The organism is Clostridium celatum DSM 1785, assembly GCF_000320405.1.
Lineage (GTDB): Bacteria > Bacillota > Clostridia > Clostridiales > Clostridiaceae > Clostridium > Clostridium celatum.
In genome coordinates this window covers 1-55,171 of the sequence record NZ_KB291665.1, presented here as the reverse complement: position 1 = coordinate 55,171, position 55,171 = coordinate 1, and the positions used below count along the sequence as shown (strand labels likewise).

Here is a 55,171-nt window from a genome sequence, read left to right as displayed (position 1 = left end):
TTGCTCTATCCAGCTGAGCTAAACACGCTTATTAAAATCATTATTAACCGTATTACTACTGATTCCTAATGCTTTAAAATGGAGCGGGTAGTGGGAATCGAACCCACCTTGCTAGCTTGGAAGGCTGGAGTATTACCGATATACGATACCCGCGCATCGACTACGTTGTTTAGTATATTATCTTTAATTTATTTTGTCAACAATATTTTTATATTTTTTATAAAAAAATTTATTATTGGACTATATAATACAGTAAATGTATAATGTAAATGATTAACTTATATGAGGAGATTTACTATGAAAGAAATAATTATGGCAAATGGCAATATTAAAGCATCTGAAATTGCTCTTGGATGTATGAGAATTGCTGAACTAGATAAAAACAAAGTTAATAACTTAATAAACACTGCTCTTGAATGTGGAATTAACTTCTTTGACCACGCAGATATTTACGGTAAAGGAAAATCTGAAGAAATATTTAGTGAGGCTATCTCTCTAACTCCTAGCCTAAGAGAAAAAATAATTCTTCAATCTAAATGCTCTATTAGACCTGGTTTTTATGATTTTTCAAAAGAGCATATCTTAAATTCAGTAGATAATATTTTAAAGAGATTAAATACGGATTATTTAGATATTTTATTATTACACAGACCAGATACTTTAATGGAACCCGACGAAGTAAGCGAAGCTTTTGAAAAACTTTATAATGACGGTAAAGTTAGAAACTTTGGTGTTAGCAATCATAATGCAATGCAAATTGAATTATTAAATAAGTACTTAAAAAATAAAGTTACCATTAATCAACTTCAATTTAGTATTATGCATACTGGAATTGTTGATTCCGGCTTAAATGTTAATATGAAAATAGATCCTTCTATTGACAGAGATGGCTCTATTTTAGAGTATTGTCGCTTAAAAGATATAAATATTCAAGCTTGGTCACCTTACCAATATGGATTCTTTGAAGGAACATTCTTGGATAATCCTAAATTCCCAGAACTTAATAAAAAACTTGCTGAAATATCTGAAAAGTATAATGTAAGTAAAACTGCTATTGCTACAGCATGGATACTTAGACATCCAGCAAAAATTCAAACAATAGTTGGTACTACTAATGAAGAAAGACTAAGAGATATTTGTACTGCATCAAATATAAACTTAACAAGACAAGAATGGTACGAAATATATCGCTCTGCTGGAAATCAACTACCTTAATTGTTTATTACTATAACAACTTACAATACAAAATTTTCAGGGTACTAAAAACTTTTAGTTTTTCAGTACCCTTTTTTACTTTAGTCATTCTTTTATATTTTAATAAGATATAATTACTCTAGTATTTTTTTCATAACTTCTTGTATATCAATATTATTAATTATGGTATCTTTATTTACATCATATATTTTTATTTCATTCCAATTTTTATCTTCACTATTTTTATTATAGTTTTTACTTACCAAAGCTAAATCTGCAATAGTTATAATACCATCCTTATTCACATCGCAACCATAATCTACTTCATCCTCTTCAAAAGATCTTAATGATTCATTTAAAAAGTTAATAGCATTAGATACTGTTACTATTGTAGAGTTAGTTTTCTCTATTTCTCTTTCTGCTGCTGCTATATCTGCAACTAGAGCTGATTTTAAATGTTCTATATATAAATTATCTTTATTATCTTCTATTGACTTTTTAGCTTTGTTTATTAAATCTAAAAGTTCGTTTTTTAATTCAGTTGGATTTTCTGTTTCTTCATATTTCATATCTACTAAAGCACCACCAGATATACTATTAGAATCAAATACTTTTAATGCCTTCATCATATCTTGTGCTACCCTTAAATGCCCTCTATGATTTAACCTATAATCTTCATTTAAAAATGTTTCTTTAATATGAGGATTACTTTTTTCCAATTCAATCCATGTGTTATAATGATCTACTACAGGTACATTAAATTCCTTAGCAACTTTTAATATAACATTTACATATTCAGTTATATCATTTTCTTGTAATACCGGTGTTTGCAACATTACAAGAGCCCCAATATCTCTAACCTTTTCAATTATTTCCTTTAAATTAGCTTCAAATTCTTTAGGAGTACCTTTTTCACTTCCCCCAATCATAATAGATACTATTTCAGGATCAAATTCTGCTATCCACTTATCAAAGTTAGTGTTTATACTCTCTGAGTCAGCTCCATCAACTCCGGAATTAATAACATATCTTTCTCTATTTATCATTGGGTTTCCTCTTAATTCCCAACGAATTCTCTCTTCAAAATATTCCCCATAGTTTTTATATCCATAAGTAGCACCATTTCCACTAGTCGAATTATCCCCAACTAAAACCCATGAATTTGCTACACCATTTTCAAGCGCTTTATTTCTAATTTCTGCAAAATTATTGCTGCTATCTATTTTAGAACTTATATTATTTATTTCATCACGACTTAAAATATTATCATATATTTCAACATAAGATATAGCACCATTAAAAAACCACTCTCCACCAGTATCATGAACATTTCTACCAATACTTAAATGCGTAGGTAAATTTAAGCTTGAGAAAAATATTTTATTAGTAGTTGAATGAATATTTTCTCCATCAACATAAATATTTATTGTTGATTCATCTACATTCATAACTAAAGTGTGCCATACCCCATCATTATATCCCGATCTAGATGTTGTAAAGCTAGAATTTCCATTGTCCGTTCTTCCATTTAAGAATATAGTTCCATTTGCATTAATACCAATTGCTACTTCTTTACTTGAATCTTTTGAATCTGATAAACTTATTATAGTTTGCGCAGATTGGCTTGATGTTAAATTAAATCTAGTTACAATAGAACCTGTATTCAATGATTTAATTTTATCCATATCATCAGTTCTATCTATGAAATCACTTCCATAAAACTCTCTATTAACCTTGTATGAAACAACAGGTTCTTTATTTTCAATATTTGAATACTCTGGATATTTTTTTCTTGCCGTATCTAATACAGGTTTTGCAGTACCATTTCCAGCCAATGGATAAGATAAATTTTGAGTATAACTATCATCTGTATCTAATTGAAGCTCTCTAAATATAAGCTTAGCAATCTCTAGATGTCCCTTTTCATTGGGATGAATAGCATCTCCTAACCACGCATTTGTAACGCTTTTTCCCAAATCACTCCAATACTTATTATGGTCTATTAAAAATACATCTAACTCATTAGCTACAGCTCTTGCCCCTTCCATAAATATCGGTAATTGCTCTTCTCTAGATCCATTTGTTGTATTTATAGTTTGAATTATTGGAATAGCACCCATTTCTCTAATTTTATTAACTAACGTTTTTAAATTATTTTTATATTCATCAATCGTTATAGTAGCACAATCATTCATACCAAAAGTTAAAAATACAATTTTAGGATTATGTGTTTTTACCCAAGTTTCATAGCTAGCTAATACATGTGTTGTATCAGCACTAGATACGCCCGTATTTATAACAAAATTATCACTTTTTAAATTACCACTAACAGCTTCTCCACGAATTCTCTCATTAAAATGCTCACTATAGCTTCTATACCCTTTTGTATGAAGTGGACCATGTGTTATACTATCTCCCGCAAATAAAATATTGTTACTTTCTTCACCATGTATTATATTCAAAATCTCTCTGTAATCGTTTAAGCTGTATTTACTGCTGTACTCATGGCTAAATTGTTTATTATATACTTCTACATATTCTATTTCGCCATCAAAATATGAGCTTACTTCATTATTTTTAACTATTCTTCCAATATTCATATTGTTTAAATCTTTTACTAAAGATATAAATTTATTAGGATGATTTGTAAATTCAACTAATTTTTCACCATCCATATATAATATTCCACCTAGTTCGCCACCACTTATAACTACTGTATGCCATTTATTATCATCAAAAGTTTTATTTGGTACAGTATATGACATTACATTATTTCCATTTTCTTTTGTTTCTAATCTAATTTGTCCATTTAATAGCTTTATCTCAAAATAGCTATTTGTATCATTCTTATCAGAAATTGAAAATAGTGTCTGTTCTTTATTTTTAGCACTTGTTTTAAATTTAATTGCAATTGTTCCTTAACTTAAGTCCTTTATATTTTCAACTTCATCACTTATATCAATAAATTTATCAATTCCATTAAAACTTTCTCTAACGTTAAACTGTAACAGTGGCTTGTACTGAAGATAAGATTCATATGATTGTGATCTATTACTTTCTTCGATTAACATATTCATAGTATTGTTATTTTCATATGCAATTATATTATTAGCTGGAATTATATTACTTACTAATAGACTTGATACTAGCATATTTATTAAAATCTTTTTCATAATCTTCCCCCATAATCTCGTTAATTAGCCCTTCAAGTTTTTACACTTTAATAACATACTCTTATAATATAGGGTATTGATTTAATCAATACCCTATATTAATTTTATTAATTTATTTTATTCTTTTTTGTAAGAATTCCTCCGAAAAATGCCACTATTGCTCCGAATAATCCTACTGAAACAGCCGGTGCTCCTCCAGTTTTAGGTAAGTTCGTATTACCTACTGAACTATTATTTGTACTACTATTACTAGCTACATTATTATTACTTGAGTTTCCTATGATTGAATTTTCTTTATCTTTAAGATTACTTATAGCAGTTTCTACTTCTTTTTCAGCTTCCTTTATTTGCTCTTTTGTAGCTTCTTCATTTTCAAATACTGCTTTTGCTGCTTTAATTGCATCATCAACTACCTTCCAACTTGCCTTAGTATATTTACTTGAATCTAATTGTTCAGCTTTATTTATTAAATCTTCAAGTTTATCCTTATTTGGTTTTAATCTCAATTGTAAATATCCTTTTAGTAAATTCTTATATGCTCCATCAACCTCTTCTTGACTGGCATTTTCATTAGTTGAGACTTTTTGTGCTACTTCTAATACATCTTGTAAGTTTTGCCATGTTGATAATATATACTCATCTTCCACTAATCCTTCAACTGTTACTATTAAATTATTTAACATATCTTTATTAACAGCTTCTGATACTGCCTCTAACTTGCTGAAGGCATCATATAAAGAATTATATACATTTTCAATATCAGCTTCTAAAGCATTTTCATCATTTATTACACTTTGAACTTCATTACTATTTAATACATCTTGAAGTACATTCCAACTTTCTTTTGTGAAGTCTCTAGCATTTAACTCATTAATTTCTTTAACTAAATTCAATAAATCTGTTTTATTTCCCTTATGCTCTAACATATGAATTGCTTTAGATAATCTCTCAAAAGAACTATTTACTAATTCTTGACTAATATCATTACCTACTTCTAATTGAACCAAAATATCTTTAGCTTCTATAAGTGCTTCACTAAACTCTTTCTTAACTGCAGGCACAACATTTATCATATCTTCTTCAGTTATATCCTCTGCCATTTCAATTGCAATTTCTAAATGCTTAGTAAATATACTTGCTTGCTCACTTCTCTTTAAACCTGCAATAGCTTCTTCTAATAACTCTGTAGCTAAATCTATTTCTTCTTGACTAGCATCAGTTTTGCTTATCACTGATTTTGCCATTTCAAAAGTTTCTATAAATTTACTCCAACTTTCTGATGTATACTCTTTTTCTTCTAACAATTCCCCTTGAGATATTAAAATTTCTAATTTACTAGTATCAATTACTATATTTTCTTCTACGTTAATAGAAATACTACTTCCTAGTATATTCTTATAAACCCCATCACCATCAGCACAACTACCTTCTATTTTTATCTCACTTAATCCTAAAAGTTCTTTAGCTTTTAAATTTATATTAATTATCTCTTCTCCTGATACGATTGGTGAACCTAAAGACGATATAATAACTCTAATATTTCCTGGTTCAATCTCTCTATATGAAACATAAGTCTTTTCACTATTAATAGCCTTTATACTTTCTTCACCTAATTCAAATTTTGTAGCATCATAATTTAAATTGGCATCTATAGCGAAAATGTCTTCTGTTTCTGATATATCACTTAAAGCTAATTTAATATCTAAACTTTTTCCTGATTTAACTGATTCTACTGAATTTAAAGAGAATTTTATTTCTTCTTCTAAAGCTTCTTCTTCAACTATAATAACAGATTCTGTTTCAATGTTATTTGATAAATCCATTACCTTTCCAATAGTATTAATTATTTCTAGTCTACTATTATCCTTTACTGCAATTTTATGGCTTCCTTCTTCTATATCTTCTGGTAAAATTACTGTAACTTTATATTCATTTCCACTAATTCTAGATACTTCTCCTGATATTTCTTTACCATTAATAATAAATGTTAAGCTTCTTTCTCCAATAAGACTAACTGTTTGATCAAAAGTAACTTTTAAGTTAAGTACGTCTCCTGGATTATAACTTTCAATAATATCAAGACTTGTAATTGACTTTATTTCTGCAGTTGGAGCATCAGCTAAAAGATCTGCCTTTAAATAATCAATATTCATTTGAATGAATGACATTTCTTGGTTTGCTGTTCCCTCATAGAATAATCCTATATTTCCATTATCTAATTGACTTAAGCAAGAATATGCATAATATCCTGGCTTAACTAACTGCTTATACTTCCATTCAAAATCCCAGACTGGATTTTCTTCTGTACCAATATTATTTATTAATCCAATTTGTACAGTTCCCTCTGCCCTTGAGCTTGAATTTGGATTTGCAAATATTAATGCTGGTTTTCCATCAATTTCACCTTCATAGTTTATTACGCTTAATTGACAATAAGGCTCTCTTAAATCGTTTTCATATTCTATTATATTTTCCCACGTTTCTCCACCATCTTTACTTGTTGCAACTGCTGGGTTTGCTTTTGATGGATTTCTCATAAACATTTTCAATTCTCCATTTGGCATCTCAACAACTTGAGCTTCTGTCATCTCTTCTCCTGAAGCTCCAGTAAATGTTTCACCTTGGATAGTTACTCCATTAACTATTCTATTGTCATTAACTGATTCTCCTAGTTGCCAAGTGATTCCATGATCATCACTATATATAACAGCACTAGATTGCTTTTGATTCCTATTTAATGAGTATACTGGGAATATTAATCTGCCTGCTTTTTCCCCATTTTTAATTTGATATCCTCTTCCTGGCCCAGTACCAAGGAAACTCATCCATTCTTTTTTAAATTGTCCTGAAATTAGTTTAGGTTTACTCCACGTTACACCATCGTCCTTACTTGAAATAAGAGCTAAATATGAAGTAAGATATGCCTTTAATTCACAGCTTGCTGCAAAGGTATTTCCAATCTTTACATCATCTTTATATAAATTATTTTCAGCATCTACCTTATAGTTAGTAGAATTTCCTTCTGAATCCACAACTAACCCAAATTCTGATCCAATTTCACCAGGTATTGCATAGTATTTACTTCCATCTGTATGAGTTAAATTCATAGCTCTAACAGTTTCACCATTTACCTCTATATCAGAGAAGCCACTACCCCTTTTAGCTTGGAAAGCACCTCCACCTTGTGGGAATGCATCTACCAACATAAAAATCTCACCTGTTTCTTCATCTTGTACTAATGAGCTATCTATTCCTGATGCACTATCTGGATAGTTTAATACTATTTGTCCACTATCCCAAGTCTGTCCATTATCAGTACTTCTTTTTATCCCAATATCTATATTGTTAGGTGAATCATTTCCACCTCCAACTCTTACGTCTATTCCAGCTATTACAGTACCTTCCTTTGTAGTAAATAATGATGGTATTCTAAAATTGTTTGATCCTAATTCTCCTGGAGTAAATACATCTATTGGATCTGTTTTAATAGCTCCTTCTGGTAATGGTAATTCTTCTGTAGATGTTTGGCCTGTTATTTCTTTAAGATATCTATCAGCTAAAGGTTGATCATAAAATTCAAAAAAATCTATTTTCCCTGTAAAATTATATTCATTCGATCCTGTACTTCTATCAGTTGTGCCTAATTTTAGTGTATTAGCATCATCTAAGCTTTCTAAAAAATTAGCTGTAGCTACAGTATTCTCTAATACTTTTTCACCATTTAAATATATAGAATACCCACTATTCTTTTCAGCTTTAAAAGCAATAGTATTTATTCCTTTATTTAAAGTTTTATTTACTACACCAGTAGAAACATTTCCACTTTGCTTCCTTAGTTCATAACCTACTTGTCCACTATTTATATATACATGAAAATGTTCATTTGCCTTATTGTTATTACTTATACTAAATAAGCTTTGTAATCCTGAGTTAGTGGCTTGAAATCTAATAATTGCAGTACCTTCACCTATTCTTAAAACGTTTTCTAATCGATCGGTTAAATCACCACCAACTCCATTATTTATTTGTAAGTTTTCTGATGAAACTAGTTTTAATGGTGCTTCAGTTGCTTCATATATATCTATTTCTGCTATACTTGCATATTTATTATTTGTGTCGCCTATTGTAGAAATCGCTTCTACTCTTATACTATCAGTTGCTACTGGCTCATTTAAAATTATATATTTTGTATCTGAGTCAGATTTCCATGTTCCTTCCGCAATTATAACATCACCAGCATAAATTTTATAATCTTTTATTTTTCCATTATTCCCTGATTGCCTTGGTGTTATATGAATTGATGTTACATTTCTAACCTTTCCTAAGTTTAATGTTACACTTTGTGGATTTTCCGATATATTAAGTCCGTCCCATGGTGTATGCCATAATGTTGTTGTACTACCATCAATAACTTTCTCTGCCTCTTGACCTGATTGTGCTGATGTAGCTGTTGCTATTATTTCTGATTTTGATATTAATTTTTCAGCAATAGGTTCTGATTGATACATTTGCACATATTGGCTCTTGTATTCCTTATCATTAATATCAGCCATAGCCATATTAGTCCCTAAATTAGTAACTAATAATGATGTCACTAAAAGTGCCATTATCTTCTTTTTGTTCATTACTTTTCCCCCTTAAAATATAATTTAAATATTTTTAATAACATCTTATTAAATTATTTACCCATTGCTTAATACATAAAATGTTATTATAAAAACATTTTACCTTTTATTTTCTTTAATTACAATATTTAACTTAAATCTATATGCTTTTTATCATAATAATTGCTAATACTAATAAATTTTATTTTATTTTTCATAGTTTTGCATATATACTATTAATTAAATGAAATTTGATTATCTAAAGATAACTATTAATTAAAGGAGTAAAATTAAAAATGAAAATAAAAGAAAAATCATTGTTTTTTATAATATTCTTGACATTATTTAGCTCTCTTACATTTAATATGGCTCATCCAGTAACGCCCATGTTTATAAATAAGCTTGGATTGCCAACCTTTATGTTTGGATTATTTTTTGCAACTATGTCTATAGGAAATTTTATAGGCTCACCACTTTTTGGATCTCTATCTGATAAAAAAGGAAGACTAAAGTTCTTAATATTAGGTGCTGTTGGATATGGTATAAGTCAGCTTGGTTTTGGATTTAATACAAATCCATTTATAATACTTATATTTAGATTTACAGGTGGATTTTTTGTAGTTAGTTATTTAACAACTTCAATGGCTTATTTAACAGATGTAACTACTAAAGAAAATAGAACTAAATATATTACATACTATGCTGCTGCAAATACAATTGGTGGTGCCTTAGGTTCACTACTTGGTGGTGTAATTGGTAATAATAATTTTAAAATTGCTTTTTTTAGTCAATTTATACTTTGTCTTATTTTAGGAGCTTTAGTATTCTTCCTATTAGAAGAGCCTCATAGAGAAAAATCGCTTAATTCCAAAACTATTAAATATGAAAAAATAAGCTACTCTAAATTTTTAAATAAAAACTTATTAATTATGTTTATAGTTGTTATCGCATTTTACTTTGCGGCTACAAGCTACAACTCAAGTATTAATTACTATATAGAAGATGTACTTAATTTATCTCCCACATTTATAGGTGGATTCTTAGCCTTTACTGGAATATTAGGTTTTACTGTAAATTTAATTTTCACACCATTAATGGCAAAATACTTTAAAGAAATAAATATTTTTAAAGTTATTACTATTTGCCTTAGCATAGCTTTAGGACTTATGGTTTTATCTAACAATGTTATTTTATTCTTAAGTTGTGCAGTTATATTTTCTTCTTTTGCTAGTATTCATATTCCACTTCAACAAAGCATAATAACAAAGCTTTCAAATGGTAATTATGGGTCACTTATGGGCATATTTAATTCCTCTAAAGCAGTAGGGCAAGTAACAGGTTCATTGCTTTCAGGTTTTATCTTTGATTTAGGAAATAAATTACCTTTCCTTTTATCATCAGTAATAATATGTATAGCTTTTATTATATTATTACCAACAAAACCAAATGTACTTACTGATAATAAAGAAATAAAGATAAGCTAAATAAATAGCATCTAGTAAGAAGGTTTAAATTACTAGATGCTATTACCATTAAAAGCTCAAAAAAAACTGCTTATTAAAAATATATTTAATAAGCAGTTTAAACTTAAACAATTTAAATTTTATATCTTACATCATTATTGCTAATTTAAGATACTAATTCGTTTTAATTATAATTTCATCATCCTTACCATCAATTGTAACATGTGAACCATAATTAACTTCTCCTGCAATAATAAGTCTTGCTAATTTATTTTCTAAAGTATTTTGAATATATCTCTTAAGTGGTCTTGCACCATAAACTGGATCATATCCTTCAACCGCTAGTATATGTTTAGCCTCCGGTGTAATTTCTAGAGATATATTTCTATCTTTTAATCTATTGGAAACTTCATTTACAAATATATCAATAATCTTTGTAATTCCACTTTCAGATAATGGCTTAAACATTATAATATCATCTACTCTGTTTAAGAATTCCGGTTTAAATCTCATCTTCATCTCATTCATTACTTGTTCTCTAATTTGTGGATCAATAGTATCTTCTGACGTATTTTCTAAAAGATAGCTACTTCCTATATTAGAAGTCATAATGATTATTGTATTTTTAAAGTCAACTGTCTTACCTTTATTATCTGTAAGTCTACCATCATCTAATATTTGTAAGAACATATTGAATACATCTTCATGTGCTTTTTCAATTTCATCAAATAAAATTACACTGTAAGGTTTTCTTCTAACTGCTTCAGTTAATTGGCCACCTTCTTCATATCCTACATATCCTGGAGGCGCTCCAACTAATCTAGATACAGCATGTTTCTCCATATATTCAGACATATCAATTCTTATAATATTCTCTTCAGAATCAAATAGATTTCTAGCTAATGTTTTTGCAAGTTCTGTTTTACCTACACCTGTTGGCCCTAAGAAAATAAATGAACCTATTGGTCTATTTACATCTTTAAGTCCAGCTCTTGCTCTAAGTATTGCAGAAGTTACAGATGTAATTGCTTCACTTTGACCAATTACTCTCTTTTCCATTTCATCTTCAAGTCTTAATAATTTTTCTCTTTCACCTTCAAGTAAGTTTGATACAGGAATACCAGTCCATCTTGATAAAACTTGTGAAACTTCTTCTTCAGTAACCTCTTCTTTTAATAAAGCACCCTCATAATTTTCTTTAACCTCAACTTCCATTTGAGAAATAGCTGCTTCTAAACTTGGAATTTCCCCATATTGAATTTCAGCAGCTTTATTATAATCATATTCTCTTTGAGCTGCTTCAAGTCTTCCTCTTGCTTCATCAAGCTTACCTTTTAATTCTTTTAATTTTAAGATAGCTCCTTTTTCTCTTTCAAACTTAGCAGTCATTTCATCATTTTTAGCTTTAAGTTCTGAATATTCCTTTTCTAAAGCTTCTAACTTCTTTTTAGATCCTTCATCTTTTTCTCTAGTTAATGCTTCTTTTTCTATTTCAAGTTGCACTATTCTTCTTCTAATTGCATCTAATTCTGCTGGAAGTGAATCTATTTCTGTTCTAATCATAGCTCCAGCTTCATCAATTAAATCAATTGCTTTATCTGGAAGATATCTATCTTGAATATATCTATCAGAAAGCTTAGCTGCTGCAACTATAGCAGAATCATGAATTCTAACTCCATGATGGATTTCAAACCTTTCCTTTAAGCCTCTTAATATTGAAATTGCATCTTCTACTGATGGCTCATCAACAATAACTGGTTGGAATCTTCTTTCTAGAGCTTTATCTTTTTCAATATATTGTCTATACTCATCAAAAGTAGTTGCTCCAATACAGTGTAATTCACCTCTTGCAAGAAGTGGCTTAATAAGATTTCCTGCATCCATTGCACCATCTGTCTTACCTGCACCAACAATAGTATGAATTTCATCTATAAATAATATAATCTTACCTTCACTATTTTGAACTTCCTTTAAAACAGCCTTTAATCTTTCTTCAAATTCACCTCTATATTTAGCCCCTGCTATAAGGGACCCCATATCTAGTGAAAAGATAATTTTATCCTTTAACCCTTCTGGGACATCCCCTCTTACTATTCTTTCAGCTAATCCTTCAACTATAGCAGTTTTACCAACCCCTGGTTCACCAATTAATACTGGATTATTTTTTGTTCTTCTTGAAAGAATTCTGATAGTTCTTCTTATTTCATCATCTCTTCCTATTACAGGATCTAATTTATGCTTTTTAGCTAAATCCACTAAATTAGTACCATATTTAGCTAAAGCATCATAAGTTCCCTCCGGATCTTGAGTATCTACTCTTTGACTACCTCTAACTTCTGATAATACCTTCATGAAACTATCTTTAGTTATATTATATTTTTTTAATATTTGTTTAGTTGGTCCATTTTTATCTACATCTATGATGGCTAACATTAAATGTTCAACACTAATATAGGAATCTCCAAACTTTTTAGCTAAATCATCAGCCTTAACAAGTACTTCATCTACTTGTCTAGTTATATAAACACCTGAACCATTAGCTCCTTCACCAGTAACCTTTGGCATTTTATCTAAGGCATTATTTATATCAATTTTTATCATCTTCACATTAATTCCCATCTTAGTAAAGATATTAGGGATTAATCCATCTTCAGCCTCTACTAATGCAGAAAATAAATGAATTATATCTATTTGTTGATGATTATATTTCACTGCAGTTAAATTAGCATCATTTAGTGCTTGTTGCACTCTAAGTGTCATTCTTTCAACGTTCATTTATTATCACCTCTTAATAGTATTTTTAACTTTAATCTAATTTTAATACAAAAGTCAAAGAAAGTCAAAGTAAATTTTATTATTTATTTAATTTATTATATCGCCAATATATTTTACCACAATTTTACTAATTTTAAAATTCATTAAATTCAGTTATGCTTTGTATTTAAATGTAGTTATTGTTATAATTAATACAAGAAATTTTTAATAGACTTGAGGTGAAAATTTGAGACGAGAATATATAAATTATCCTTCTGATTTACCTATAAAAATAACTTATGCTAAAATAACTAACTATCCAATCCATTGGCATAATTCAATTGAAATTTTATATGTAATAAAAGGATCTTTAAATATTTCTATTGATACTGATTCATTTACAATTAACGAAAAAGAAGTTGAAATAATAAATTCAGATGAATCCCATATGCTCCATAGCGATACTGATACTAGAGTATTAATATTCAATATCGATCCATACTTCTTTGAAAAATATTATAAAGATATAAACAATATATTCTTTTATACTAATTCTAATGATAATGAAGATCAAAGTGGAGATGAATATGATGAACTTAAAACCATCCTTTCTCAAATACTTTGTGAATATGTTCAAAAACTTGAAGATTATGATGAAGAAATTGAAGAGCAGCTTATTACTCTTCTTTATCATTTAATTAACAATTTCCACTACTTAACTCATGAAAAAGAAGAACTTAAAGAAAAAACAGAACAACTAGATAGATATCATAGAATTTCAAAATATATATTTAATAACTATAATAATAATATTACATTGCAAGATATCGCAAAAAAGGAATTTTTAAGCCCTCATTATTTATCTCATGAAATTAAATATGCAACTGGATATAGTTTTACAGATTTAATTAACTTAACTAGAATTGAAGAATCTATAAAGTTATTATTAGATAGTGATTTAAGTATTTCTGATATCTCTGATGAAATTGGATTTTCTCACACTCGATATTATAACAAGAACTTTAAATATTACTATAATTGCACACCCCTTCAGTATAGAAAAAAACATACACTTTCTGAAAAAGAATATGAAGCTTCTAAAATATTAGAAGAGTTACCTTTAAGTGATGCTTTAGATTTTTTATCTTACAGCTTAGAAAATTATAGTAGATTTAATTTTGAAAACAAACTTTGGAAAATTCATATAGATATGGATGAAGAAATTGAAACATTAAAACCTGAATTTAAAAATGCTATTAATTTAGGTGAAGCTTTCGATTTACTTATCGAAGATAACAAAGATATATTAGAAGAAATTCAAGAGGAAATTCATTTTGAATATGGTAGACTTGAAAAAATGTTTCATAGTGATATGGGAGTATTTTTAGATTCTGATTTTTATAATTGGAATAAAGCTAAAGGAGTTTTAGAATTTTTATCTGATATTAATCTAAAACCTCTGATTTTATTAGACAACCTTAATTATTCCGTTGAAAAATATATAAATATTATAACTAGCTTTTTAAATTATTTTGAAGATGTAGACTTAGTTGATACTGATGATTTTCAATTTCAATTTTCATCAGATATATCACAAGATATTAAGGATGAAATTACAAACTTTATATTATCCAACTACAATTTAACTGTTATATCTGAAAATTTTAATGTATCTTCTAATCTTAACCCCATATATGATACAGCTTATATGTTACCATATATTATTCATAATTCTATTTTTAAGAAAAATTCACTTAATTTCTTAAAAGCTTTTGATGTTTTAGAAAAAGCCATAAATATTACAAATGAAGTATTTATTGGTGCTCCAGGGATTGTTAATGATATGGGTATAAGAAAACCTTCATACTATGCTTATTATTTACTTAGTAAACTTAGTGAAAATATAGTATCTTTAGACGATGGTTATATCGTTACTAAATCTTTAGATTACTATGCGATACTTCTATATTCCCATAATGAAGATATTTACAGCTTAGCTTCTTACGAAGATATTTATCAAAAAGGAGCTGTAAAAAAATCTTTCGAAAGAAAATACTCTCTTAATATTGTAAATATTAAAAGTTCAACAAGAATTATAACTTACGAAGTAAATGAATTTATCGGTTCTTCTTATAATTATTGGCTTTCTATGGGATCACCTGATAGATTAAGTAAAGAAGAAAAAGAAATACTTTATAAAGCTTCTTATCCTAAAATTGAATTTAAATATTCTAAAAAAAGTTCCGTACTTAACATAATTACAGAATTAAAAGGTTATGGAGCTAAGCTAATAATACTAAAACCAGCTAAATAATGTACCGAAAACACCTTTTTTAGGTGTTTTCATGCTTTTTTATAGTTATTATACTTTTCAAAAATAAAGTTTATTGTACCTATAACTTAAGCATACCTATGAATATTATAATTATTTATTTAGGCTATAATAATATTATAATCGTATTTGAAAGGAAGTATTTTATGAGAGGCCTATTTTTTAATCCATCATTATTAAATGATACTAAAGCTAAATGGTCATTTTGGATTTGGATGTCTAACCTTTTACATCATAACTAAAACTAATTATATCAATTATTAAGGTTACTAAAATGAGAAAAATTAAATATATAAAAAGATAGAACTAACTTATTGTTAATTCTATCTTTTTCTTTATAATCTTTTTTCTATGTTCATTGCCAAAGTAAAATATTTTATAGATTCCTTATACTCTTTTAAATTATAATAAAGCAATGCCATTTCATTATATCTTTTATATTTTTGATCTTTAGTTGCATCTCTTAATAATAAATCAGTAGCTAAATTCATATACATTTCTGCCTGGAAATATTGTCCTTGCTTTTGATAAATCATACCTTTATAATAATATGCTTTTTCTATTAGTTTATCCTCTTCTAAATCAATAGATAAATTAAGTGCTTCTTCTATTATATTAGATGCTTTTTCAAGCTCCTGGTTTTCATATAAGGTTGCTATACAATTAATTAAAAATTCACAGTATTCATGCTTATTATTTTTAGGAAAAATACTTATTCCTTCTTCTATTTCAGTTAATGCCTTATCATTTTCACCAATCTCAAAATAGCATTTTCCATTTCTCTCCTTAGAATTAGCTAAGGCAATTTTGTTATCTTTTTGATACTCATATGATAACTCTATGTATTTTTCTGCTTCAACCTTATGAAGCAATATATTTATAATAGCAAATTCATGATAAAATTCACCCTTATCTTTATCTCCAGTAAATTCATCTACAAATTTTAATATTTTCTTTAATAACTCATATGCTTTTTCTATATTGTTAATATTCTTATAACAAACTGCTTCATGGAAACATGCATAAATATATTGTTTCTTAGTTCCAATTTCATCTTCTTCAATTATTAGTCTTAGCCTTTTATAGTAATTTATAGCTTCATTATACTCACAAGTTTTATCGAATAATGTGGCCATATCATTATAATAAACTAATATATTATCTTTACAACAAGTATTTTGATATATTTCATAATATTTAGATATTAATATTTGTATATTTTCAATTTTATTTTTCTCTAAATAATATGAGAAGAGAATATGAGTTAAATCAAATGCTAACTGATAAAAATTGTATTTTTTTGCAAACTCCAAATTATAATCTATAACATTTTCTATTTCATCTTCTGGAATAACTTTATTTCTAATCGCATTTAAATTGTTGCTTATTTGTTCATATACATCTTGAACTAAATATTCAAAATCTATATCTAACTTATCAGCTATAAACTTAAGAACATCTTCATCAGCCTTAATTTTACCATTTTCAATACAACTCATTTTCGAAATAGAAATTTTTTCCCCACATAATTCCTTTAATGTAACTCCCTTGTATATTCTGGCTCTTTTTATTTTTTCTCCTGTTGATAATATTTCCATTGGTAACCCCCAGCTATATTAATTATTAAGTATGCCTATTTCTTTAAAAATGTTAACACCTTCATCAAGGTATTTAGCTGCTTCAAAATCTCTTTTAAATTCTATATAAAACTTACCTATCATTATAGCTATTTGAGCCGCCTTATTATATAATCCACTATTTTTTGCCAAGTTAAAAGTATCTATTAGCACATATTCTGCTTCACTGTACATCTCTCTAATAGTATATACTCTATACCAAAGTAAGTTTTTCTCAACTATATGCTCCACATTACTTTCATCAATTAATCTTCCAATATCAAATAATACTTCTTCACACTTATGAAGTTCCTTTATTTTAATATATCCTTCACATATATTAAATAAAGTTTCTACTATATTGCTGTCTTTTCTTCTTAATTGAATTTCCTTAGCTATTTGATAATGCTTAAATGCTTCTTCCACATTATCAAACTCAAAAAATAATTTTCCTAAATTATTTTCTATAGTTGAAATACTTTTTTCTTCCTTTAACTCAGTATAAACCTCTAATGTCTTTTTAGAATATTTTATAGCATTAGCTAAATCACCATTTTTATTATAATCTTGAGCTAATAGCAATAATGCTTTTCCATACTCTTCCTTGTTTTGTAATTGTTCAAATTTTTGTTTGGCAAGAAATGCATAATCCATAGATTTCTTTATATTATCGATTTTAAAATATCCCTCAGCCATTATATAGTATATTTCACCAAGCATAGCATCATTTCCAATATTATTATCTAAATATACTTTTTCAGCCTGTCTTAAATAACTTGTGGCCGAATGGAATGCTTTTAACTCTAAAGTTATCTTACCTAAATTTAAAAATGTATTAACTACTTGCTCACAATTATTATTTTTTATAAAAATTACGTTTGCAGATAAATAATATTGTTGTGCTAAAACCAATTCATCTTTTTCTTTTATGTATAGTTGCTCTTAAATGTAAGTTTTTTGCTTTTCTATATTCTAAATTATATTTTTCAGCATAAAACATAGCATTTTCTATGTACTTTTCAGCAGTAATATAATCTTCAGTTAATATATATGCTTCTGCCATTTGCTCATAATACATACATATTTTTTCGGCTTGAGTCTCTTCTGATTCCATTAAATATTCTGTCGATGTTTTAAGTGCTCCTGCTAAATACTCTAATAAGTCCATTGAAGGATTTGATCTGCCCGATTCTACCAAACTTATTTGCCCAGGAGTTATTCTATCAGCAGCTAAGTCCTTAAGTGTCATATCTAATTCTTTTCTTCTTCTTTTGATTTTTTCACCTAAAGTTAGTATCTCCATATATTAGTCATCCTTTACCCCAAATATAGTATTAAAAAATTACTTAATTTATTTTATTATACCATAAAAATTTGTAAATAAATATAGATTTTAGTCATTTTTTTCAATCTTATTTAATATAAAGATAAAAAACTGTTACAGATTTCTATAACAGTTTTTATATTGTACTTACTTTATTCTATTTTAAATTTGGAATAATTAGCTAGAAACTTCCTCCAATATAATCTAAAACATTGTCGTAAACATCCCCAGCAGCTCCCATAATTCTTTTACTTGTTTTTCTTATATTTCTTTGTGTTTTTCTATCAAGCTCTGGTAATATCATTACACCAATTGCAACACCAAAAGCAGTACCAATTGCTAAACTTTTAATTACTTTTCCCAAAATAAACACCTCACATTTCTATTTCTAAATGTAGTATGCGTAATTTAAGAAAATTTACTCTAATTTTTGCTTTAAATCTAATAACTTCTAATTATTAACTAATTCCTAATGCTTCTTTTGCTAACTTATCTGCCATATCATTAAATTTATCTCCACTATGACCTTTAATTTTTTTAAATTTAATTTTAATATCTTTCATTCTATTCTGCATAAATTCGTGGTATTCTGAAGTTATTCTATTGTTTCTCTTCCAAGTTCCAAGAGCCCAATATTCAACACCTTGATAGTCATATGCTATAGTAACTTCTTTATATCCTTTATTTATAGCAAACTCCACAGCCATTTTAGCCCCTAAAACCTCTCCACTAACATTTCTAAGTGCCACTGCTTCACTATCAAATCCTTGCCCTTTATCTTCATGAATTATTTTTCCATCTAAAACTGCCACTAATCCAAAAGAATAATTCCCTTTCTCCACAGAAAAGCTTCCATCAACATAAATAAATAATCCTTCTTCATTTTCTTCTACTATATCTGAACCAGTACTTTTTCCTTCTGAATTTAAAGCAATAAAATTAATAGCTTCTTTTTCGCTTGTGAAGCTTTTATATATAGCTCCCTTAAACCCAATTACTTCTTTTTTACATTCATCCCAAGAAGTAAAAATCTTAGGTGCTCCAGATTTTCCTCTATAAACAGCATAATACTTCAAAATCTTCATCCTTTCCTACAAACTAAGCAAATTTTTTAAATACACTTAATTTTTCCAACTTTATTTTATAAAACTTCTTTTGTATCCTATCACTCTAAACAGATAAAACTTCTTCTACAACTCTATAAAGACTATCAATATTTTTTGCTCCTGTAAAGTTAGTTGCATATTCAATTAAATTCTTAACAACTAAAATTATATCATTTTTACCTTGCCAGTTTTCTAAAACTATATTTAAAGGTACATCTGTCATAATAACATTTAAAGCAAAAATTCCTATTGCAATATCATCTATCTTCCCTACAAAAGGCACCTTATCTGGAATAATATCACTTGGTACTGCAATATAAGCTACAGCAGCTGAAATTACAACTTTTGTTTTCATAGATACTCTCTTATCTTTAAGAAGTCTATATATAAGCGCAACTATATCTGGTAATACAAATATATAATCACTATACTTTTTAGCCTTTTCAGGTAATTTGTTTTCTACTATAGCCCTACCACTTGTATATCCATCTGAAGCTTTTTTAATTTCTTCGTTAACATCAGCTTCTTCCTTTTTATTAAAGCTTAATAACTCTACTTCCTTTTTTAGTTCTCCACCTAAAGAAATTTGTAAATTTTTAAGTTCTAGCTGTAATGCCTCATGTGAACAATTAATATCATTAATATCAAAGTCTACATATGGTATATCTTTTAATAAGTACTTATACTGAACTATAACCTTTCCCTTATCATAAGATATTCCTTTATCACTTAAAGATTTAAGCGCATATTTCAATGCTACCTTTCTTAAGAATGAAGCTATTCCTATGTTTAAAATTTTAAATCCAGTTACCATTCCTAATATTAATCCATCCTGCATAGAACTTAACTTTACTCTACACTCAAAATTAATTACTACACCTTTAGTAAATTTTCCTACTATTATTATTTCATCCTTTATTTCTATTTTTTCTAAGCTTAACTCCTTTATTTCAACAAAATCATTATACATACTCATTAAATCTTGTCCAGTTACGCCTATATTTATCTTTGAAATATTCATATTAATTTTCCCTTCCCCCAAGCTATATATTAATTATATTTTCTTTATATATTAAACAAATTTTCTTACTTATTAAAATAATAAATACCTTTATTAACTAATTTGATTTTGAAATCTCACTTAAGTATACTTTATTTTTTACCATTTTTAAAGTTTGTCTTTTTATATATAAAAAAGTAGTATAAAATATAGCCTCTACCTATACTTTATACCACTTTACGAGTTTATATTTTACTTACTATGGTTATTCATAAAAACAAACATTTAAAACACTTTATCTATAACTTATCATATTCATTATATATAATATTAGATATATTAGATATAACTTCATCTGCATTATCTATCCCACAAGTATAAACAACAAGTATATATGGATTATCTTTAACAAATACTATTCCGACATCATGTATATACATTCCATATGTTCCTATCTTATGTGCTACAATCTCTTGTGGTAAATCTTTATCTATTCTTTCATGAAATATTGTTTTTTCCATTGTTTCTATCATATGACTATAATATTCTTCGCCTTTATTATCATATATAAATTTTAATGCTGCAAACATCTGATTAGGAGTTATTATATTATCACTTACACAAATACTTTCATCCAATATCTCTCCTACAGTGTATAATACTGTATACATTCCGCCTAAATATCCAGTTACCATATTAGTTGCAATATTATCTGAATAAATTATTGAATAATCTAGTAGAGTTTGTACATCTAAACAACTAAAATTTTCTGATTGAAGTATTCCTGTACCGCCTTCATAATATACATCACTATAATAAATTACATCATCTAAAGAGCCATATCCTGACTTTATTGTTTCATATGCCGCTATATTCATAAACACTTTATAAGTGCTAGCTCCAACAAATTCCTCATTCTCATTAATCTTAATAACTCTCTCACTATTAATATCATAAAAAACTAGTCCTATTTTATCATCATATTCATTTAAATACTCCACTAATGATTCTTCTATTTTATCTATATTAGGTCCGTCTTTTATTTTCTCTGCATTATTATTTGCTTCTTCTATATCATATTTCAAATTTTCAGCAGTATATTTATATATATGATTTTTATTTTCTATACTATAATCATTTATTTCAATGGCATTCCTACTTGTCACATTAATTGTTTTTTCATCTTTCATAATCAAACAAATTAAAAATATTTCTCCAAATAATGTTATAGTAATTAAGCAAAAACAAATTAATCTCCAGCCATATTTATTTTTTTTCACAACTGCACTCCACTAACTCCCTACTCTTCTCTATATATTTTATTATTTACTTTTCTAATTTAATTACATTCTAAAAAAACTTCATCTTTTATTCACATTTAAAATGTATATTCATATAAAATTATCTTCCCTCATAAGGTATTATGTGTGCATTTTTTACTCCATTTTTATGCTCTTTTATCATAGCTTTTACAGCTTCATCGTAATCACTATAATATCCTATACAAAGTCTCCAATATCTCTTTTGTGTTTTTTTAGGTTCTGTTACTGGAGATAATAATAAAACTTTATCTCTAAAAGCTAATGCTGCCTTCGCTACCATCATACCATATGATTTTGCATCAAATTCATTCATAGCTTCTTTATTTGATAAATATTCACCATAAACTATAATCCCTATGCTTTTTAAATTGTTATATATTTTATACTCATTATTTTTAATTACCCCTAAATCATTAGTTCTAAGATCACTAAAAATTTCATCTCTAACAAGCCTACCTAATCTATAATTTTCCTCATTTTCATTTACTACTAATACCTTTACCCCTCTTTTGCTTTCATCTTTACTAAAACTCATGTGGAAGCTTATGAAATAATCTGCATCTGTATTATTAGCTATATCTATTCTTTCTTCTTTACTTAATGTTTTATCTTCATCTCTTATTAAAATAACCTTTTCACTATTACGTTCTAAATGCTTTTTTGCCTCTAAAGCAGCTTCAAGTACAAATTCAGACTCTTTTATGCCATCTTTTGAAATAGCTCCAAAATCCTTCCCACCATGAGCTGCATCTAATATCCATACTGCCACAGGCATTATCTCCTTATTAAATTAGCTTCATATTCTATTATATTAGATTATTTTTTTATTGTGCTTACAAGTATCTTCAATTATGTTATATTCGTATCTATATACAAATCTATAAATACAAAAAAAGAGGTTAGAAATTTTAGTTTCTTCCCTCTTTTTACTATTTTTAATAGCCCCCTATTTTTATAATATTACTTTGCCCCTATTAATATTATATAAATAATTTCTCTATATATTATTATACTTATTTGCCCTATTTTTAATACTAATCTTTTAATAATACTTACAACTTAACTTTTTTATTAAAATACAGGAACTACAGCCCCGTTGTATTCTTTTTCAATAAATTCTCTAACTTCATCAGAAGTAAGTGCTTCTGTTAAATCTTTAATTTTTTGAGTATTTTCATTACCTTCTTTAACTGCTAAAACATTTCTTCTACCTTGTAAATCATCAGCATCTTTATCTTCTTTACAAATTGTATCATTATTAACATCAAGCCCTGCTTCTAATGCATAGTTACCATTTATAACTGCAATATCAACCTCTTCTAAAACTCTTGGTAATGTTGCTGCCTCAAGAACTTTAAAATTTAAATTTTTAGGATTAGAAGTTATGTCTGCAACTGTTATTAAATCACCATCATTTATTTCAATAAGCCCAGCTGCTGCTAATACTTTTAATGCCCTTGCTTCATTTGAAGTATCATCAGGAATTGCAACTGTTGCTCCATCCTCTACTTCATCTAAAGATTTATACTTATTAGAAAAAGCTCCCATTGGTTCTAAATGAATCTCTGCTGTATAAGTAAGATGAGTATCTTTTTCATCATTGAATGATTCTAAGTATGCAATTGTTTGGAAGTAGTTTGCATCTAACTCACCTTCTTCTACCGCTGTATTTGGAAGAACATAATCATTAAATTCTACTATTTCTACTGTATATCCTTTTTCCTCTAAAAGTGGCTTTGCAACTTCCACTATAGATGCATGTGGTTCTGGAGAAACTCCTATTTTTATTATTTTATCATCACTTGAATTACTTCCTTCATTAGATGTAGCTCCATTACTTCCACATCCTATAAGACCTAATGATAATACTCCTGCTAAAATTCCTGCTAAAATTTTTTTCTTCATTTTAAAATTCCCCCTAAAATTTATTTTTAATATTACTTATTAACTTATTTATTTAAATAACTTTTAATTACTATTTACATATTTTAATTAATACTTCTTACAACTTAAATTTATATTTATTTACTAATAATTTATATATAACATAATTAACTTAATTTCTTATATAAGTAATTACCTAAGCTTTGAAGAGCTTGGACTATTATTATAAGAATAACTACAGTAACAATCATAACTTCCGTGTTAAATCTTTGGAAACCATAACTTATTGCTAATTTACCAATTCCACCTGCTCCAACACTACCTGCCATTGCAGAATAACCAATTATACTAATTACTGTTAATGTTAATCCTGAAATAATTGATGGTACTGCTTCCTTAATCATAACTTTAAATATTATTTGAGTATTTGATGCTCCAAATGATTTTGCAGCTTCTATAACTCCTGGATCAACTTCCTTTAGTGCTCCTTCTATTATCCTTGCCACAAAAGGTGCAGCTGCAATTGTAAGTGGTACTATTGCTGCAGTTTCACCAATAGATGTTCCAACTATAGCTCTAGTAAATGGAATTATAGCTACTATTAAAATTATAAAAGGAAAACTTCTAAGCACATTAATTACTACATCTAAAACTCTATAAATAACCTTATTAGGTTTTAATCCAGAATCACTTGTAACTGTTAATATTATTCCTAATAAAAATCCTAAAACACTTGCAAATAATGTTGAAAAAAACACCATATAAACAGTTTTTCCAAACTCTTCTATTATTATATTAATCATTTTACTATCCATTATAATAACACCTCCAATATAACATCTTTAGATGAAAGATATTTCATAACTTCCTCTCTATCCTTTTCATCTATATTTATAGTCAAGCTACCTAATACCTCATCTCTAAACTTTTCAAGCCTTCCTCCAACTATAGAAAAATCTATATTAAGTTCTCTTGCCATCTTAGTTATAAGAGCATTTTCTGAAGAATTACTTGGGAAAAATAACTTAATATTAACTCCGGTATTTGGTAGTGCATCTTCTTCATCTTCTCCTAAGAATTTTTTAAGCGATACTTCTGGTCTTAAGAATACCTCCTCTGCCTTTCCTTCTGCTACTAATACTCCACCTTGAAGCAATGCAACTCTTTGGCAAATTTGCTTTACAACCTCCATTTGATGGGTAACAACAACTATTGTAATTCCTAATTTTTTATTGATATCGTCTAAAAGTGAAAGTATATCTTTTGTTGTTTTAGGATCTAAAGCTGATGTTGCTTCATCACAAAGAAGAATCTTTGGTTCTAATGCTAATGCTCTAGCTATAGCAACTCTTTGTTTTTGTCCTCCACTAAGCTCTTTTGGTTTACTTTTTGCTTTATCTGAAAGCCCTACAATCTCTAAAAGCTCATTAACACGCTTTTTTATACAAGCCTTATCCTCTCCCCACACTTGTAATGGAAGTGCTACGTTATCATATACAGTTTTTCTATTTAAAAGATTAAATCCTTGAAATATCATTCCTAAATCTTTTCTGAATACTCTCTTTTCTTTTTCAGTTAATTTGTTAACTTCCTTATCCATAACAACTATAGATCCGTCATTATAATCTTCTAAGGCATTTATACATCTTAAAAGTGTTGATTTACCTGCCCCACTATGTCCAATAAGTCCATATATTTCACCTTCATTTATATTTAGTGAAATATCCTTTAAAACCTCTATATCTCCAAAACTCTTTTTTACATTTTGCATTTTAATCATGTTTGTCCACCTCCATTTAGTTAATAATAAAAATCATAAATTTTAAGCTTACTACTTAAATACTATACTTTTTATTAATTTAAGAAAAAATATAAAAAAAACGCACTAGAGAATAAACTCAAGTACGTATAAATACACTTATTAAATTTACCCTCTCATCACTCAGTTAAAAAACTGCAGGAATTAGCACCACATTAATAGTTATTAGTTGATTGTTAAGGTTAAAATTTCTTTAAAATCTCCAAATTTTAAAACACCATTGAAGTTTTACCTTAACTACTAACTTTTAACTGTTAATAGGTTGCTGGGTTTCACAGGGCCAGTCCCTCCACCACTCTTGATAAGATTATCTATTAAATTTTCCAATATTTTCTGCTGTTGATATTAATATATATTACTTGAAGATTTTTGTCAATAACTTCTATATACTTTTTTTATTTTTTATACTAAATATTCTTTCTAATAATCCATAACCTCTTCTTCTATTTTTAAAAGTTCTGCATCAGTATTATCTTCAATAAAATCTAAAATCTTTTCCTTTAAAGCTTGAAGTACATCTCTTGAAGTTCCAACGCTACATATACCTATTACTATACTTTGATGTACATCTTGATGATCAACTTCAGACACTGACACATTAAACTTATTAGTAAGCCTTTTACAAAGGCTCAAGACTATCATTCTTTTTTCTTTTAATGAATGCACCCATTCTGCCCTAAGTTCAATTTTTATTAATAATATTTTCATTTACTTCACCTCTAAACTTTATTTTTACTAAAAAGTAAATTTTAATATCAATGTCTAAAATAATCTTCTTTATATAATATATGATATATCAACTACTTTATTTCTTGATATAATTACCTGTTCTTATAATTTTATCATAACAAACTATACTATATTTATAGTTTATATAACTTACAAAAGAATAAATAATTAAAGGTAAGTAATTATAAAAAAATTAATTCCCTTAAAGAAATAATATAAAATAACATTAAGAGTTAATCCAATTATTAGATTAACTCTTAATTCATTTTATTGTTTTATTAATTCTATATAATCACCTTTAACACTATCCTTCATTATCCAAAATATTTTAAGTTTTACTTCATCTAGTATTGTATCATTTAATTTTAAATATGACTTAACATAATATTCATTGTTTTCTTCATCACTTATACAAGATACCCCACTTTCACTAATTAAACTTTCTCCATTTTCAAGTATAATATTGTCAAAAGAAATACTTTTAACATCCCTTGCTTTTAAAGTAAGATTATTTCCTATAAAACTTACAAATTCAATATTGTAATCGTTAGGTTTAACTCCCTTATTTTTTAAGTCTATTATAATATTTCTATTATCTTTTCTAGCATAATACATTTCATCAAAAACAAAGGTTAAAGATTTAATACTTTCCTTTATTTCACCTTGAAGTTCTATAAAGTTATTTTCAAAACCCTGACTTTCATAAGATGAACTTACTTCATATTCATTTCCTTCATTATCTATAAGTCTAGGATTTTCAAAGGTCATATAATCATATATATCACTATTAAGCTTAAATTCCATAATAGTTCTTGTTTTACTAGTTTTTAAACTTACTACTTCTATATCTCCAATTTCAGTGTTAATAATTGTATTATCTAAGGATATATCCATTAATTCACTATTAAATATTTCTTTTTCAAGCTTTATCGGTACAGAAAAACTTGCTAGATACTCCTTGCTTAAATCATCTTTTCTTCCTTTTTCCTTGTCATAAACATTAAACTCTAAAGTAAATTCTTCATTAAATTCTTCAAAGGCTATCTCTATATATGATTCCTGTTCTCCTTCTTCATTTTTAATACTATATGGTTCTGTATAAAATGTACTCCATGATACACCTCCTGTTTCAGTAACAATACTAATATCAACCCCTAAATTTTTTTCTCCTGATATCTCATATCCTAACCAAAGTCTCTTCCAATCTCCAGCAATAGTATTTACTTTAAGCTTCACTCCATTCTTTTGCTCTTGAAAGTTAATTTCTTTAACCAGCCCCTCTTCTACAGCATTATCAAAGCCTTTATCAAAAGTCACAAGTTCTATCAGTTTATCAAGACCAGGAACTTTGCTCATAGCATAAGCTACATTTGGAAAAATGTTTACTAATACTACAAACAGCAAAAATGTGCATGCTATTCCACTTCCATATTTATAAAATTTCTTTAAATTTCTTTTTCTTCTCCCTTCTTTCAATGTCTTTCTCACCATAAAATCAAGTTCCTCAGGAATTTCTATATTTTCATATCTTAATTTTTCATCATCTAAATAATTCTTACTCATAACTCTCCTCCTTAATTTCTACTCTTAATATTTTTAATGCCTTATGCATTCTATTTTTAACAGTAGAAATAGAAATACCTAAAACCTCTGCAACTTCATCAATTTTATATCCATGAAAATATTTCAAAATTATAACATCCTTAAGCTCCTCTGGAAGAGTATCAATAACTAAACCTATTTCCGATTTTTCATCATCTACAGACTTATCCTTTAAATAATCATTCTCTACAACTACAACTTTAGAATTTTTGCTTATAAAATCTACTGCTGTATTAACTATTATCCTACTAAGATACTTATCTATAGCATTTTCATCCTTTATCTTAGATAAATTAGAGTATCCTTTCAAAATACTTTCCTGCAATATATCCATTGCATCATGATGATTTTTCACATAATAATAAGCCAACCTATAAAATTTTTCTTTATTTTCTTTTACAGAGTCTTCAAATCTCTTTTCTAAACTCCTACCCCTAATTTTAATCATTAATGTATTCTCCCATCTAAAATTATGTAAATAGTACTATTTTATTTAATTCTATTATATAGACGTATGAACAACCTATTTTGTTTAAATGTTTTTTATCGCTATTTAAAATTTTTTAAATTCTTCTATAAACTATAAATCTTAAAAATTAAGCATTATATTTTTTAGGTTTTTCTAATAAAAACACCTCAGAGGAAATTATTTTTCACTTCCCCTGAGGTATTATTAAATTTCACTTAGACTTTCAATTAAATTAATAAAGTCACCTTCATTTTTCTTATCAAGGTATATATCTATTAATGCTTTTGTTGGCATTTTATTATATCCCTTTTTCCCATAAATAAATATATACTCTATTTTTTCTCTAAATATTTCTTCATCACTTTTTAAATCTTTAATTAATTCATTAGTTTCATATATAGCAAGTTCATCTATAATCTTTTCACGTAAAGTCTCATTAAAGTTCTCGGCAAATTCACGCTCTTCTTCATTAAGTCCTTCAATATCATTATTTAATATTTTAAAAATATCCATATTATTTACTCCATATTTCTTATCTCTTCTAAACTGTTTTCTATCCTATTCAATCTTATGCGTAATTCCTCAAAATGCAATCTTTGTTTTTCATCTTGCTCTTTTAATTTATTTGGAATATGTATAGTAATATTATATATCATAAGACCAATTAAAATTATTAATAGTATTTCCATTATACCTCTCCTCTTATTTAATTATCCTTTAAACTAATAATTCTTTTCATTTTTATAATAATCTCTATTAGCGAATTTGATATAAACTTCTTTCTATCAAGTTTATTGTTCTTCTCCATCTCTATATTGCTTCATTTTAATTTTATAATTTCACTTTTCCACACATCTTCATTACCATAATTATATCTTACATTAACTGTATCTTCATCTATCCAATTTATTTCATATGAGTCAGTTGAAAATGGTCTAAATCCATCATCTATATTTATTTCAATATCTAGCGGTTTAATAAATACTCCAAATTTTTTCTCATAAAATGTGCTAATACCACTTAAAAGAAAACTTTTTTCTTCTATAACTAAATCATTAGTTCTTTGTGGAGATTTAAAAGTAAAATATTTATTTCCACTAAATAAAAACATATAAATAAACATACTTATTGCTATAATTAATACCATAGTTATAGTATAAATTAACTTTCCTAATAACATATCTTCTTTTTCACAACAGAAAAATACAATTGGACATATAATAATAATGAGAAATAAAATATAATATAAAAAATTTGGATTAATTCCAAATATAAAAAATTTTATTTTAAAAAAACAACTTAATATAATCACAGTTATAAAGATAATTATTGATATTAACCATATCTTCTTTATTATAAATTTGGACTCTCTCTTCATCTCATTTTCTTCTCTCTCCTTACTCTTTATTATCATTTCTATATTCTAAAATATCACTTCATTAGTACTCTAAAGTATTACATATTTTATATAAAATTAAAAAAATAATAACTTTTGATTTATTATTTTTAAGTACTGAAAGATTTGTCTTAGTTATTCCACCCTTTTTTAGATAGCTCATTTGTTCTAATTTTATCTTTGTCATCATAAATCTAAATTTACTATAATCATCTGGATATTGCCTTTATTATTGTATAAAAGGTCCTAATATTAGTTTTACAAAACTATACTAAGACCTTTATCAAAAACTTTATTTATTATAATTACTAAAGCTATAGATATTATTGGTTTGATTTTCTTCTATTTCCTTAGGTTTTACTTCCTTATTTGGTACTCTACGCTGACTAGAAATATTAAGTAATACTCCCATAGCACATAAATTGAATACAAGTGAAGTACCTCCATAACTTATAAACGGAAGAGGAACTCCCGTAACAGGCATACTTCCTGTTACAACTGCAATATTTATTATCGCTTGTATCCCAACTACAGAAGTAATTCCAATAGCTAATAATCTTCCATATTTATCTTTAGCTTTTGCTGCTACATTTAAACCTTGGAATATTAAAATTAAAAATAATCCAATTACAACTGTACATCCAACTAATCCAAACTCTTCACCTATAATTGAAAATATAAAGTCATTATGTGGTTCTGGCATATATAATGCCTTTTGCTTTGAGTTACCAAGACCAACTCCAAATAACCCACCTGAACCTAATTGCATAAAAAGAATGAACTAATTGATATCCATCTCCAGATGCATCTTTAAATGGATTAGTAAAATTCAACACTCTCGCAATTCTATAAGGTTCTATAAGAATAGCTAATACTCCTAAGACTCCCCCCATAGCAAATATATTTGCTATATGTTTTCTTTTCATCCCAGAAACATAAAGCATTATAAATGCAACAAACATTATAACTGCTGTAATACTTAAGTTTCTTCCTACTAATACTAACCCAGCTAAAATCCCTACAAATACTAGATAAAACATAGGCCCTTTCCAAAAACTTTCTTGCATTCTACCTCTTTTTTCAATCATATATGCTAAGAAAAATACAGTTGCATACTTTGCAAGCTCTGATGGTTGGAATGATATTCCAAAAATATCAAGCCAACGTTTAGCTCCATTTACTTCAACTCCAATAAATGGCGTTACAGCTAAACATAAAATTGCTACTACATATAATAAAATTGTCGCCTTTTTATATTTATGATAATCAAATTGCATAATAATTAATAATGCAATTAACCCACCTACAGCCCAAATTATTTCTTTATATAAGAAATGAAATACATTTTCTTGTTCATATAATGCATAATATGAACTAGCTGAAAAAACCATCACAACCCCAATAGCTACAAGTGCTAAAATAGTATAGAATAAACCAAGATTTACTTCACCCATTTTAACCTTCTTCTTTTTTAAATTTTTTTTCTTAACTCTTTTAGATTTACTTACTTTTTTTCTTTGAGTTGTACTCTTATACTTATTCATATTTCACCTCCCACTTGTAGAATTAATATTCTGATTCCTCTTTAAGGATAATTTCTACTTTAGTATCTTTTTTAACTACAGTTCCACTTGGAATACTTTGTTGATATACTGTCCCAATTCCGGATATTGTATAATCCAATCCTAAATTATCTAAAATTGAAGCTGCAAATTCTACTGTAGTTCCCTTTAAATCTGGCATATTTATATTTTTTTGTATTTGCGTAGTATCTTTTGCTGTTAAAGTAATTTTAGCACCTTCTTTAACTGTTGTTCCTGGATAAGGTTCCATAGAAACAACTGTCTTTCCATTACCTTTTACCTCAAACTCTAAATTATTAGCATTTAATATTTCCTTAACCTCATCTAAAGATTTTCCTCTTACTTCCGGTATTATTACATTTCTTGATAACCCAAATCTTTCTTTTGCAAGAGGTGTATCCATATATTGGAATATTTTTGTAAATAATTCTTTCATCAATGGACTAGCAACTTGTCCTCCATAATAAATCCCTGTACTCGGTTCATCAACAGCAATAAACGCTGTAATTTGAGGATTGTCAACTGGTGCTAAAGCAACAATTGATGCAATATACTTATCTGCTGAATATCCTCCAGTATTAAAATCAACCTTTTGTGCTGTACCAGTTTTAGCTCCTACATCATATCCTTGAACAAAAGAACCTGCTGGTCCATCTTGTGTTGCTGTTCTTTCTAAATACCCTCTTAATATAGCTGTGTTTTCCTCTGATAATACATTTTTCTTAATAGTAGGTTTAATTGTTTCTTCTATAATTCTAGTTCCATTTTCATTAACTGAAGTTATTTCTTTAACTATATGAGGTTGTATTAAATCACCACCATTAGCTACAGCATTAAAAGCAGTCATAAGTTGCATTGCATTTACTGTATTAGTTTGTCCAAAAGAAATTGTTCCAAGATCTATTGGCGTTACATCTTCAGCTGCTTTTATTATCCCTTCTGCTTCTCCTGGTCAATCTATTCCTGTTAACTTACCAAAGCCTAATTTATAAATATATTCATTTAATTTTTCAATTCCTAATCTTTCTCCAAGTTCTATAAAACCAACATTACATGAATTCTTTAATATCTCAGGTAATGTTTGATTACCATGTCCTGCAGTATTCCAACATTTTACGTAAGTATCGCCATAGTGAACTCCGCCTGTACAATTGAAAATTTCATTTTCATTAACTAGTCCTTCTTCCATAGCAGCAATCATTGTAATTATTTTAAATGTAGAACCTGGTTCAAACGTATCACTAATTATCTTATTTCTCCACATATTTTGAATTTGATCGCCTTCTGTTTCACCTTCAAAAGTTTCATACCCTTCATATGGTTCATTAGGATCATAATCTGGTTTATTTACCATAGCTAATACTTCTCCATTATTTGGATCCATAATTACTACATATACACCTTTAGCTTTGTGTTCTTCTAGCCCCTTTTGAGCTACTTCTTCTGCTATTTGTTGTAATGTTCCATCTATAGTTAAAACTAAATCTTTCCCATCTACTGCTGGTGTAAGCTTATAAGGTACAAATGGCAATGTATTGCCCCAGTTATCAAATCCCCCAACTTTCATTCCTGGTATACCAGATAATTCATCATCATATTGTAGTTCTATACCTGTTAATCCATTTCCTTCTGAATTAATTCCTCCTAAAGTAGTTGCAAGAAAATTATTATTTGGATAATATCTTTCTATCTCTCTAGAAACCATAAGACCAAATATTTTTAAACTTTTCGCCTTATCAGCAAGTTCTTTACTTATAGCTCTAAGTAGATTTGGATATTGATTAACCTCTCCATTTTCAAGTTTAGCGTTCAATACTTCTAAAACTTTATTTTTATCTATTTCTAATGTATCTGCTATGGTTTTAGAAATATCTTCTTTTGTCAACTGATTTTCTTCTAAATAACTATCAATAGCACTTAAATCAAAATCAATTCTATAAACATTTGCAGATGTTACTAATGTATCACCATTTCTATCTAAAATATCCCCTCTTTTAGCAGTAATACTTAACTCATTCTGCCATTCTGAATTTGCTAAAACCTTATATTCATTACCCCTTACTAAAGTTATCCATGCAACCCTTACTATTAACCCAACTAAAATACCACAAATTATCTTTTCTACTAATCCTAATCTTTTAACAACTGATATCTTTCCATTATTTTTTTTAATCCTCTTTTTTTTCTTCTTTTTCTCCATAATTTGATTCTCCATTCATTTAACCTTAGCTTACATTACATAACTTATATTTTACTACATTTTGATTCATACCAAAAGTATTTTAATGGTAAATAAATTTAATTTTGGTATAATTCTAATATGAAATTTTTATGAAACTAACTTTAAAATTCAATATTTTTTTACATTATATTTACCACTTCATCAAAATACTATTTAATATAGTAAAAAGTGTAATAATAATATATAATAATATATTAACCTTAGTTTTTTCAATAAAAAAAGCCTTATAAAAATAACTCTGCTTAAAACAACTTACAGTTTATTTCTATACGGCTTTTTAATTTGATATTTAATTTACTTTATATATTCAGTTAAAATTTAGATATAACTTATGAGTTTTTAAATTTTTCTTTATCTATTTTATCAAAACTCTTTCCAACTGTTACTGCTGTAACCATTGTTCCGTTAACATTTAACATTGTACGTCCCATATCTAATATAGGGTCAATAGCAATTATTCCACCTGCAAGAGGGAAATATGCTCCCATTCCCATACCTGATATAACTACTGAAACAGCCATTGTTGCACTCCCTGGAAGTCCTGCTATTCCAAGTGAACCTATTACAATAATAACTACAAGCATTCCATAAAAACTTAAATCCTTAGGTGTTCCTGACATATTTGCTAATGTAACTGCCATTAATGCTGGATAAATAGCTGCACATCCATTCATCCCCATATTAGACCCTAGACTTCCAACAAATGATGCTATACCATTTTCAACTCCTACTTTATCTGTTAAAGTTTCGATTGTAACAGGTAAAGTTCCTAAGCTTGAACGTGATGTAAATGCTAATAATAATGGTTCTGCAACATTTTTAGCATATTTAAATGGATTTAATCCATTTAATGCAATTATTATTAAATGAATTACAAATACTACTGCAATACTTACATATAATGCAATTATAAAATCTACAACTTCCCAAATAGCAGCAATACCTCTACTTGCTATAGTATTTGCAAGTAATGCTACTACAGCAAATGGCATTAGTTTAATAACAGTCATTGCTATACTTGTGATAATCTTGTAAGATCCATGTACTAAATCTGTAACTGGTTTTATTACATCTGAATATTTTTTGTTTAATATTTTCATTGAATTTCCTATAAATGCAGCGAAAATTACAACTGCAACTACATTTCCACTAGCCATTGCTTCTATTGGATTTGATGGTAATAAACCTCTTAATGTATCTACAACTGGGGTAATTTCTCTTATTTCACCTGTTCCAGTAACTACTGTTTGAGATACTCCAAGCTTAAATAAATTTCCTATAACTATACCAACAATAGCTGATAAAGCTGTAGTTCCAAGTAAAACAAAAATTGATCTTGTTGTCAATTTCCCTAAGTTTTCACCTGACTTCATGTTTATTATTACTCTTATTATAGAAACAAATATTAGTGGAACTACTAACATTTTTAATAAATCCATGAAACCATAACCTATAAGGCCATACCATTTATTAACTTCTTTTATCCATGTTACATCACCTGGATTATCCGGAAAACCTGCAACTACTTGAACTAATAACCCTAATGCTAATCCTGCTAAAGTTGAAACTATCATTCTAGTTGAAAACTTTACTTTTTTCTTTGCCATTAAATTAATACCAAATAATACAATTGCTAATATGGCAATAAAAAGTATCGTTTTAAAATTTGTTATCATTATAAACTCTGATAGAAATGTACTGTTCATTTTTAAACTCCTCTTATGTTATTTTTTATATAATTATCAACCTAAATTTATTATTTAATTTAGGTTTATTATATTTCTTAATTATTTATTATACTTTAAAATACCTATTTTTCTTATATTAAAAGCTTTCATTATATGTAGTATATGATTTCTTCTTTTTCACTTTTATATTTTTCAACAAATTCTTTCAATGTAATAGAATTAAAATAATTATTAATTTTAGTATTAATTTCACTCCATAGATTGTTATTGATAAAGCTTTCTATATCATTACACTTTTCATCATTAATATCTATTAAAAAGCTTTCGCCCTCTAACGCTCTTAATATTTCACCTATTGTTATTTCTTGTGTGCTTTTCGCTAAAGTATATCCACCTTGTGCACCTTTTCTTCCAATTATTATTGATGCTTTTCTAAGAAGTGAAAATATTTGTTCTAAATATCTTTCTGATATTTCTTGTCTTTCCGATATAGCTTTTAAAGTTACACTTTCATTTTCTGAATTTATAACTAAATCTATCAAAGCTCTTAATCCATATCTTCCTTTTGTTGAAATCTTCATAATTCACCCTACTTTTTCACATTTGTATGATTTTTTAATACAATTTTTCTTTTCCTAGTATTCCTATCGGTAATATATATTATATATTAGGTTTTTTTTTTATTTTTGTCAATAAAAAGTCTAAATACACCTTAATTATTGTGTATTTAGACTTAGTGTATATTTTACAATACCTACTTCATTACCTTCTCTATTTCCTGAGGAGTATATATTATATAGTCTGCTCCTGCTTCCTTAAGCTCTCCTGTACCTCTAAATCCCCATGAAACTCCAACTGCTTTAACATTTGCATTTTTTGCAGTATTTACATCAACATCAGAATCTCCAACATAAATACATTCATCTTTATTAACACCTAAATACTCAATAACTTCATACACAGTTTTAGGATCTGGTTTAACTGGATGGTTAGGTCTTTGTCCATAGGCTATATCAAATGTCTCTCCAAAATATTTCTTTACTACACTTTCTGCAAACTCATGAGGTTTATTCGAAACTACTGCTAGCTTTATGTTGTTTTTCTTTAACTCTTCTAACATATTAACAATCCCTGGATAAGGTTTAGTCATATCCATCATATGCTTTCCATAGTATTCATCAAACAAACCTAAAACTTTATTTATTACTTCCTCACTATTTTTATATTCTGCAGGAACTATACGCTCAATTAATTTATACCTTCCGCTACCAACAAATCTTTTATAATCATTAACATTATGGATTTTAAAACCACAAACTTCAAGAGCATAATTACATGCATTTGCTAAATCCTCTAATGTATCTAACAATGTACCATCTAAATCAAAAATTACTGCTTTAATCATTTTATTCTCCTTGATGTCTCTAAACTAATACTTATTTAATTTTCATTATATTATAATTTATATATATAAGGAAAGATTAAGTTTCTAACGCTACACTATTATATCAAAGTATATCTATATTTTTTCTTTCACCTTTAAAATTATTTATTTTATCTCGTCTTTTTACTAATTCATTATTTATATCTTCAATATCAATTTTTTTATTAACCATAAGAACTAATAAATGATAAGCTAAGTCACAAATTTCATTTACTATTTCGTCTTTATTATTTTCTTTAGCTGCAATTATCACTTCTGTACATTCCTCCCCAACTTTTTTTAATATCTTATCAGTTCCTGTATCTAATAAATATTTAGTATATGACTTATCCTTGCCATTAATTTCTCTATCTTTAATAACTTTATATAAATCATCAAATATCACTTTACTCAATCCTCCTAAAAAAACAACTTTTTTCACCTGTATGACAAGCTGCGCCCCTTTGAATTACTTTTATTAATAATGTATCACTATCACAGTCTACCCATATTTCTTTTACTTCTTGAAAATTGCCTGATGTAGAACCCTTGTTCCATAACTCATTTCTACTTCTACTATAAAACCAAGTCTTTTTTTCATCACATGTTAACTTAAAACTTTCTTCAGACATATATGCTAACATCAAAACCTCGTTAGTTTTATAATCTTGAATTATGGTAGGAATAAGCCCTTTTCCTTTTTCAAAGTCTAAAATAATCCTATTAATATTAGTCATATTAATCCCTTCTATACCCCTTATTTTTGTTGTTTTATCTATAATACATCTTTATATATTCTTATTTATAACTTAAATATTTTATAAATTAAACTTTAAATTTATTTGTTAGTTATTAAAACTTCTAACATTAATGCCATTTTCCTTTAAATATTTTTTAACCTCTTGTATACTTATCTCACCATAATGAAAAAGCGATGCTGCTAATGCTGCATCAGCCATCCCATCTTTAAAAACCTCTAAGAAATCTTCTATTTTACCACATCCACCAGATGCAATTATTGGTACATTGGTTACTTCATTGGCTCTTTTTATAAGTTCAATATCAAAACCATTTTTAGTTCCATCTGCCTCCATAGACGTTAATAATATTTCTCCTGCTCCAAGCTTTGTCGCCTCTTCAATCCATTTTAAGACATTAATTCCTGTATCTATTCTTCCTCCATTAACAAATACATTCCACCCTTTGTTATCTTGCCTACGTTTTGCATCTACAGCAAGTACAATACATTGGTTTCCAAAATAATAAGCTCCTTCCTTTATAAGCCCTTTATTTCTAACTGCTGCTGAATTTAAACTAACCTTATCCGCTCCTGCCCTCAATATTCTTTTTATATCTTCAATATTCCTTAAACCTCCACCAACAGTAAAAGGAATAAATATTTTTTCTGCTACCCTTTCAACAACTTTTTCCATTATTCCTCGATTTTCATGACTAGCTGTTATGTCTAAAAATACTAATTCATCTGCTCCTTGATTATAGTAATATTCACCTAACAACACAGGATCTCCAATTTCCTTTATCCCTACAAAGTTGATTCCTTTAACAACCTTTCCATCTCTTACATCTAAACAAGGAATAATTCTTTTAGTATGCACTTAAGCACCTCCAACTACTTCTATTGCTTTTTTTAAGTTTATATTGCCACTATACAAAGCCTTTCCAATTATAACCCCATAAATATTAATTTCTTTAAGTTTTTTAATATCATGGATATCTCTTACTCCACCAGAAGCAGTTATTTTTATATTTACTTCTTTTTGTAACTCTTTCAACATTTCTATATTAGACCCCATTAATGTTCCATCTTTACTTATATCAGTTACTATTATGTTTTTAATACCTAGAGATTCCATATCTCTTGAAAACTCAATATAATTTATATTACTTTTCTTAATCCAGCCTCTTGTACATAAGTATCCATTTCTACAATCTACTCCTATTGCTATCTTATCTTTAAAATCAGTAATAATTTCTTTAAGAGCATCTTTATTTTCAATAGCCATAGTCCCTAAAATTATCCTACTTACCCCATTATCTACCAAATATTTTACATCATCATAACTTCTAATTCCTCCACCAACTTCTATAGGTATATTTATACTTTTTGCTACATTAATAATTATTTCTTTGTTAATAAGTCTTCCGTCTTTAGCTCCATCTAAATCAACTAAATGTATATACTTAGCCCCTGCTCTCTCAAATCCCCTTGCTATATCTAATACACTTTGTCCAACTATTTCCTTTTTCTCATAATTTCCTTGATAAAGTCTAACAGGCTTTTGCTCTATAATATCTATTGCTGGAATTATAATCATTAAATCATCTCCCCAAAATTTCTAAGTATTTTAAGACCTATTTCTCCACTTTTTTCTGGATGAAATTGTGCTCCATAAATATTATCTTTATTTACTAACCCAGGAATTTTTACTCCGCCATACTCTGAATATGCTACTAAATTTACATCCTCCATATCTCTTGCCATAAAACTATGAACATAATAAACAAAGTTTTCTTCCGAAACTCCATAAAGAATATTATTATAATTGTTAGTCTCCAATCTATTCCATCCTATATGCGGGAGTTTTACATATTTCTTTGGTTCTATCCTTTTTATTTTTCCTTTAATAAAACCTAATCCATTTCTAATTTCGCCTTCATATCCTTCTTCAAAAAGCATCTGCATCCCCAAACATATTCCAAGTAGTGGACATCCATTATTAACTTTATCTTTTATTGCATCTATTAATCTATAATTACAAAGGTTGTCCATAGCCTCATTAAAAGCTCCAACCCCCGGTAATATTAATTTTTCAGCATTCTTTATATCACTTATATCGCTAGAAATTTTACAAGGTAAATTTAATGTACTTAACGCATTATAAACACTCTTTAAATTTCCCATTCCATAATCAATAATAACAATCATCTCCAAATGCCCCCTTACATATTAGCTGTAAATTCAAAATTATATTTTACCTTTAGATGATGGTATATTATTTCCGGATATCTCTATAGCTTCTTTTAATGCCCTTCCAAAAGCTTTAAATATCCCTTCAATCTTATGGTGATCATTTTCTCCATACAGGACTTTAATATGCAATGTTATTCCTGAATTAAATGCTACTGCCTTAAAAAACTCCTTAACCATTTCAGTTGAAAAATTCCCTATAGATTCTCGCCTAAAATCCCCTTCGAAATATAAAAAAGGTCTTCCGCTAATATCTAAAGAGACCATTGTTAAAGCTTCATCCATAGGTATAAAACAAGTAGCATATCTCTTTATCCCACGTTTTTCTCCTAAAGCCTTATTAATAGCTTTTCCCAAGCATATACCAACATCTTCAACTAAATGATGATCACATACTTCTATATCGCCTTTTGCCATTAAATTTATATCAATACCACTATGAAAAGAAAAAAGCATAAGCATATGATTAAAAAAACCAATATTAGTTTCTATTTTATTAGTGCCATTACCATCTAAATTAATTTCCATATTTATATTGGTTTCATTAGTATCTCTTTTTATTTCCCCTATTCTTTTACACATTATTTTCCACCTCATATCCTAATGCCTTCTTAATAACGGTTATGATTAAATCATTTTCCCAACTTTCCCCAATTGAAATTCTAAAAGTATCATCATTAAAATATCTAATCAATATTCCTTGTTCTTCCATCTCAGCCTTAATTTTATCTTTGTATTTACTCTTAGCAAAAATAAAATTTGCCTTTGATGGATAAAAAGTAATTATTTCTTTGTTTCGTAATTCTATTTCTTTTAAATTTTTATATAAACGTTCTCTTTCACTTACAATTTCCTCAACGTTTTTTATCACCTTCTCTGGATGATTAATAATATTACATGCAATATCTTGAGAAAGTTGATTTAAATTATATGGAACTTTATATTTGTTTAATTCTACTACATTATCTTCATTGGAAATTAAAAAACCTACCCTAAGAGCAGCTAATCCCCATGCCTTAGATAAAGTTCGTGTAATAATTAAATTTTTATATTCATTTACATATTTAAGCATTGTTTGTCCGTAAAATTCATAGTAAGCTTCATCTATAAGAATTTTACTTTCTCTAAACACATCTAAAATTTTTAATATTTCAATATTATTTAATGTATGTCCTGTTGGATTATTAGGATTTGAAATAATTATAAGATTAGGATTTATCTCTTTTCCAAATGCTATGAAATCATCTAAAGAAAAACTGCCGTCCTCCCTTGTTTCAAACTTTTTAATAACTCCATTATTTAGAGATACATAAAAATCATACATTGAAAAATCAGGCTTAATTGTCATAACTACACTTTTTCTTTTAACATATACTGCTATTACTAATGATATCATTTCATCTGATCCATTGCCTGCTATAATATTTTCTAATGGCATATCTATTAATCTTCCATACTCTTCTCTAAGCCTCTTAGAGTCACTATCTGGATATCTATTAAACTTAGTGTTTTTGGTACTTTCAAGTGCATTCAACAAATCTTCATTATCTAAATTCTTATAACTCTCATTTCCATTTACTCTTATACCTATCTTATTATTCATAATATTTTTATACGTATTAATTTTCTTCATATTCTAATCTAACCTTTATAGAATTTCCATGAGCTGTTAATCCTTCTTCTTTTGCAAATTTTACAACTTTCTCTCCGCAATTAAGTAAAGCTTCCTTTGAATAATATAAATAGGATGATTTTTTAGTAAATGTATCTAAAGATAGTGGTGATGAAAATCTAGCACTTCTACATGTTGGTAATACATGATTTGTTCCTGCAAAGTAATCTCCCATTGGTTCCGGTGTATATTCTCCCAAAAATATAGAACCTGCATTTTTTATTTTTTCTAAGTATTCTATAGGATTTTTAAGAAGAATTTCTAAATGCTCTGGCGATATTTTGTTTGAAATGTCTATACATTCATCAATATTATTACAAACTATTATCTTCCCATAACTTTGTAAGGATTTTTTTACTATCTCTTTTCTATCTAAATCTTCAACTTTAACTTTCACTTCATTATTTACTTTTTTTGCAAGATTCATAGATGTGGTTATTAAAATTGAAGATGCCATTTCATCATGCTCTGCTTGAGCCATTAAATCTGCTGCTATAAACTTTTCATTTGCAGCTTCATCTGCAATTATTAACACTTCACTTGGACCTGCAATCATATCTATTCCTACTTTTCCATAAACCTGTCTTTTTGCCTCTGCCACATATGCATTACCTGGTCCTACAATAGTACAAACAGCTTCTATAGTTTCAGTTCCATAAGCTAATGCAGCTATAGCTTGTGCTCCACCTACCTTAAATACTTCATCTACTCCTGAAATTTTTGCTGCTGCTAAAATATTCTTATTTACTTCTCCATTTAAACTTGGTGGTGTTACCATTACTATTTTTTTAACTCCTGCTATTTTAGCTGGAATTACATTCATCAATACTGATGATGGATATGCAGCCTTTCCCCCTGGTACATATACACCAACACTCTCTATTGGAATTATTCTTTGTCCCATATATACTCCATTTTCTTTAGTATATATATAATCTAACTTTTTTTGCTTTTCATGATATGCTTTAATATTTTCTTTACTTTCCTTTAATATATCAATAAATTCTTTATCTACAGAATTATATGCTTCTTCTATTTCATCTTCCGTTACTCTTAAATCTTCTAACATTATATTATCAAATTGTTTAGTAAAATTTATTAATGCTCTATCTCCATAATCTTTAACCGTCTCTATAATATTTCTAACTTTATCTTCTATGTTGTTTGACTTTGTATTATTTCTTTCCTCAAGGATTTTTAGTAGATTGTTTTTTTCATATTTTGAATACTCTATTACATCTATCATAAAATTCGCCCCCTTATAGCTATAATAACTATGTTTATTTAATACATCTTCTTATTTTATTTAGGAATCTATTAATTTCATTGCTTTTAAGTTTAAAGCTAGATTTATTTATAATAACTCTTGTACTAATATCACAAATTTCAGCTAAAACTATTAATCCATTCTCTTTTAAAGTAGTACCTGTTTCCATAATATCTACAATAGCATTGCTAATTCCTAGTATAGGTGCTAACTCTACAGAACCTTCTATTTTTATTACTTCAACATCCATACCTCTACTTTGAAAATATTTTTTTGTTACTGTTGGATATTTACTTGCTATTTTTATATGCCCACCATTATTAAATATATTGGAATCTGGAAGTGCTGCTACAATAAATTTACATTTACCTAATCCTAAATCAAGTACCTCATAATAATCCTCTTCCCGCTCTAGCAAGGTATCTTTTCCTACTATAGCTATATCTGCAACACCATGTTCAACATAAGTTACTGTATCATTAGCCTTAACCAAAAAATACTTTATATCTTCTTTAGTATCATTGAACACTAATTTCCGCCCCTTATTTTTCAGCTCATCTATACCAAAGTTTGATTTTTCTAAAATTTTTATTACTTCTTTTTCAATTCTTCCTTTAGTTAATGCTATGCTTATGCTCATACTCCACCTCCTACTTATTTTTATATTTAATATTTACTCTTTTTCCTTCATTTGTTTTTATAATAGCTTCTTTTAACATACTGATAGGATTATTATTATCAATAGTAACTTCAAGATATTTATTTTTATTATTATAATTAATATTAATTAATTCATTTATATCAATTGAAAAACCTATTGCCGGTTTATCTTGTCCAAAATTTTTTAATAACCCATTATATCTACCTCCCCTTAATATAGCCTTTCCAATACCATCTATATACCCTTTAAATATGATTCCTGAATAATAATCAACTCGTGGTACCATACTTAAATCTACAGTTATATACTTTTCATATCCTAACTCTTTTAAGGATAGATATAAATCTTCTAAATATATAATACTCTCAGTCATATTTTTATTAACTGATAATTGTTTCGCTTTTTCTATCATTTCATATCCACCAAAAAGCCAAGGTAATTTATTTAAAAACTCTTTATTTTCTTCACTAATATCAAGTAATTCTAAAGCTTCCTTTAAACTAATTAAACTCTTATTATTTATAAGATTCATTATTACTTTTTTCTCTACTCCATTAATTCCTATTCCACTTAAAGCTGCTTTTGAAATATTAACATTTCCAATTTCTATTTTAAATTTTTTATTACCTATAGCTTTTAATGTTTCAATAGCTGTAACTAAAACTTCTAAATCAATATTTTTTCCATCTAATCCTACAAATTCAATACCACAATCTAAATATTCATTTTTTTTTCCTTCTAAGATTTCATGAACTCTAAATACTTTTTCTGAATAATAAAGTTTTACAGGTAATGATATATCCCTAAATTTAGTATTAATCATTCTTGCAACTGGTACTGTCATATCTGGCCTTAATACTAAAATTCTTCCTCTATTATCAAAAAACTTATACATTTCTTCTTCTTTTAAGCTTTGTGACTTATGATTAAAAGTTTCATAGTACTCAATAGTTGGTGTTGATATTTCGCTATAACCCCATTTATCAAATATATCTGTTACCTTGTCAACTATTCTCCTTCTTTTTATGCATTCATCAATTGTAAAATCCCTTGTCCCTTCTGGTATTACATTGCTTATTTTAATCACCCCTTTTATTTTATAAACTAGCTTATTGCACTTTATCATACTAAAGTTAATAACAATATACCCTTTATGGATATATTTGTCAATTATTATTTTGATTATTATTATTTTATTTTTTTAATAAATTAGTAATAAAAAACTCTTTTATTTAATAAATATAATTTTTATTAAATAAAACTTTCTCAAAATTCATTTAAGAAAAATAAAAAAAACCATAATATATAAGATTTTTAATCTAAATATATATTATGGCTATTCCTATATAAAATATTAAATTTACTTAATTGCGGAATCCACTTCTTCTACCATTTTCATTGTAGATGTAAATCCACCAGTTGAAGTGTACCAAATTGCAGGATCTAAATAAACAATATTATCATTTTTATATGCATCTGTTTTCTTCATTAATTCATTATCAAATAATTCTTTTGCAGAAGTAGTTCCACCAGCAATAGCAGCTCTATCAACTACAAATAAATATTGAGGATTTTTTTCAACAACATACTCAAATGATGCTTTTTGTCCATGTGTTGAAGATTCGATAGTTGTATCAACTGGAATTACTCCAAACCCATTGTGAATTATCCCAAATCTTGATTCTGCACCATAAACACTAAATGAACCATCATTGGCTAATGCTATAAGACCATTAACATTCTTTTCTGTAACTTTTTTATTTAAAGCTTCTATTGCTTCTGTTATAGTTTCAAGTTCCTCTACAACTGACTTTTCTTCGTTAAATATTTTACCTAAGGTATTCATATTAACTGTAAAAGATTCTAAATAATTTTCATTATCTACTCCTAAATGAATTGTAGGAGCTATTTTATTTAACTCTTCATAATAATCAGCTTGTCTACCTGATATTATTATTAAATCTGGAGATAATTCAAATATTTTTTCCATATCTGGTTCTTTTAAACTTCCTATACTTGAATATTCTTCAGTAGAATATTTAGTTAAATATTCTGGTAATCCACTTTGAACTACCCCTACTATTCCATCTATTCCTAATTTATCTAAAGAATCTAATATACCATAATCAAATACCACTATTCTACTTGGATTTGTAGTAACTGTAGTTTCTCCAAGTTCATGAGAAACAACAATACTTTCTCCTGCTCCTTTATTTTCTGCACCTACAAATTTAGTAACTCCAAATACTCCAAGAACTACTACTAGTAATACTACTATTGATAAAATTGTCTTTTTACTCATTATTATTACACCTCTTTTAAATTTTATTTATATTTAAACTAATCTCTAAATCCACATTTTATTTAATATTGATATTCATTATCAATATATATTCTTAATATAAGCAAATTTAAAAATTTGCTTATATTAACTTCAAAATTAAATTTTATTTATAGATTTATATCATTAATTTTAAAAATACACACAAATATTTCTATTATTAATATTTTCAATATGGAAGTCTATTTCATATATATTTTCTAGTTCTTCCTTTTTTATTGTTTCTTCAGCTTTACCATTTTTAATAAGCTTTCCATCTTTTAAAGCAACTATATTATCTGAATAACATGATGCAAAGTTTATATCATGTATAACTATTACAACTGTTTTATTTAAATCATCACAAAGCTTTCTTAAAATCTTCATTATTTCAACTGAATGTTTCATATCAAGATTGTTAAGTGGTTCATCTAAGAAAATATAATCGCTATTTTGAGCTATTACCATTGCAATATATGCTCTTTGTCTTTGTCCCCCACTTAATTCATCTAAATATCTATTTTCAAACTCTTTAAGTTGCATATAATTAATTGCTTCATCTATATATTTATTATCTTCCTCTTTTAAATTACCTTGAGAATGTGGAAATCTACCAAAACTAACTAACTCTCTAATAGTTAATCTAATATTTATATTGTTAGATTGTCTTAAGATAGCTACCTTTTTTGCCAACTCTTTATTGTCCCATTTTAATATATCAACACCATCAACTAGTACTTCGCCACTATCTCTTTTTAATAGTCTGCTCATAATAGAAAGAAGTGTACTTTTTCCTGCTCCATTTGGTCCTATAAAAGAAGTAATTTTTCCTTCTTCAATATTTAAAGATACATTATCTACAACTTTTTTATTACCATAACTTTTTGTTATATTTTTTACTTCTATCATCTATTTCTCTCCTTCATAACTAAATAAATGAAATAAATTCCTCCAACAAAATTAATTATTATACTCACTGAAACTCCAAAATCCATTAAATGTTCAACAAGTAATTGTCCACCTATAAGTGCTACTATACTAATTAATATTGTTGCTACACCTAAAATATTATGCTTATATGTAGTTATAAGCTGTCTCGCAATATTTACAACAAGTAATCCTAAGAAAGTTATAGGCCCAACTAATGCTGTTGCTACAGATGTTAATACTACTACTATAACTAGCATTTTTTTTACCATTTTATCATAGTCAACACCTAAATTTATTGCTTCATCTCTTCCTAGTGCCATTACATCTAGCACCTTTAAATAATCATAAGCAAAACCTATACAAAGTATTATTATTATACTTGAAATAAATAACAACTCTGTATTTATATTATTAAAACTTGCTTGCATTTTATCTTGTACCACTTGAAACTCTACCGGATCAATAAGAACCTGCATAAATGTAGTTAAACTTTCAAACAATGTTCCACAAACTACACCAACTAATAATAGTGTAAATATATTTTTGCTACCTTTTTTAAATATAAACTTATAAATTAAGCTTGAAAATATAAGCATAGCTACTATTGTTATAATAAAATTTATATTACCATTACTTATTATTACAGAAGAAGATCCTAATAAGAATACTACTGATGTTTGTAATAATACATATAATGAGTCTATTCCTAAAATACTTGGCGTTAATATTCTATTATTTGTTACAGTTTGAAATATTAATGATGAAAACCCTATAGCTCCACCTGTTAATATCATTGCATATATTTTAGGTATTCTTCTATACATTGCATATCTTATATTGGCACTATTTACATTAATTAATAAGAATGTTCCTATTAATACTAAAGCTAATAATGACAATATAATTATGCTTCTTTTATCTTTAGTCCTCATCCTTATTCCCCCTTAATATCATATAAAGGAATATAACACTTCCTATTACTCCAACAGTTAATCCTATTGACATTTCAAATGGAAATATTATTATTCTTCCAAATATATCGCATATTAGTAAGAATATTGGCCCAAGTAGTGCTGTGTGGTATAAAGTTCTTTTTAAATTATCTCCACTATATATGCTTACTATATTAGGAATTATAAGTCCTAAAAATGGAATATTTCCTACTGTGATAAGTGTTACAGCACATATTAAAGAAACTATAGCTAGTCCAACATTAACAACTACATTATAATTTACACCTAAATTTACAGCGAAATCTTCTCCCATTCCTACTATAGTAAACTTATTAGCATATAAAAATGCTATAATTACCATTGGTATACTTAAATAAAGTAATTCATAGCTTCCTTTCATAATTAATGACATATCTCCTTCCATCCAAGAAGAAATATTTTGAACTAAATCATATTTATAAGCAAAAAATGTAGTAATAGATCCTACTATTTTCCCAAGCATCATACCTATTAACGGAACAAAAACTATATTTTTAATTTTTATCATTTTTATCATTTTCATAAACAAAACAGTACCTAACGCAGCACAAACAAATGATACAATCATTTTTTGCATAATAGTTGCCGATGGAATTACCATTATACAGAATAGTATTCCAAGCTTTGCAAAATCAGCTGTTGCTGCTGTTGTTGGTGATACGAACTTATTTTTACTTATTTGTTGCATTATAAGTCCACTAATACTAAGTCCTACTCCTGCTACTAATATAGCAATTAATCTTGGTATTCTACTTACTAATATTATATGAATCTTATCTATATCAAAATTTAATATATCTTTTATACTTACATTAGATACACCTATAAAAATAGATATAACTGATAAAATAAGCAACAAAAGAAATAGATATCTTTTTTTCATCTCTTCCTCCGTAATTATCTTTTTAATACATACAGTAAATTATTTTTTTATTTGATAGCAATTATCATTTTCATTAGTATGTTATCACCATTTTCTTCTTCTGTCTATGCTAAATTTCATTTTTTTCATATTTTTTCAAAAAAATTAAAATTGAAACATAATATTTATAGTTCATCAATCCATTGTAAACATTTTACTTGTTATATTAATGGAAATCTTTAAATAATTTAATGTAATTTTATTTCTATTTATCTATAAAAAAGAACTTTTGTTAAGAGCTAATTATATAACCATTGTTATATATAAAAATTATATTTTGGCTTGTTTGCCTACTTTTTAATAGATTATTTAAATCTTTTTTACATAACATAATAGTGTAAAGTAAATATATACTTTATAAAAAAATATATTAGGAGGGACTGATATGTCACAAAAACTAGTTCCAGAAGCAAAAAACGGATTATCAAAATTTAAAACTGAAGTAGCAAGTGAAATGGGTGTTCCTTTCACTGATTACAATGGAAATCTTACTTCTAAACAATGCGGAAGTGTTGGTGGAGAAATGGTTAAAAGAATGGTAGAACAATACGAAAGAGGAATTTAATTAAACTCTTAAGTTTATAAATTAATTTTAAACAGGGGGTTTTTCAACAAACTGAAAAATAATAGGTAAAAAAAGAAGCTCATATTTATAAGAGCTTCTTATTTTTATGCTTCTTATTTTTATGAAAGCTAAATTTTTCTTAGTTTTCAATTTTATTAAAATTTATAAATCACAACTTATTTATTGTTAAATTTTTAACCATTTATTATTATTTAGCCCTTTTTTTTGCATTTTGTTAATATTTTTACCAAGTTACTACATATTTAATCATATATATGACAGCATTACCCTTTGCTTATAAGATAATACTATGATATTATAATCTAGGAACTAAAATTTAAAGTTTTCAGTAAAAATTTTCATAAATATATACTTGAAAAATTTAAATTTTAGTGCTATAGTTTAGATATGCCATTATTGGATAATAATTATTATTAGATAATTATTCGTGTCCAATATAAAGGACAATACTTAATAATTTTAGAAAATTAGAAAAGAGGCGCTATGATGAGAGAACAATGGAATGATTTCAAAACAGGTTCATGGACAAAAAGTATTGACGTAAGAAACTTTATTCAAACTAACTACACTGCATACGAAGGTGATTCTAGTTTCTTAGCTGGAGCTACTGAAGCTACTACTAAACTTTGGGCAGAAGTTAGTGAATTATTCAAAAAAGAAAGAGAAAACGGTGGAGTTTTAGATGTAGATACAGAAACTATATCTGGAATTAACGAATATAATGCTGGTTATATTGACCAAGCTTTCGAAAAAATCGTTGGTGTACAAACTGATGCTCCATTAAAGAGAGCTGTAATGCCATACGGTGGTATCAGAATGGCTGAAAATGCAGCTAAAGCTTATGGATATGAAGTAAGCCCAAAAATTTCAGAAATATTCACTAAATACAGAAAGACTCACAACCAAGGTGTTTTCGATGCTTATACTTCAGAAATGAGATTAGCTAGAAAATCTGGTGTTATCACTGGTCTTCCAGATGCTTACGGTAGAGGAAGAATCATAGGTGACTACAGAAGAGTTGCTTTATACGGTGTTGATAGATTAATCCAAGATAAAGAACAACAAAAATTATCTTTAGAAGTTAAGACTATAGATGAAGATGTAATCAGATTAAGAGAAGAAATTTCTGATCAAATCGTTGCGTTAAAAGAATTAAAAGGATTAGCTGCAACTTATGGATTTGATATATCTGAACCAGCTAAGAATGCTAAAGAAGCTATTCAATGGTTATACTTCGGATTCTTAGGAGCTATCAAAGACCAAAACGGTGCTGCGATGTCTCTAGGAAGAACTTCTACTTTCTTAGATATATATATAGAAAGAGATTTAAGAAATGGTGTTATCACTGAAGAAGAAGCTCAAGAATTAATGGACCACTTCGTAATGAAGTTAAGATTAGTTAAATTCTTAAGAACTCCAGAATACAACGATTTATTCTCAGGAGATCCAACTTGGGTTACTGAATCAATCGGTGGTATGGGATTAGATGGTAGAACCTTAGTTACTAAGAACTCATTCAGAGTACTTAACACACTTTACACTTTAGGACCATCACCAGAACCAAACTTAACTGTTTTATGGTCAACTAGATTACCTCAAGGATTTAAAGATTTCTGTTCTCAGGTTTCTATTGATACATCATCAGTTCAATATGAAAATGATGATTTAATGGCTCCATACTGGGGAGATGACTATGCTATCGCTTGTTGTGTATCTGCAATGAGAGTTGGTAAGCAAATGCAATTCTTCGGTGCTAGAGTTAACTTAGCTAAAACTTTACTTTACGCTATAAACGGTGGTAAAGATGAAAAGTACGGAATGCAAGTTGGACCTAAGACAGCTCCATTAACTGGTGAATACTTAGATTACAACGAAGTAATGGACAGATTCGATGTTATGACTGACTGGTTAGCTAACCTTTACGTTAATACATTAAATGTTATCCACTACATGCACGATAAATATTCTTATGAAAAATTACAAATGGCTTTACATGATAGAGACGTATTCAGAACAATGGCTTGTGGTATAGCTGGTTTATCAGTTTGTGCTGACTCTATCTCTGCAATCAAATATGCTAAAGTTAAGCCAATAAGAAACGAAGAAGGTATTGCTGTAGACTTCGAAGTTGAAGGCGACTTCCCTAAATACGGAAACGACGATGACAGAGTTGATGAAATTGCTGCTTGGTTAGTTGAAAGCATGATGAATAAGATCAGACAAAACAAGACTTACAGAAATGCTTACCACACTCAATCAGTATTAACAATCACTTCAAACGTTGTTTATGGTAAGAAGACTGGTACTACTCCATGTGGAAGAAAAGCTGGAGAACCATTTGCACCAGGAGCTAACCCAATGCACGGAAGAGATAATAGCGGAGCTTTAGCATCATTAAACTCAGTTGCTAAGATTCCATATGAACATTCACAAGATGGTGTTTCTAATACATTCTCAATCGTTCCAGATGCATTAGGAAAAACTGCTGAAGACAGAATCCACCACTTAGGAACAATGATGGACGGATACTTCTCTCAAGGTGCTCAACACTTAAACGTAAATGTATTTAATAGAGAAACTTTATTAGATGCTATGGAACACCCAGAAGAATATCCACAATTAACTATCAGAGTTTCTGGATATGCTGTTAACTTCATTAAATTAACAAGAGAACAACAATTAGACGTTATAAACAGAACATTCCACAAATCAAGATAATATATAACTCTATTTTTAAGAGGATATTAGATTTAAATCTAATATCCTCTTATTTTATATATTAGGTACTCTTTTATAATAATTATCATAAAATATTTATTAATAATTTTATTTTAATAATGGGGTACATAAATATGTCTGAAACTATTTTTAATATGTTTAAAATAAATATGTTACATTCCTTTAAGTTTAAATATCCTAAATATACTATTATTAATAATATTAAAATTAATAATTTGAATATATTTTCTAAAGTACTTTCTAAAGGAAGAATTTCTATTTATGGTGATTATGAAATAATAATAACTTATAATAATAAAATTTCATATAAATCCGTTTCTAAAAATTTAACTAAACATAAGACTTCCTCATTTTATAAAGTATTTCATTGTAGAGATATAGCTAAGTATGGTTCTCCTAAAAATTTAAAATCTACTATGAAATTTTTATCTACTCCTAAATGTTTATACTCAACTCAAAACTACTTAAGACCTTATTATTTTCTTAAAGATAAAAATATTTGTAAAATATTATTATTTTATCCTCTTTCTATAAATATATGTACTAAAAAAACACCTAATAATAATACTAATAATAATATTAAAAATATTGATGATACTATTGTTAATGAAGATCTTATTTACAAAGATACACTTCCTTTTACTCCTTCTTTAGAAAACTTAAATAATTCTACTTTATCTAAAAGTGAATATATTAATTCTAATTCTAGTTATGAAGATAAAAATAACAATAAATTTAATTTAAATCTTGATTATACTGATTTACCAATCACTATATTAGAAAAATCAAACACTATTAACAATACTATAAATGAACATTCACAATCTAATAAACAAAATAATGATTATAAAAAAAACTCTAATAAACCACTACCTAACTTTAAAAATTTAAAAACTTCATATAATAAAACCTTACCTAGCATTACACCTTTTAAAAAACAATTTCAATCAAAATCAAAAAAATTAATTGAATGTAATCTTATCTTAGGTCGAGGCTTCACTAATGTATTTCTTCAAAAAGATATAATTTTAACTCCTCCAACTGAACCTATTTGGAAAATTACTGATGTAATTACTAGTGCGGAAGTTACAAAATTAGATTTAAGTGGTGAAAAAGCATTTGCATCTGGTTTTGCTTATATAGATATTAATTATAAAACACTTATATCCTCATCATCTGAAAATACTATTAATGGTGATCTTCAATATATTAATTTAATTATTCCATTTTCAACCTGCATAAACTTAATATCTGATTCAAATGATAAAATAAAAAAATCTGATCATTGTCAAGTAAGCAATATATATATATCAGAAACACATAAATTGAAAAAACCTTCTACAACTTCATCTAAAGATATTGTATATAGTGAGCTTATAGAACAATTTGTAATACAAATTACTCTTTTAGTAACAAGGAGTGTTGAATTCCATATATAAAAATTCAAGGGGGTATTAAAAATACCCCCTTATTAAATGGTACTAGCATCTTTCTTCTGTTTTTATTTGAACATGCTCCCATCTAACAACTTTAACAGCTATCTTAACACACATTTTTTCATGAAGTTTTTTATATTCATATATAGGTGGTTCTACTTTTGCTGTTGCTGTTCTTAAAGCTGATTTCTCTAATGGCTCCTCAACTTCACCTATAACATAAGCATCCAATACTTCTGCTATATCTTCCTTTGGATTAATTTTCTCTTTTGATTTAATGTCAATACATCCAGCAAGAGGTATTCTTTTAGTAATATGCCTTATTGCACCATTAATTGTTACTTCACCATCTGGTGATTCTTCTAAGAATCCATTTACCATTTTATAAGTTACATTTTTATAAATCCAAGCATTAAATATAACTTTATTTCCCTTTATTACTTGTGCATCATAAACATCTACCCAAGTATCTATATCTACAATTTTTAGAAATGGTTCAGCATCTGGTATTTTATCAAAATTAAAATCACTTTCTAAGAAAAAATCTTCTTCCCCTTTACCTACTATGACTTTTGTTTGGATTATCTTTTTATCTGGATATTGTCTGTTACAGTCAATATCTTTTTCATCTTCATTAGGCATTATAAACTTCTCCCTATCTATACTCTTCTCTCTATCCATAACTTTCTCCTTACAATAAAATTCTTGGCTTTTAGACATTTTACTATATAATATGTACTTTCTTTGTTAAAATGTTACTCTTTTATATTTTATTTGATAAAAGCTATTTTAAACTAAAATAAATAAGACCATAATATATAGTAGTTTTCTATTTTAACTACATATTATGGTCAAATATTGATTTAAATATATTTATATTTTAAATCAAGCTAATTATAACAATTATATTTTTTATTTACATTCTTTATCTTCTGCATAAATAGTTACGATTTCATCTCTTACAACCTTAACCTTAATTTTAATGCATACCTTATCATTTAACTTTTTATAGTTGTATATTGGTGTATCAAATTTCCCTATCTCTTGTGGTCCTATTAAAGTGTTATGACTTCCTTCAATACATGCATTTACTACCTTTGCAATATCATTTTTATTAAAGTGTTCTTTTGATTCACGATTAATTTTAATACATCCTCCAAATGGTATCCTCTTTGTCATATGCTTAATATCCCCACAAATTGTTGCATTACATTTTGTATCATTTCCAGTATATTCAGCTAACTTATATGCTACATTTATATATATATATGCACTAAATATTACTGAATCACAATCTATAGGTACTACATCATAAACATCAATCCGTTCATCAATATTCTCAACCATAAAAATTCCTTTTATATTAGAAAAATCAAATTCTACCTCTTTAAAAAAGTTATCTTCCCCTACACCTAATACAACTTCAGTTTCAATTTTTTTCAAAATAGCCATCTCTTTATTTATCCTCCTTAGTGCCTTATTATTTCTCCATTAGAATATTATTTATGGTATATATTATTCATAAATTAATATTTATGTTAAAACTTTTCAAAATCTTTAACTTTATGTATACCTTAAAATTATTCTAAATAAAAAATTAAAAAAGCATCTAATTAAAATATTAATATTTCATAATATCTACTACTACAAGATTAGGTCTATTAAATAATCTTATTGGAAATCCACTATTACCAAGTCCTCTGCTTACAATTAGCTTATTTTTATCTTCATAAAGCCCATTATAATATTTAGGCAGAACGCCCTGACCTGGTGCAAATAATCCACCTATAAAGGGTAATATAAATTGTCCTCCATGAGCATGCCCTGAAAGCATTAAATCAAATTTATATTTGCTATATGATTCTTTGCCGATAGCATTAAAGTTTTCCGGATAATGTGACAATAGAGACTGTAGATAATTTTGTGTAATATAG

At 27.4% G+C, this 55,171-nt stretch carries 45 protein-coding genes, 1 tRNA gene, 4 pseudogenes and 1 riboswitch; of the genes and pseudogenes, 6 read left to right on the top strand and 44 right to left on the bottom strand.

Translation table 11 applies throughout. The features are described 5' to 3' along the window. Nucleotides 1-79: 79 nt before the first annotated feature. Nucleotides 80-153 (bottom strand) — tRNA-Gly (locus tag HMPREF0216_RS11970). Between the two features lie 144 nt (nucleotides 154-297). On the opposite strand from HMPREF0216_RS11970, the gene HMPREF0216_RS11965 reads away from it, so the two are divergent. Further along, a complete protein-coding gene (locus tag HMPREF0216_RS11965) occupies nucleotides 298-1,215 on the top strand; it encodes an aldo/keto reductase (RefSeq protein WP_005214624.1) in 918 nt (305 codons plus the stop codon). Between the two features lie 113 nt (nucleotides 1,216-1,328). On the opposite strand, the gene HMPREF0216_RS16420 is transcribed toward HMPREF0216_RS11965, so the two are convergent. The 3 genes from HMPREF0216_RS16420 to HMPREF0216_RS16415 form a co-directional block, all read right to left on the bottom strand. After that, entirely contained in the window at nucleotides 1,329-4,100 is a 2,772-nt protein-coding gene (locus HMPREF0216_RS16420; RefSeq protein ID WP_278244426.1) for a GDSL-type esterase/lipase family protein, read from the bottom strand. Nucleotides 4,101-4,112: 12 nt separating this feature from the next. After that, a complete protein-coding gene (locus HMPREF0216_RS11950) occupies nucleotides 4,113-4,367 on the bottom strand; it encodes a hypothetical protein (protein ID WP_005214621.1) in 255 nt (84 codons plus the stop codon). Nucleotides 4,368-4,474: 107 nt separating this feature from the next. Then, nucleotides 4,475-8,992, bottom strand: a complete 4,518-nt coding sequence (locus tag HMPREF0216_RS16415) for a sialidase domain-containing protein (protein WP_005214619.1) — start codon at nucleotides 8,990-8,992, stop codon at nucleotides 4,475-4,477. A gap of 275 nt (nucleotides 8,993-9,267) precedes the next feature. Between HMPREF0216_RS16415 and HMPREF0216_RS11940 the strand changes: the two genes are divergently transcribed. Further along, complete coding sequence (locus HMPREF0216_RS11940) at nucleotides 9,268-10,455, top strand: MFS transporter (RefSeq protein ID WP_005214617.1); 1,188 nt, start codon at nucleotides 9,268-9,270, stop codon at nucleotides 10,453-10,455. A 153-nt stretch (nucleotides 10,456-10,608) separates the two neighbouring features. Here HMPREF0216_RS11940 and clpB read toward each other — a convergent pair whose 3' ends face one another. Further along, the gene (gene clpB / locus HMPREF0216_RS11935) at nucleotides 10,609-13,209 is read right to left on the bottom strand and encodes an ATP-dependent chaperone ClpB (RefSeq protein WP_005214615.1); all 2,601 of its coding nucleotides are present in this window, start codon (nucleotides 13,207-13,209) and stop codon (nucleotides 10,609-10,611) included. Nucleotides 13,210-13,435: 226 nt separating this feature from the next. On the opposite strand from clpB, the gene HMPREF0216_RS11930 reads away from it, so the two are divergent. Further along, a complete protein-coding gene (locus HMPREF0216_RS11930) occupies nucleotides 13,436-15,502 on the top strand; it encodes an AraC family transcriptional regulator (RefSeq protein WP_005214613.1) in 2,067 nt (688 codons plus the stop codon). Between the two features lie 353 nt (nucleotides 15,503-15,855). Here HMPREF0216_RS11930 and HMPREF0216_RS11925 read toward each other — a convergent pair whose 3' ends face one another. From HMPREF0216_RS11925 to HMPREF0216_RS11760, 36 genes and pseudogenes are all read right to left on the bottom strand, one after another. Further along, nucleotides 15,856-17,118 (bottom strand): helix-turn-helix transcriptional regulator, encoded by a 1,263-nt coding sequence (locus tag HMPREF0216_RS11925; RefSeq protein ID WP_005214610.1) that lies wholly within the window; start codon nucleotides 17,116-17,118, stop codon nucleotides 15,856-15,858. An 18-nt stretch (nucleotides 17,119-17,136) separates the two neighbouring features. Further along, nucleotides 17,137-18,439 (bottom strand): annotated as a pseudogene (locus HMPREF0216_RS11920) (tetratricopeptide repeat protein). Between the two features lie 202 nt (nucleotides 18,440-18,641). Continuing rightward, on the bottom strand, nucleotides 18,642-18,833 hold the full coding sequence (locus HMPREF0216_RS11915) for a YtxH domain-containing protein (RefSeq protein ID WP_005214604.1): 192 nt from the start codon (nucleotides 18,831-18,833) through the stop codon (nucleotides 18,642-18,644). Nucleotides 18,834-18,918: 85 nt separating this feature from the next. Then, nucleotides 18,919-19,545 carry a ribonuclease H1 domain-containing protein gene (locus HMPREF0216_RS11910; protein WP_005214602.1) on the bottom strand — a complete coding sequence of 209 codons (627 nt, stop codon included), beginning with the start codon at nucleotides 19,543-19,545 and terminating at the stop codon, nucleotides 18,919-18,921. An 85-nt stretch (nucleotides 19,546-19,630) separates the two neighbouring features. After that, nucleotides 19,631-20,587 carry a YkvA family protein gene (locus HMPREF0216_RS11905; RefSeq protein ID WP_040419816.1) on the bottom strand — a complete coding sequence of 319 codons (957 nt, stop codon included), beginning with the start codon at nucleotides 20,585-20,587 and terminating at the stop codon, nucleotides 19,631-19,633. Nucleotides 20,588-20,865: 278 nt separating this feature from the next. Further along, nucleotides 20,866-21,846 carry a serine hydrolase gene (locus tag HMPREF0216_RS11900; protein ID WP_051040715.1) on the bottom strand — a complete coding sequence of 327 codons (981 nt, stop codon included), beginning with the start codon at nucleotides 21,844-21,846 and terminating at the stop codon, nucleotides 20,866-20,868. A 121-nt stretch (nucleotides 21,847-21,967) separates the two neighbouring features. After that, complete coding sequence (locus tag HMPREF0216_RS11895) at nucleotides 21,968-22,657, bottom strand: N-acetylmuramoyl-L-alanine amidase (RefSeq protein WP_040419815.1); 690 nt, start codon at nucleotides 22,655-22,657, stop codon at nucleotides 21,968-21,970. Nucleotides 22,658-22,959: 302 nt separating this feature from the next. Then, nucleotides 22,960-23,793 carry a MetQ/NlpA family ABC transporter substrate-binding protein gene (locus HMPREF0216_RS11890; RefSeq protein ID WP_005214597.1) on the bottom strand — a complete coding sequence of 278 codons (834 nt, stop codon included), beginning with the start codon at nucleotides 23,791-23,793 and terminating at the stop codon, nucleotides 22,960-22,962. Between the two features lie 146 nt (nucleotides 23,794-23,939). Next, nucleotides 23,940-24,587, bottom strand: a complete 648-nt coding sequence (locus HMPREF0216_RS11885) for a methionine ABC transporter permease (RefSeq protein ID WP_005214595.1) — start codon at nucleotides 24,585-24,587, stop codon at nucleotides 23,940-23,942. Beyond that, nucleotides 24,587-25,552: a methionine ABC transporter ATP-binding protein gene (locus HMPREF0216_RS11880; protein ID WP_005214593.1), complete on the bottom strand. Its 966-nt coding sequence runs from the start codon at nucleotides 25,550-25,552 to the stop codon at nucleotides 24,587-24,589. The genes HMPREF0216_RS11885 and HMPREF0216_RS11880 overlap by 1 nt, the downstream gene beginning before the upstream one ends. A 152-nt stretch (nucleotides 25,553-25,704) precedes the next feature. Next, a riboswitch (SAM riboswitch) is annotated at nucleotides 25,705-25,899 on the bottom strand. A gap of 112 nt (nucleotides 25,900-26,011) precedes the next feature. Next, complete coding sequence (locus HMPREF0216_RS11875) at nucleotides 26,012-26,299, bottom strand: DUF503 domain-containing protein (RefSeq protein WP_005214591.1); 288 nt, start codon at nucleotides 26,297-26,299, stop codon at nucleotides 26,012-26,014. Nucleotides 26,300-26,587: 288 nt separating this feature from the next. Beyond that, nucleotides 26,588-27,883, bottom strand: coding sequence for a DUF4179 domain-containing protein (locus HMPREF0216_RS11870; RefSeq protein WP_005214589.1), 1,296 nt, complete (start codon nucleotides 27,881-27,883; stop codon nucleotides 26,588-26,590). Next, entirely contained in the window at nucleotides 27,876-28,370 is a 495-nt protein-coding gene (locus HMPREF0216_RS11865; protein WP_005214588.1) for an RNA polymerase sigma factor, read from the bottom strand. Before HMPREF0216_RS11865 ends, HMPREF0216_RS11870 begins: the two co-directional genes overlap by 8 nt. Before the next feature lie 225 nt (nucleotides 28,371-28,595). After that, on the bottom strand, nucleotides 28,596-28,904 hold the full coding sequence (locus HMPREF0216_RS11860) for a hypothetical protein (RefSeq protein ID WP_005214585.1): 309 nt from the start codon (nucleotides 28,902-28,904) through the stop codon (nucleotides 28,596-28,598). 5 nt (nucleotides 28,905-28,909) lie between these two features. Next, entirely contained in the window at nucleotides 28,910-29,080 is a 171-nt protein-coding gene (locus tag HMPREF0216_RS17365; RefSeq protein ID WP_005214583.1) for a hypothetical protein, read from the bottom strand. Between the two features lie 131 nt (nucleotides 29,081-29,211). Then, on the bottom strand, nucleotides 29,212-29,571 hold the full coding sequence (locus tag HMPREF0216_RS17170) for a hypothetical protein (protein ID WP_147576266.1): 360 nt from the start codon (nucleotides 29,569-29,571) through the stop codon (nucleotides 29,212-29,214). Nucleotides 29,572-30,079: 508 nt separating this feature from the next. Next, a pseudogene (gene ftsW / locus HMPREF0216_RS11850) lies at nucleotides 30,080-31,241 on the bottom strand (putative lipid II flippase FtsW). Between the two features lie 112 nt (nucleotides 31,242-31,353). Next, the gene (locus tag HMPREF0216_RS17770) at nucleotides 31,354-31,530 is read right to left on the bottom strand and encodes a PASTA domain-containing protein (RefSeq protein WP_242824723.1); all 177 of its coding nucleotides are present in this window, start codon (nucleotides 31,528-31,530) and stop codon (nucleotides 31,354-31,356) included. A gap of 48 nt (nucleotides 31,531-31,578) precedes the next feature. Continuing rightward, nucleotides 31,579-33,570 (bottom strand): annotated as a pseudogene (locus tag HMPREF0216_RS17765) (stage V sporulation protein D); the annotation flags it as partial. Between the two features lie 371 nt (nucleotides 33,571-33,941). Next, nucleotides 33,942-35,318, bottom strand: a complete 1,377-nt coding sequence (locus HMPREF0216_RS11840) for a cation:dicarboxylate symporter family transporter (protein ID WP_005214571.1) — start codon at nucleotides 35,316-35,318, stop codon at nucleotides 33,942-33,944. 131 nt (nucleotides 35,319-35,449) lie between these two features. Next, nucleotides 35,450-35,881, bottom strand: coding sequence for an RrF2 family transcriptional regulator (locus HMPREF0216_RS11835; RefSeq protein WP_005214570.1), 432 nt, complete (start codon nucleotides 35,879-35,881; stop codon nucleotides 35,450-35,452). A gap of 173 nt (nucleotides 35,882-36,054) precedes the next feature. Beyond that, nucleotides 36,055-36,705, bottom strand: coding sequence for an HAD family hydrolase (locus tag HMPREF0216_RS11830; RefSeq protein WP_005214568.1), 651 nt, complete (start codon nucleotides 36,703-36,705; stop codon nucleotides 36,055-36,057). Between the two features lie 103 nt (nucleotides 36,706-36,808). Beyond that, on the bottom strand, nucleotides 36,809-37,138 hold the full coding sequence (gene hisE, locus HMPREF0216_RS11825) for a phosphoribosyl-ATP diphosphatase (protein ID WP_147576264.1): 330 nt from the start codon (nucleotides 37,136-37,138) through the stop codon (nucleotides 36,809-36,811). Beyond that, a complete protein-coding gene (gene hisI / locus HMPREF0216_RS11820; protein WP_005214564.1) occupies nucleotides 37,131-37,460 on the bottom strand; it encodes a phosphoribosyl-AMP cyclohydrolase in 330 nt (109 codons plus the stop codon). Before hisI ends, hisE begins: the two co-directional genes overlap by 8 nt. A 108-nt stretch (nucleotides 37,461-37,568) precedes the next feature. Further along, complete coding sequence (hisF, locus tag HMPREF0216_RS11815; RefSeq protein WP_005214562.1) at nucleotides 37,569-38,339, bottom strand: imidazole glycerol phosphate synthase subunit HisF; 771 nt, start codon at nucleotides 38,337-38,339, stop codon at nucleotides 37,569-37,571. After that, entirely contained in the window at nucleotides 38,340-39,059 is a 720-nt protein-coding gene (hisA, locus tag HMPREF0216_RS11810; RefSeq protein ID WP_005214560.1) for a 1-(5-phosphoribosyl)-5-[(5-phosphoribosylamino)methylideneamino]imidazole-4-carboxamide isomerase, read from the bottom strand. Beyond that, on the bottom strand, nucleotides 39,059-39,670 hold the full coding sequence (gene hisH / locus HMPREF0216_RS11805) for an imidazole glycerol phosphate synthase subunit HisH (protein WP_005214558.1): 612 nt from the start codon (nucleotides 39,668-39,670) through the stop codon (nucleotides 39,059-39,061). The genes hisA and hisH overlap by 1 nt, the downstream gene beginning before the upstream one ends. 39 nt (nucleotides 39,671-39,709) lie before the next feature. Then, nucleotides 39,710-40,294 carry an imidazoleglycerol-phosphate dehydratase HisB gene (gene hisB / locus HMPREF0216_RS11800; RefSeq protein WP_040419810.1) on the bottom strand — a complete coding sequence of 195 codons (585 nt, stop codon included), beginning with the start codon at nucleotides 40,292-40,294 and terminating at the stop codon, nucleotides 39,710-39,712. Next, nucleotides 40,287-41,345 carry a pyridoxal phosphate-dependent aminotransferase gene (locus HMPREF0216_RS11795; protein ID WP_005214554.1) on the bottom strand — a complete coding sequence of 353 codons (1,059 nt, stop codon included), beginning with the start codon at nucleotides 41,343-41,345 and terminating at the stop codon, nucleotides 40,287-40,289. The genes hisB and HMPREF0216_RS11795 overlap by 8 nt, the downstream gene beginning before the upstream one ends. Next, a complete protein-coding gene (hisD, locus tag HMPREF0216_RS11790; protein WP_005214553.1) occupies nucleotides 41,332-42,630 on the bottom strand; it encodes a histidinol dehydrogenase in 1,299 nt (432 codons plus the stop codon). The genes HMPREF0216_RS11795 and hisD overlap by 14 nt, the downstream gene beginning before the upstream one ends. A 34-nt stretch (nucleotides 42,631-42,664) precedes the next feature. After that, entirely contained in the window at nucleotides 42,665-43,291 is a 627-nt protein-coding gene (gene hisG / locus HMPREF0216_RS11785) for an ATP phosphoribosyltransferase (protein WP_005214551.1), read from the bottom strand. Nucleotides 43,292-43,301: 10 nt separating this feature from the next. Further along, nucleotides 43,302-44,399 (bottom strand): ATP phosphoribosyltransferase regulatory subunit, encoded by a 1,098-nt coding sequence (gene hisZ / locus HMPREF0216_RS11780; protein WP_169317580.1) that lies wholly within the window; start codon nucleotides 44,397-44,399, stop codon nucleotides 43,302-43,304. Between the two features lie 273 nt (nucleotides 44,400-44,672). Next, the gene (locus HMPREF0216_RS11775) at nucleotides 44,673-45,614 is read right to left on the bottom strand and encodes a siderophore ABC transporter substrate-binding protein (protein ID WP_005214547.1); all 942 of its coding nucleotides are present in this window, start codon (nucleotides 45,612-45,614) and stop codon (nucleotides 44,673-44,675) included. A gap of 171 nt (nucleotides 45,615-45,785) precedes the next feature. Continuing rightward, entirely contained in the window at nucleotides 45,786-46,541 is a 756-nt protein-coding gene (locus tag HMPREF0216_RS11770) for an iron ABC transporter ATP-binding protein (protein WP_005214546.1), read from the bottom strand. Next, nucleotides 46,538-47,494, bottom strand: a complete 957-nt coding sequence (locus HMPREF0216_RS11765) for an iron chelate uptake ABC transporter family permease subunit (protein ID WP_005214545.1) — start codon at nucleotides 47,492-47,494, stop codon at nucleotides 46,538-46,540. The genes HMPREF0216_RS11770 and HMPREF0216_RS11765 overlap by 4 nt, the downstream gene beginning before the upstream one ends. Continuing rightward, nucleotides 47,484-48,437 (bottom strand): ABC transporter permease, encoded by a 954-nt coding sequence (locus HMPREF0216_RS11760; RefSeq protein WP_005214544.1) that lies wholly within the window; start codon nucleotides 48,435-48,437, stop codon nucleotides 47,484-47,486. The genes HMPREF0216_RS11765 and HMPREF0216_RS11760 overlap by 11 nt, the downstream gene beginning before the upstream one ends. 424 nt (nucleotides 48,438-48,861) lie before the next feature. Between HMPREF0216_RS11760 and HMPREF0216_RS11755 the strand changes: the two genes are divergently transcribed. The 3 genes from HMPREF0216_RS11755 to HMPREF0216_RS11745 all read left to right on the top strand — a co-directional run bounded on the left by HMPREF0216_RS11755 (nucleotide 48,862) and on the right by HMPREF0216_RS11745 (nucleotide 53,240). Next, nucleotides 48,862-49,041 (top strand): alpha/beta-type small acid-soluble spore protein, encoded by a 180-nt coding sequence (locus tag HMPREF0216_RS11755; RefSeq protein ID WP_005214543.1) that lies wholly within the window; start codon nucleotides 48,862-48,864, stop codon nucleotides 49,039-49,041. A 507-nt stretch (nucleotides 49,042-49,548) separates the two neighbouring features. Then, on the top strand, nucleotides 49,549-51,780 hold the full coding sequence (gene pflB / locus HMPREF0216_RS11750) for a formate C-acetyltransferase (RefSeq protein ID WP_051040714.1): 2,232 nt from the start codon (nucleotides 49,549-49,551) through the stop codon (nucleotides 51,778-51,780). Between the two features lie 134 nt (nucleotides 51,781-51,914). Then, the gene (locus HMPREF0216_RS11745) at nucleotides 51,915-53,240 is read left to right on the top strand and encodes a hypothetical protein (RefSeq protein WP_040419809.1); all 1,326 of its coding nucleotides are present in this window, start codon (nucleotides 51,915-51,917) and stop codon (nucleotides 53,238-53,240) included. Nucleotides 53,241-53,282: 42 nt separating this feature from the next. On the opposite strand, the gene HMPREF0216_RS11740 is transcribed toward HMPREF0216_RS11745, so the two are convergent. The 3 genes and pseudogenes from HMPREF0216_RS11740 to HMPREF0216_RS11730 all read right to left on the bottom strand — a co-directional run. After that, nucleotides 53,283-53,918: a hypothetical protein gene (locus HMPREF0216_RS11740; protein ID WP_040419808.1), complete on the bottom strand. Its 636-nt coding sequence runs from the start codon at nucleotides 53,916-53,918 to the stop codon at nucleotides 53,283-53,285. Nucleotides 53,919-54,149: 231 nt separating this feature from the next. Then, nucleotides 54,150-54,689, bottom strand: a complete 540-nt coding sequence (locus tag HMPREF0216_RS11735) for a hypothetical protein (RefSeq protein ID WP_005214539.1) — start codon at nucleotides 54,687-54,689, stop codon at nucleotides 54,150-54,152. A gap of 169 nt (nucleotides 54,690-54,858) precedes the next feature. Then, a pseudogene (locus tag HMPREF0216_RS11730) lies at nucleotides 54,859-55,171 on the bottom strand (metallophosphoesterase); the annotation flags it as partial.

Coding starts and splice junctions, on each gene's coding strand:
- HMPREF0216_RS11860 (WP_005214585.1), bottom strand. CDS start 28,904: ATGGATATTTTTAAAATATTAAATAATGATATTGAAGGACTTAATGAA.
- HMPREF0216_RS11765 (WP_005214545.1), bottom strand. CDS start 47,494: ATGAGGACTAAAGATAAAAGAAGCATAATTATATTGTCATTATTAGCT.
- HMPREF0216_RS11885 (WP_005214595.1), bottom strand. CDS start 24,587: ATGGATAGTAAAATGATTAATATAATAATAGAAGAGTTTGGAAAAACT.
- HMPREF0216_RS11950 (WP_005214621.1), bottom strand. CDS start 4,367: ATGAAAAAGATTTTAATAAATATGCTAGTATCAAGTCTATTAGTAAGT.
- clpB (WP_005214615.1), bottom strand. CDS start 13,209: ATGAACGTTGAAAGAATGACACTTAGAGTGCAACAAGCACTAAATGAT.
- hisB (WP_040419810.1), bottom strand. CDS start 40,294: ATGTGTAAAAGAATAGGGGAAATAAAAAGAGATACTAATGAAACCAAT.
- HMPREF0216_RS17770 (WP_242824723.1), bottom strand. CDS start 31,530: ATGCCAGATTTAAAGGGAACTACAGTAGAATTTGCAGCTTCAATTTTA.
- HMPREF0216_RS11905 (WP_040419816.1), bottom strand. CDS start 20,587: ATGAATATTTCAAAGATAAATATAGGCGTAACTGGACAAGATTTAATG.
- HMPREF0216_RS11840 (WP_005214571.1), bottom strand. CDS start 35,318: ATGAACAGTACATTTCTATCAGAGTTTATAATGATAACAAATTTTAAA.
- pflB (WP_051040714.1), top strand. CDS start 49,549: ATGAGAGAACAATGGAATGATTTCAAAACAGGTTCATGGACAAAAAGT.
- HMPREF0216_RS11870 (WP_005214589.1), bottom strand. CDS start 27,883: ATGAGTAAGAATTATTTAGATGATGAAAAATTAAGATATGAAAATATA.
- hisD (WP_005214553.1), bottom strand. CDS start 42,630: ATGATAGATGTAATAGAGTATTCAAAATATGAAAAAAACAATCTACTA.
- HMPREF0216_RS11760 (WP_005214544.1), bottom strand. CDS start 48,437: ATGAAAAAAAGATATCTATTTCTTTTGTTGCTTATTTTATCAGTTATA.
- HMPREF0216_RS11965 (WP_005214624.1), top strand. CDS start 298: ATGAAAGAAATAATTATGGCAAATGGCAATATTAAAGCATCTGAAATT.
- hisI (WP_005214564.1), bottom strand. CDS start 37,460: ATGACTAATATTAATAGGATTATTTTAGACTTTGAAAAAGGAAAAGGG.
- HMPREF0216_RS11745 (WP_040419809.1), top strand. CDS start 51,915: ATGTCTGAAACTATTTTTAATATGTTTAAAATAAATATGTTACATTCC.
- hisH (WP_005214558.1), bottom strand. CDS start 39,670: ATGATTGTTATTATTGATTATGGAATGGGAAATTTAAAGAGTGTTTAT.
- HMPREF0216_RS17170 (WP_147576266.1), bottom strand. CDS start 29,571: ATGTTATTAGGAAAGTTAATTTATACTATAACTATGGTATTAATTATA.
- HMPREF0216_RS11770 (WP_005214546.1), bottom strand. CDS start 46,541: ATGATAGAAGTAAAAAATATAACAAAAAGTTATGGTAATAAAAAAGTT.
- HMPREF0216_RS11835 (WP_005214570.1), bottom strand. CDS start 35,881: ATGAAGATTTCAACAAAAGGAAGATATGGATTAAGAGCTTTGATAGAT.
- HMPREF0216_RS11735 (WP_005214539.1), bottom strand. CDS start 54,689: ATGGCTATTTTGAAAAAAATTGAAACTGAAGTTGTATTAGGTGTAGGG.
- HMPREF0216_RS11910 (WP_005214602.1), bottom strand. CDS start 19,545: ATGAAGATTTTGAAGTATTATGCTGTTTATAGAGGAAAATCTGGAGCA.
- HMPREF0216_RS11925 (WP_005214610.1), bottom strand. CDS start 17,118: ATGGAAATATTATCAACAGGAGAAAAAATAAAAAGAGCCAGAATATAC.
- HMPREF0216_RS11890 (WP_005214597.1), bottom strand. CDS start 23,793: ATGAAGAAAAAAATTTTAGCAGGAATTTTAGCAGGAGTATTATCATTA.
- HMPREF0216_RS11755 (WP_005214543.1), top strand. CDS start 48,862: ATGTCACAAAAACTAGTTCCAGAAGCAAAAAACGGATTATCAAAATTT.
- HMPREF0216_RS11865 (WP_005214588.1), bottom strand. CDS start 28,370: ATGATTAAAATTAGGGGTAGGAGTTTAGAAAAGAGATTTGAAGACTCT.
- HMPREF0216_RS11940 (WP_005214617.1), top strand. CDS start 9,268: ATGAAAATAAAAGAAAAATCATTGTTTTTTATAATATTCTTGACATTA.
- HMPREF0216_RS16415 (WP_005214619.1), bottom strand. CDS start 8,992: ATGAACAAAAAGAAGATAATGGCACTTTTAGTGACATCATTATTAGTT.
- HMPREF0216_RS11740 (WP_040419808.1), bottom strand. CDS start 53,918: ATGGATAGAGAGAAGAGTATAGATAGGGAGAAGTTTATAATGCCTAAT.
- HMPREF0216_RS11830 (WP_005214568.1), bottom strand. CDS start 36,705: ATGATTAAAGCAGTAATTTTTGATTTAGATGGTACATTGTTAGATACA.
- hisA (WP_005214560.1), bottom strand. CDS start 39,059: ATGATTATAATTCCAGCAATAGATATTATAGAGCAAAAGCCTGTTAGA.
- HMPREF0216_RS11875 (WP_005214591.1), bottom strand. CDS start 26,299: ATGAAAATATTATTAATAAAAATTGAACTTAGGGCAGAATGGGTGCAT.
- HMPREF0216_RS11880 (WP_005214593.1), bottom strand. CDS start 25,552: ATGATTAAAATGCAAAATGTAAAAAAGAGTTTTGGAGATATAGAGGTT.
- HMPREF0216_RS17365 (WP_005214583.1), bottom strand. CDS start 29,080: ATGGAAATACTATTAATAATTTTAATTGGTCTTATGATATATAATATT.
- hisG (WP_005214551.1), bottom strand. CDS start 43,291: ATGAGCATAAGCATAGCATTAACTAAAGGAAGAATTGAAAAAGAAGTA.
- HMPREF0216_RS11775 (WP_005214547.1), bottom strand. CDS start 45,614: ATGAGTAAAAAGACAATTTTATCAATAGTAGTATTACTAGTAGTAGTT.
- HMPREF0216_RS11795 (WP_005214554.1), bottom strand. CDS start 41,345: ATGAAGAAAATTAATACGTATAAAAATATTATGAATAATAAGATAGGT.